The sequence below is a fragment of the Tangfeifania diversioriginum genome, assembly GCF_900141875.1.
In the GTDB taxonomy this organism is placed as follows: domain Bacteria; phylum Bacteroidota; class Bacteroidia; order Bacteroidales; family Prolixibacteraceae; genus Tangfeifania; species Tangfeifania diversioriginum.
In genome coordinates this window covers 57,672-115,342 of record NZ_FQZE01000003.1, presented here as the reverse complement: position 1 = coordinate 115,342, position 57,671 = coordinate 57,672, and the positions used below count along the sequence as shown (strand labels likewise).

The 57,671-nt window shown below is 42.3% G+C and carries 46 protein-coding genes (1 of these 46 only partly in view); 28 read left to right on the top strand and 18 right to left on the bottom strand.

Annotated features, from left to right (window positions below):
• From cysI to katG, 5 genes are all read left to right on the top strand, one after another.
• Positions 1-849, top strand: the end of a protein-coding gene (cysI, locus tag BUC07_RS02815; RefSeq protein ID WP_073165227.1) for an assimilatory sulfite reductase (NADPH) hemoprotein subunit. Its footprint begins 849 nt before the window's first position; the window shows 849 of its 1,698 coding nt (coding positions 850-1,698); its start codon lies off the left edge, out of view; the stop codon is at positions 847-849.
• Positions 850-885: 36 nt separating this feature from the next.
• Entirely contained in the window at positions 886-1,725 is an 840-nt protein-coding gene (locus BUC07_RS02810; protein ID WP_073165534.1) for a Rossmann-fold NAD(P)-binding domain-containing protein, read from the top strand.
• A complete protein-coding gene (gene cobA / locus BUC07_RS02805) occupies positions 1,707-2,444 on the top strand; it encodes a uroporphyrinogen-III C-methyltransferase (RefSeq protein ID WP_073165224.1) in 738 nt (245 codons plus the stop codon). The genes BUC07_RS02810 and cobA overlap by 19 nt, the downstream gene beginning before the upstream one ends.
• A gap of 259 nt (positions 2,445-2,703) precedes the next feature.
• The gene (locus BUC07_RS02800) at positions 2,704-4,854 is read left to right on the top strand and encodes a S46 family peptidase (protein ID WP_073165532.1); all 2,151 of its coding nucleotides are present in this window, start codon (positions 2,704-2,706) and stop codon (positions 4,852-4,854) included.
• A gap of 222 nt (positions 4,855-5,076) precedes the next feature.
• Positions 5,077-7,308, top strand: coding sequence for a catalase/peroxidase HPI (katG, locus tag BUC07_RS02795; protein WP_073165221.1), 2,232 nt, complete (start codon positions 5,077-5,079; stop codon positions 7,306-7,308).
• 170 nt (positions 7,309-7,478) lie between these two features.
• Here katG and BUC07_RS02790 read toward each other — a convergent pair whose 3' ends face one another.
• A complete protein-coding gene (locus BUC07_RS02790; RefSeq protein WP_073165218.1) occupies positions 7,479-7,970 on the bottom strand; it encodes a bacterioferritin in 492 nt (163 codons plus the stop codon).
• Between the two features lie 95 nt (positions 7,971-8,065).
• Positions 8,066-9,139: a transporter substrate-binding domain-containing protein gene (locus BUC07_RS02785; protein ID WP_073165215.1), complete on the bottom strand. Its 1,074-nt coding sequence runs from the start codon at positions 9,137-9,139 to the stop codon at positions 8,066-8,068.
• 231 nt (positions 9,140-9,370) lie between these two features.
• Here BUC07_RS02785 and BUC07_RS02780 point away from each other — a divergent pair, with 231 nt between their 5' ends.
• The 4 genes from BUC07_RS02780 (at position 9,371) to BUC07_RS02770 (ending at position 12,703) form a co-directional block, all read left to right on the top strand.
• Complete coding sequence (locus tag BUC07_RS02780) at positions 9,371-10,747, top strand: M23 family metallopeptidase (RefSeq protein ID WP_073165212.1); 1,377 nt, start codon at positions 9,371-9,373, stop codon at positions 10,745-10,747.
• 552 nt (positions 10,748-11,299) lie between these two features.
• Positions 11,300-11,521 (top strand): DUF559 domain-containing protein, encoded by a 222-nt coding sequence (locus BUC07_RS21570; RefSeq protein WP_217652631.1) that lies wholly within the window; start codon positions 11,300-11,302, stop codon positions 11,519-11,521.
• Positions 11,469-11,666, top strand: coding sequence for an endonuclease domain-containing protein (locus BUC07_RS21065; RefSeq protein WP_217652630.1), 198 nt, complete (start codon positions 11,469-11,471; stop codon positions 11,664-11,666). Before BUC07_RS21570 ends, BUC07_RS21065 begins: the two co-directional genes overlap by 53 nt.
• A gap of 449 nt (positions 11,667-12,115) precedes the next feature.
• Complete coding sequence (locus tag BUC07_RS02770; RefSeq protein ID WP_073165209.1) at positions 12,116-12,703, top strand: RNA polymerase sigma factor; 588 nt, start codon at positions 12,116-12,118, stop codon at positions 12,701-12,703.
• A 2-nt stretch (positions 12,704-12,705) separates the two neighbouring features.
• Here BUC07_RS02770 and BUC07_RS20840 read toward each other — a convergent pair whose 3' ends face one another.
• Positions 12,706-12,861, bottom strand: coding sequence for a hypothetical protein (locus BUC07_RS20840; protein ID WP_175552449.1), 156 nt, complete (start codon positions 12,859-12,861; stop codon positions 12,706-12,708).
• A gap of 97 nt (positions 12,862-12,958) precedes the next feature.
• On the opposite strand from BUC07_RS20840, the gene BUC07_RS02765 reads away from it, so the two are divergent.
• From BUC07_RS02765 to BUC07_RS02745, 5 genes are all read left to right on the top strand, one after another.
• Complete coding sequence (locus BUC07_RS02765) at positions 12,959-14,149, top strand: FecR family protein (RefSeq protein WP_073165206.1); 1,191 nt, start codon at positions 12,959-12,961, stop codon at positions 14,147-14,149.
• A gap of 120 nt (positions 14,150-14,269) precedes the next feature.
• Entirely contained in the window at positions 14,270-17,815 is a 3,546-nt protein-coding gene (locus BUC07_RS02760; RefSeq protein ID WP_217652629.1) for a TonB-dependent receptor, read from the top strand.
• A gap of 18 nt (positions 17,816-17,833) precedes the next feature.
• Positions 17,834-19,651 carry a RagB/SusD family nutrient uptake outer membrane protein gene (locus BUC07_RS02755; protein WP_073165204.1) on the top strand — a complete coding sequence of 606 codons (1,818 nt, stop codon included), beginning with the start codon at positions 17,834-17,836 and terminating at the stop codon, positions 19,649-19,651.
• Between the two features lie 97 nt (positions 19,652-19,748).
• A complete protein-coding gene (locus tag BUC07_RS02750; protein WP_073165201.1) occupies positions 19,749-20,603 on the top strand; it encodes a class II fructose-bisphosphate aldolase in 855 nt (284 codons plus the stop codon).
• 39 nt (positions 20,604-20,642) lie between these two features.
• Positions 20,643-21,770, top strand: a complete 1,128-nt coding sequence (locus BUC07_RS02745; protein ID WP_139279449.1) for an alkaline phosphatase — start codon at positions 20,643-20,645, stop codon at positions 21,768-21,770.
• Positions 21,771-22,211: 441 nt separating this feature from the next.
• Here BUC07_RS02745 and BUC07_RS02740 read toward each other — a convergent pair whose 3' ends face one another.
• A complete protein-coding gene (locus tag BUC07_RS02740) occupies positions 22,212-22,445 on the bottom strand; it encodes a tRNA pseudouridine synthase A (RefSeq protein WP_073165195.1) in 234 nt (77 codons plus the stop codon).
• A gap of 960 nt (positions 22,446-23,405) precedes the next feature.
• Between BUC07_RS02740 and BUC07_RS02730 the strand changes: the two genes are divergently transcribed.
• Positions 23,406-25,625 (top strand): alpha-L-fucosidase, encoded by a 2,220-nt coding sequence (locus tag BUC07_RS02730; RefSeq protein WP_073165188.1) that lies wholly within the window; start codon positions 23,406-23,408, stop codon positions 25,623-25,625.
• A gap of 144 nt (positions 25,626-25,769) precedes the next feature.
• Here the strand turns inward: BUC07_RS02730 and BUC07_RS02725 are convergent, their stop codons facing one another.
• On the bottom strand, positions 25,770-27,548 hold the full coding sequence (locus BUC07_RS02725; RefSeq protein ID WP_073165185.1) for a DUF4091 domain-containing protein: 1,779 nt from the start codon (positions 27,546-27,548) through the stop codon (positions 25,770-25,772).
• Between the two features lie 379 nt (positions 27,549-27,927).
• On the opposite strand from BUC07_RS02725, the gene BUC07_RS02720 reads away from it, so the two are divergent.
• The 3 genes from BUC07_RS02720 to BUC07_RS02710 are packed head-to-tail and all read left to right on the top strand — an operon-like array spanning position 27,928 to position 32,012.
• Positions 27,928-28,797 carry a DUF4861 family protein gene (locus BUC07_RS02720; protein WP_073165526.1) on the top strand — a complete coding sequence of 290 codons (870 nt, stop codon included), beginning with the start codon at positions 27,928-27,930 and terminating at the stop codon, positions 28,795-28,797.
• An 11-nt stretch (positions 28,798-28,808) separates the two neighbouring features.
• The gene (locus BUC07_RS02715; RefSeq protein ID WP_073165182.1) at positions 28,809-30,665 is read left to right on the top strand and encodes an alpha-L-rhamnosidase-related protein; all 1,857 of its coding nucleotides are present in this window, start codon (positions 28,809-28,811) and stop codon (positions 30,663-30,665) included.
• Positions 30,666-30,677: 12 nt separating this feature from the next.
• Positions 30,678-32,012 carry a rhamnogalacturonidase gene (locus tag BUC07_RS02710; RefSeq protein ID WP_073165179.1) on the top strand — a complete coding sequence of 445 codons (1,335 nt, stop codon included), beginning with the start codon at positions 30,678-30,680 and terminating at the stop codon, positions 32,010-32,012.
• A gap of 130 nt (positions 32,013-32,142) precedes the next feature.
• Here BUC07_RS02710 and BUC07_RS02705 read toward each other — a convergent pair whose 3' ends face one another.
• The 3 genes from BUC07_RS02705 to BUC07_RS02695 form a co-directional block, all read right to left on the bottom strand.
• Positions 32,143-33,447 carry a DUF3472 domain-containing protein gene (locus tag BUC07_RS02705; protein ID WP_073165523.1) on the bottom strand — a complete coding sequence of 435 codons (1,305 nt, stop codon included), beginning with the start codon at positions 33,445-33,447 and terminating at the stop codon, positions 32,143-32,145.
• Between the two features lies 1 nt (position 33,448).
• Positions 33,449-34,630 (bottom strand): glycosyltransferase family 2 protein, encoded by a 1,182-nt coding sequence (locus BUC07_RS02700; protein ID WP_073165177.1) that lies wholly within the window; start codon positions 34,628-34,630, stop codon positions 33,449-33,451.
• 89 nt (positions 34,631-34,719) lie between these two features.
• A complete protein-coding gene (locus BUC07_RS02695; RefSeq protein WP_073165174.1) occupies positions 34,720-35,325 on the bottom strand; it encodes an OmpH/Skp family outer membrane protein in 606 nt (201 codons plus the stop codon).
• A gap of 235 nt (positions 35,326-35,560) precedes the next feature.
• Between BUC07_RS02695 and BUC07_RS02690 the strand changes: the two genes are divergently transcribed.
• Positions 35,561-36,472 carry a proline dehydrogenase family protein gene (locus BUC07_RS02690; protein WP_073165171.1) on the top strand — a complete coding sequence of 304 codons (912 nt, stop codon included), beginning with the start codon at positions 35,561-35,563 and terminating at the stop codon, positions 36,470-36,472.
• 56 nt (positions 36,473-36,528) lie between these two features.
• On the opposite strand, the gene BUC07_RS02685 is transcribed toward BUC07_RS02690, so the two are convergent.
• On the bottom strand, positions 36,529-37,098 hold the full coding sequence (locus tag BUC07_RS02685; protein WP_073165168.1) for a nitroreductase family protein: 570 nt from the start codon (positions 37,096-37,098) through the stop codon (positions 36,529-36,531).
• A gap of 292 nt (positions 37,099-37,390) precedes the next feature.
• Here BUC07_RS02685 and BUC07_RS02680 point away from each other — a divergent pair, with 292 nt between their 5' ends.
• Positions 37,391-38,386 carry a GntR family transcriptional regulator gene (locus BUC07_RS02680; protein ID WP_073165165.1) on the top strand — a complete coding sequence of 332 codons (996 nt, stop codon included), beginning with the start codon at positions 37,391-37,393 and terminating at the stop codon, positions 38,384-38,386.
• An 11-nt stretch (positions 38,387-38,397) separates the two neighbouring features.
• Here the strand turns inward: BUC07_RS02680 and BUC07_RS02675 are convergent, their stop codons facing one another.
• Both BUC07_RS02675 and BUC07_RS02670 read right to left on the bottom strand, forming a co-directional pair.
• The gene (locus tag BUC07_RS02675) at positions 38,398-38,724 is read right to left on the bottom strand and encodes a type II toxin-antitoxin system PemK/MazF family toxin (RefSeq protein WP_073165162.1); all 327 of its coding nucleotides are present in this window, start codon (positions 38,722-38,724) and stop codon (positions 38,398-38,400) included.
• Positions 38,711-39,004, bottom strand: a complete 294-nt coding sequence (locus tag BUC07_RS02670) for a hypothetical protein (protein ID WP_073165159.1) — start codon at positions 39,002-39,004, stop codon at positions 38,711-38,713. Before BUC07_RS02670 ends, BUC07_RS02675 begins: the two co-directional genes overlap by 14 nt.
• A gap of 191 nt (positions 39,005-39,195) precedes the next feature.
• On the opposite strand from BUC07_RS02670, the gene BUC07_RS02665 reads away from it, so the two are divergent.
• From BUC07_RS02665 to xylE, 3 genes are all read left to right on the top strand, one after another.
• Entirely contained in the window at positions 39,196-40,680 is a 1,485-nt protein-coding gene (locus tag BUC07_RS02665; protein ID WP_073165156.1) for a xylulokinase, read from the top strand.
• 114 nt (positions 40,681-40,794) lie between these two features.
• Positions 40,795-42,123 (top strand): xylose isomerase, encoded by a 1,329-nt coding sequence (gene xylA / locus BUC07_RS02660; RefSeq protein WP_073165153.1) that lies wholly within the window; start codon positions 40,795-40,797, stop codon positions 42,121-42,123.
• 135 nt (positions 42,124-42,258) lie between these two features.
• Complete coding sequence (gene xylE / locus BUC07_RS02655; RefSeq protein ID WP_073165520.1) at positions 42,259-43,647, top strand: D-xylose transporter XylE; 1,389 nt, start codon at positions 42,259-42,261, stop codon at positions 43,645-43,647.
• Positions 43,648-43,698: 51 nt separating this feature from the next.
• Here the strand turns inward: xylE and BUC07_RS02650 are convergent, their stop codons facing one another.
• The gene (locus BUC07_RS02650) at positions 43,699-44,280 is read right to left on the bottom strand and encodes a superoxide dismutase (RefSeq protein ID WP_073165150.1); all 582 of its coding nucleotides are present in this window, start codon (positions 44,278-44,280) and stop codon (positions 43,699-43,701) included.
• Positions 44,281-44,841: 561 nt separating this feature from the next.
• Between BUC07_RS02650 and BUC07_RS02645 the strand changes: the two genes are divergently transcribed.
• The 4 genes from BUC07_RS02645 to BUC07_RS02630 all read left to right on the top strand — a co-directional run bounded on the left by BUC07_RS02645 (position 44,842) and on the right by BUC07_RS02630 (position 50,259).
• The gene (locus BUC07_RS02645) at positions 44,842-46,515 is read left to right on the top strand and encodes a substrate-binding domain-containing protein (RefSeq protein WP_139279448.1); all 1,674 of its coding nucleotides are present in this window, start codon (positions 44,842-44,844) and stop codon (positions 46,513-46,515) included.
• Between the two features lie 94 nt (positions 46,516-46,609).
• Positions 46,610-48,280, top strand: a complete 1,671-nt coding sequence (locus BUC07_RS02640) for a sensor histidine kinase (RefSeq protein WP_073165144.1) — start codon at positions 46,610-46,612, stop codon at positions 48,278-48,280.
• A 10-nt stretch (positions 48,281-48,290) separates the two neighbouring features.
• Positions 48,291-49,637, top strand: a complete 1,347-nt coding sequence (locus tag BUC07_RS02635; RefSeq protein WP_073165141.1) for a sigma-54-dependent transcriptional regulator — start codon at positions 48,291-48,293, stop codon at positions 49,635-49,637.
• 70 nt (positions 49,638-49,707) lie between these two features.
• Positions 49,708-50,259 (top strand): archaemetzincin family Zn-dependent metalloprotease, encoded by a 552-nt coding sequence (locus BUC07_RS02630; RefSeq protein WP_073165139.1) that lies wholly within the window; start codon positions 49,708-49,710, stop codon positions 50,257-50,259.
• Here BUC07_RS02630 and BUC07_RS02625 read toward each other — a convergent pair.
• The 6 genes from BUC07_RS02625 to BUC07_RS02600 all read right to left on the bottom strand — a co-directional run bounded on the left by BUC07_RS02625 (position 50,254) and on the right by BUC07_RS02600 (position 57,066).
• Complete coding sequence (locus BUC07_RS02625; RefSeq protein WP_073165136.1) at positions 50,254-51,042, bottom strand: LexA family transcriptional regulator; 789 nt, start codon at positions 51,040-51,042, stop codon at positions 50,254-50,256. The genes BUC07_RS02630 and BUC07_RS02625 overlap by 6 nt on opposite strands.
• A 164-nt stretch (positions 51,043-51,206) precedes the next feature.
• Positions 51,207-52,430: an ornithine--oxo-acid transaminase gene (gene rocD, locus BUC07_RS02620; protein WP_073165133.1), complete on the bottom strand. Its 1,224-nt coding sequence runs from the start codon at positions 52,428-52,430 to the stop codon at positions 51,207-51,209.
• 103 nt (positions 52,431-52,533) lie between these two features.
• Positions 52,534-54,597, bottom strand: a complete 2,064-nt coding sequence (locus BUC07_RS02615; RefSeq protein WP_073165130.1) for a BatA domain-containing protein — start codon at positions 54,595-54,597, stop codon at positions 52,534-52,536.
• Between the two features lie 18 nt (positions 54,598-54,615).
• Positions 54,616-55,596 (bottom strand): isoaspartyl peptidase/L-asparaginase family protein, encoded by a 981-nt coding sequence (locus tag BUC07_RS02610; RefSeq protein WP_073165128.1) that lies wholly within the window; start codon positions 55,594-55,596, stop codon positions 54,616-54,618.
• 131 nt (positions 55,597-55,727) lie between these two features.
• The gene (gene trhA / locus BUC07_RS02605) at positions 55,728-56,378 is read right to left on the bottom strand and encodes a PAQR family membrane homeostasis protein TrhA (protein WP_073165125.1); all 651 of its coding nucleotides are present in this window, start codon (positions 56,376-56,378) and stop codon (positions 55,728-55,730) included.
• A gap of 166 nt (positions 56,379-56,544) precedes the next feature.
• Positions 56,545-57,066, bottom strand: coding sequence for a VOC family protein (locus tag BUC07_RS02600; protein WP_073165122.1), 522 nt, complete (start codon positions 57,064-57,066; stop codon positions 56,545-56,547).
• Positions 57,067-57,226: 160 nt separating this feature from the next.
• Between BUC07_RS02600 and BUC07_RS02595 the strand changes: the two genes are divergently transcribed.
• Positions 57,227-57,601 (top strand): hypothetical protein, encoded by a 375-nt coding sequence (locus tag BUC07_RS02595; protein ID WP_139279447.1) that lies wholly within the window; start codon positions 57,227-57,229, stop codon positions 57,599-57,601.
• Positions 57,602-57,671: the final 70 nt, after the last annotated feature.

The window sequence follows — 57,671 nt, the reverse complement described above, 5'->3', positions numbered from 1 at the left end:
GTGGTGGCTGTTCAGCGCGACAATGGCAATCGAAAAGACCGCAAACAGGCCCGCCTCAAATATACCATCGATCACCGCGGGCTGGACTGGTTTCAAACTGAACTGGAAAAACACCTCGGTTTTTCGCTGGAAGAAGCCCGGCCGTTCAAAATTTCCCAAACCGGCGATAATTACGGCTGGAAAAAAGGAACCGATGGGAAATGGCACCTCACCTATTTTGTGGAAGGTGGCCGGGTGAAAAATTCAGGCGATAAAAAAATGAAAGATGCGTTCCGGGAAGTGGCAAAAATAACCGATGGCCATTTTATATTAACCGGAAACCAGAATGTTATTTTGGCCGGCGTTTCAGAAAAAGTGAAGCCGAAGATAAATGCGGTTTTAAAAAAGCACAACGTTTCACCTGAGAGCATTTCCGGGTTGCGGAAAAATTCCATCGCCTGCGTGGCCCTGCCAACGTGCCCGCTGGCCTTTGCCGAAGCTGAAAGGTATTTGCCAACACTGGTGACCAAAATCGAAGATATTCTTGAAAAATTCGGTCTTTTCAAAGAAGACATCGTTATTCGAATGACCGGCTGCCCCAACGGTTGCGGACGTCCTTACCTGTCCGAAATAGGCCTGATTGGCAAATCACCGGGATATTATAACCTCTATCTCGGCGGCAATTTTGAAGGCGATCGGTTAAATAATCTTTACCGTGAAAACATTCCGGAAACCCAAATTCTTAAAGAACTGGAATCCATAATCGCAGATTTTGCTGCAACCCGAACTAAAGACGAACGGTTTGGCGATTTTGTGATTCGGAAAAACTACGTGAAAGAAATTAAGGAAGGCAAAGAGTTTCGGCACTGATTTGTTTTGAAAAATTCATCATCAAAAAAAGAAAGTATGCGAACAACAATATCCATATTGGGCTGTGGCTGGCTGGGAACAGCACTCGGGAAAAACCTGCTGCAAAAAGGCTACATCGTAAAAGGTTCAACCGGCACAAATGACCGTCTCAACGAACTGGAATTTACGGGAATTCAGCCGTTTTATATACGGATTGAACCCGAATTAATAGATATCGACTATTTCAGTTTTTTTAATACCGATGTGCTGGTGATTGCCATTCCGCCCAAACGGGTGGAAAACATCACTGAAATTTTTCCGGGGCAGATTAAAAAAATCATTGAACTCATCCGGCAGATGAAAATTCCGAAAGTGCTTTTTGTTTCCTCTACTTCGGTTTACGAACCTGTTAATAAAGAAGTGCGCGAAGGCGATGAAGGAAATCCGGAAAAACCGAGCGGTAGGGCAATATTGAAAGCTGAAAAAATACTATTCGATGAAAGTGACTTTCAAACTACTGTTGTCAGGTTTGGCGGTTTAATTGGCGCCAACCGCAACCCGGGCCGTTTTCTGGCAGGAAAGAAAAATGTACCGGCCGGCACACCGGTAAATCTGATTCACCGCGACGATTGCGTGGCTATTCTTTCTCAAATCATTGAAAAAGATATTTGGGGCGAAGTTTTTAACGCCTGCAGTCCGGTGCATCCCAACAAAAAGGAGTTTTATACGAAAGCTTCAGAAGTAAGCGATTTGCCACCGCCGGAATTTTCAGATGTTCAGGAAAACTTTAAAATCATTAACAGCGATAAACTGGTTCAGCGACTGGGGTACACCTTTAAATACCCGAGTCCGATGGATTATTTAAAAGAGTTGCAGGAATGGGATTACCGCATTTGATATCTATTGTGGGCGCCGGCCCGGGCGACCCGGAACTGTTGACCGTAAAAGCGCTCAACCGCCTTCAGCATGCCGATGTGATTCTGTACGATGCCCTGATTGGTGACGAGATGCTGAAATTGGCTAAGCCCGAATCAGTTAAGGTGTATGTTGGAAAGCTGAACAACGACGGTCAAAACCAGGTGACGCGGCAGGATGGAATTCACCAGCTTTTTTTACATTGGGCTGCCAAAAACAAAAAAGTGGTGCGCCTGAAAACCGGCGACCCCATGATTTTTGGCCGCGGTGCTGAGGAAATCCGGTTTTGCAAAACAAACAACCTGAACTTTGAAGTGATTCCCGGTGTGACTGCCGCAGTTGCCGGTTCTTCGCTATTTTCAGTTCCACTTACCGAACGCGGTAAAAACAGCATGCTGCTGTTTTATACCTGCCGGAAAGAGAACGATTGCTTTCCGCAGTTGGAACCCCTGGTTTCTGTATTGCAAACCGGTTCGCCCGTGGTGTTGTACATGGGGCTGCACCATCTTTCCGAACTGGCAGGAAGACTATCAGAAGGCGGGATTTCCGAAAAAATGCCGGTTCAAATTCTTTGTAAAATTTCGCAACCCGGGCAAAGCAGTTTTTCAACTAATCTGGAAAACGTGGATAATTTTCTGGCAGAAAAAAGGCCGTGCACGCCTTCGCTGGTGATTGTGGGGGAGTATGCGGAGAGAATCTGATGTAGTTTGTACATTTTAAAAACCCTAAGGGTTGTGAAATTTCCTTAGGGTTTTTATTGAAAATTGAAACAAAGATTAAAAGAACAGGAATTTCGACAACTTTCAAAGATTTAAGATGAAGTTATTCTCCATGTACCCTAAGGGAACTGTGTAACCCTTAGGGATGCATGTGGTTCAGAATAAAATTCCGAATTATTATTTTCCTTTCCCTTCATCCGACTTTTGCTATTTTTGCATTTCATGTAAAAAAACTAAAAAAATGAGGAGACTGACATTTTCCATTCTGTTTATAACTTTTGTAATTACCTCTCTTTCTGCCAAAGAGGGCATGTGGATTCCGCTGCTGCTGGAAAAATACAATCTGGCCGAAATGCAGGAAATGGGTTTTAAACTTTCGGCACAGGATATTTACGATGTGAACAATGCCAGTATGAAAGATGCAGTAGCTGTTTTTGGCGGCGGTTGCACGTCGGAAATGATTTCACCCGAAGGATTGCTGATTACCAACCACCATTGTGGTTACCGCCAGATTCAGTCGCACAGCACGCTGGAAAACGATTACCTGACCAACGGGTTTTGGGCAATGAGCCGTGACGAGGAATTGCCCAACCCGGGACTGACTGTGCGGTTTCTCGAATACATGAAGGATGTTACCAAAGAGGTTCTGGCAGGAACAGAAGGGCTGTCGGCAAATGAAGCAGAAAAGAAAATTAAAACCAATTCTCAAAAAATAGAAAACGAAGCATCGGAAAACGGGAAATTGATGACACGGGTGAAACCATTGTTTTACGGCAACCAGTATTTCCTTTACGTGTATAAAGTTTTTAAAGATGTGCGACTGGTGGGGGCACCGCCATCGGCCATCGGGAAATTTGGCGGCGATACCGACAACTGGATGTGGCCGCGTCATACCGGCGATTTTTCGTTGTTCCGGATTTATGCCGACAAAAACAATGAACCGGCGGAATATTCGCCCGATAATGTTCCCTACCAGCCCCAAAAATATTTTCCCATTTCACTCGGAGGCGTTCAGCCCGAGGATTTTACCATGGTCTTTGGCAACCCCGGAAGCACCATGCAGTACATTCCCTCGCACGAAGTGGATATTATTATGAACCAGCGCGACCCCGACCGTATTGCCATTCGCGACAAAAAGCTCGAAGTGATTGGCGAAGCCATGGAAGCCGATCCGAAAACCCGGATTCAGTACGCCGCCAAATATGCTTCCATCAGTAATGCCTGGAAAAAATGGCAGGGCGAAATACTTGGCCTCGAGCGGCTTGATGCGGTTAATAAAAAGCTGGAGTTTGAAAATGAATTTGAAAGCTGGGCCCGGGCGAACAATACCTGGGAAAATGAATACAGGGAGGTTTTTGCCAATTTTGACCAGTTGTATGCCGTTTACAGTGAATTCATTCAGGCTTCCGATTATTATTCAGAGGTTGTTTTGCGTGGTGTCGAAATATTCAGGCTGGCCTCGCGTATAAACAATATCATCAACAACCTGGAAAATGAACAGCCGGAAAGGGCAGAAAAGCAACTGAAGGAAATGGATACATACTTACCGGGTTTCTTTAAAGATTTCAATCAAAATGTGGACGAACAGCTTTTTGACGTGTTGTTGCCTTTGCTGGCTGCTGACTTGAAGGACGAATTTCTGCCCGATTATTACAACGAACTGATGGATAAAAAATGGGAGAAGCTGGTGGCAAAAGTGTACCAGAAATCCATTCTTTTTGATGAAAATGAATTGAAAGAATTGCTTGAAGATGGCCATGAAAAGCAACTGCTGAAACTCAGGAAAGACCCGCTGGTTCAGCTGTATAACCGACTGAATTTTCATTACGAAACAGTTATTAAACCGGTGGTGGATTCATTAAACAACAGCATAAATCAAAACATGAAAACCTACATGGCGGGAATTATGCAGATGAAAGAAGGCGAGCCGCTTTATCCCGATGCGAACCTCACGTTGCGTGTGGCCTACGGAAAAGTGGAAGGTTACGAACCGCGCGATGGTATAAAATATAAACACTACACCACGCTGGAGGGAATCATGGAAAAAGACAATCCGGAAATTTACGACTATAACGTTCCGGATCGCCTGAAAGAGCTGTATGAAACCAAAGACTTTGGCCCTTATGCCGCCGACAAAGGTTATCTGCCGGTTTGTTTTACAGCGTCGAACCATACCACTGGCGGGAACTCCGGGAGCCCGATTGTAAATGCCGAAGGCCATCTTGTTGGCGTTAACTTCGACCGCTGCTGGGAAGGGACCATGAGCGATATTATGTACGATCCGGAACAGTCGCGCAATATTTCCATCGATATCCGCTACGCACTTTTTTTAATCGACAAGTTTGCCGGCGCCGGTTACTTGCTGGAGGAAATGGATATTGTGGAAAATTAAGGTAGGGTCTATTCTCCGTTGTTTTAATTTTTATTTGCTGGATTATTCAGGTAAATTGCGGAATAATCCACTTAGCAATAGTGTTTTTTGACTATTTCTTAGAGGGAATTATGGTAATAAGATTTGATTGATCTGTCAAACAATAAAATGTTTTTTTTGTTTGTAGAATTTATAGTAAGAATATTCAAAAATTAATAAGTAAACAATTATAAAAACAAAAAAATGGAAGAAAAAAATCCGCACAATTCAGCTTACAACGCGAATAATGAAAGTAAGTGCCCGGTAACCGGGCACGGCGGGGCACCAACTGCCGGTGAAGGCACTTCGAACCGCGACTGGTGGCCCAATAAGTTAAATCTGAACATCCTGCGACAGCACTCCTCAAAATCGAATCCGTTGGGAGAAAATTTCAACTACGCAGAGGAATTCAAAAATCTTGATTTGGCAGCTGTGAAGAAAGATCTTACTGATTTGATGACCGACTCGCAGGACTGGTGGCCGGCCGACTGGGGGCATTACGGACCGCTTTTTATCCGCATGGCCTGGCACAGTGCAGGCACGTATCGTGTTGCCGACGGACGTGGGGGCGGAAGTACCGGGAACCAGCGCTTTGCACCGCTTAACAGCTGGCCCGATAATATCAGTCTCGACAAAGCCCGCCGCTTATTGTGGCCCATCAAACAAAAATATGGCAGAAAACTTTCATGGGGCGACCTGATGATTCTGGCCGGTAATGTGGCCCTCGAATCGATGGGCTTCAAAACCTTCGGTTTTGCAGGTGGCCGTGTCGATATTTGGGAACCCGAAGAAGATATTTACTGGGGCTCGGAAGGAAAATGGCTGGACGACCAGCGCCACAATGAAAAAGATGAACTCGAAGGGCCACTCGCAGCCGACCACATGGGGTTGATTTACGTAAACCCGGAAGGCCCCAACGGAGAGCCGGACCCCAAAAAAGCTGCACATTTTATCCGCCAGTCGTTTGCCCGTATGGCAATGAACGATGAGGAAACTGTTGCGCTGATTGCCGGCGGCCACTCTTTCGGAAAAGTGCACGGTGCAGCACCTGATTCAAACCTGGGGCCCGATCCTGAATCAGCATCAATAGCAGACCAGGGACTGGGCTGGAAAAATAAGTTTGGAAAAGGAAATGCTGAAGACACTATTACCAGCGGCCTGGAAGGAACCTGGACAAAATCACCAACACAGTGGAGCAAAAACTTTTTGGAAAACCTGTTCGATTACGAATGGGAACTGACCAAAAGCCCCGGCGGAGCATGGCAGTGGAAACCCCGCGGGCAGGCAGGTGCAAACAGTGTTCCTGATGCACACATTCCCGGGAAAAAGAACCAGCCGTTTATGCTTACTACCGATCTGGCGTTGCGTGAAGATCCGGATTATGAAAAGATTGCCCGCCGGTTTTACGAAAATCCGGATGAATTTGCTGATGCATTTGCGCGTGCATGGTTTAAACTGACGCACCGCGACATGGGGCCAAAATCCCGCTACCTGGGGCCTGAGGTTCCTGAGGAAGACCTGTTGTGGCAAGACCCCATTCCTGAGGTTGACCATGAATTGATTAACGACAGCGATATCAGTGATCTTAAAGGCAAAATCCTCGGTTCAGGACCTTCTGTTTCTGAGCTGGTTTCCACAGCCTGGGCTTCTGCTTCCACATTCCGTGGATCGGATATGCGAGGCGGCGCAAACGGTGCACGTATTCGCCTCGAGCCGCAGAAAGACTGGGAAGTGAATAACCCGGAACAACTGAAAAAAGTACTGGATAATCTGGAAAAAATTCAAAGTGAGTTCAACAATGCTCAGTCGGGGAACAAAAAAGTTTCGCTGGCCGACCTGATTGTACTTGGCGGAGCTGCTGCCATTGAGAAGGCAGCCAAAGATGCCGGCTTTGATGTAGCAGTACCTTTTACGCCCGGCCGGGCCGACGCCTCGCAGGAGCAGACTGAAGTGGAATCATTTGAACCACTTGAGCCGTTTGCAGATGGCTTCCGTAACTATTTGAAAGCAAAATCGGCCACCTGCTCAGAGGAAATGCTGGTTGACCGTGCGCAGTTGCTTACACTCACTCCACCCGAAATGACTGTACTGGTGGGTGGTTTGCGTGTGCTGAACACTAATTTTGATAAATCGAAGCACGGCGTTTTCACCGACCGACCGGAACAGCTCACCAACGATTTCTTTATGAACCTGCTGGATATGGGGAACGAATGGAAAGCCACATCGGAAGATGAGGAAGAGTTTGAAATTCGCGATCGCAAAACAGGTGATGTGAAGTGGACCGGTACCCGTGTCGATCTTGTTTTTGGTTCGAATTCTGAACTTCGGGCCCTTGCTGAAGTTTATGGCTCAGCCGACGGACAGGAGAAATTTGTAAACGACTTTGTAGCTGCATGGAACAAGGTTATGAACCTCGACAGGTTCGATCTTAAATAATCTCTGCTGAAAAATAAATTTTAAAAGTTATTGATAAAAAGGCAGTCTGGAAACGGGCTGCTTTTTTTTGCAAAAAAATTGGCAACGCTCAACTTCTTTTGCTGAAGTTTTGTGTTGCCAATTTTCAGTTTTGAATAATCCTGTTGGATTTTCTTTCAATTCACAGTGTATTATTCGCCGCCGCTGCCGACATTTTTACTGCGTTCAATTGATTGCAGCGCCAGGTAGTTGTCGCCAAATTTTTTCAGGTTGGCAATTTCATCATCGTATTGGTCAAAATGGCGTTCTTCATCTTCCACCAGCCGCTCAAACAGTTTTTTGGTAACCGAGTCAGCATTTTGTGAGCTTTCGTTGGCCCATTTGTTATAATCATTTGCACTCGATTCTTCCATTTTTACCGCCAGGTCGAGCATTTCCCGCACATCGTGGATTTTTTTCACATCTTCCGAAACAACCATTTCCACATCTCCGCCGAGGAACAGGATACGTTCGGCCAAATCTTCAACATGTACCATCTCTTCAATGGCTGTTCTTTTGAAAAGGTTGGCCAGCAAATCGTAACCCTGGTCGTCGCAATGAAAATGGAAATACATGTATTGGTGAACTGCTGTGAGCTCATCGGCAACAGCTTTGTTCAATAAATTAATACTTTTTTCTTTCATTATTCTTAATTTTTGGTTTACCCGTGAAATTAGCAAAAAAACCTGCTCCGGTAAAATCCTGCAACATGATTTCAGGATAATTTAATTTTCAGGGGTCATTGCAAATCGTATTCAGAAAGAAGGACTTTCCAATCCATTCCTTCAGTATTTTCGAGGACCGATACTGAAATATTCTGTTTGAGTTCTCCGCTAAGGTCGCGATTTAGCCCGAACCCATAGAACTGCGGATTATACTTAATGTCCAGCAAACTAAATTGCGAAATCGTATCATTTCTTATGAGATCCTGAAGGATTGGGCGGTCGTAGGCAATGGCATCAATTTCGTTTTCCTGAAGGGCAACAATTAGTTCTCCCATGTTTGAATACCTTTTTACATTGGAGTAGAAGTTGTCTTTCAGCCACTTGTCGGTGCCCGATTTTTCAACCGTTCCCAATGTACGTTCTTTAAAATCCTGAATGTGGCTGCTGGATGAACCAATCTGGTTAACAGTTAGCGTGGAAGCGATACTCGCCGTAAAACCTGAAATAATAATAACCGCCGTAAACATCCAGACCATGGCCACAACTCGTCCGCCAATCGTGCGGGGCGATTTATCGCCGTAACCAACGGTGGTCATGGTAACCGCCGACCACCAGAATCCGTTCCACAGTCCTTTTAATCCATTCCCGAATTCTTCTTCGTTTTGGTGGCGTTCAAAATACCATTCCAGAAAACCAAAAACCAGGATGATAAATGCCAGGGCTCCCAACGCCCTGAAAAAATTCACTGAAAAGAAGGATTGAATAAAACTCAGGGCTTGTTCAGTAGCTGATATTTCGTGCACCAGAATGGAAGAGTGCGCAATGTAAAACGGGGTTGAGAAGTCGATTTTTTCGAACCTGTCGCTTGTAATAGTAAGGGGAGAGGCACCCACATCCACTTTTCCCGATGCAATGCCTTCGAGCAAACTGTCGAGTGGCATATTGACCAGCTTGTAAGGAATATTGAGTTCTCCGGCAACTTTTTCCCAAAGCCAAGACGACGGACCTTCCAGTTGACCATTTTTCTCCATTGTAAACGGAGGAGCAATGTTGTAACCCACCTGCAGGGTGTCATTGGTTTGGGGCAATCCTTTTACTGATGCAAATAAAAATATCAACAGAAAAAAGTTGAGTAATAATTTCTTCATCGTATTAAAATTTTGGTTTTTTTATAAGCACTATTTGCAACATGAAATTAATTGTGTGGTTCATTTTCGATCCAGAAAATTACGAATTATTTTTTGCATTGGTTCATTTTCGCATGGATTGATTAAGGACTTGGGAAAATCTTCGGTAATTTTAAAATGATTAAATTTATCTTGCACAACATTTTGTGATATTTTATTTGAATCACACCTTTTTTGTAGCATTGCAGCCAAATGAAGAAGATATTTTACATCCTATTATTTTTTGCAGGCGTGGTTTTTTCCCTCGGGGCACAAAACTCAATTCCCGATTTCAGGTGGGGTAACAGCTGGTATTTCAATCTTAATGAAGGAGAATCAGTTCATTTTAAAAACCAGGAAATAAAATTGCTGAACCTGCACAATCATTTTAACCGCTTAAAAATTGGGGATGACACACTATGGTTGAAAGTCAGCCGACGTGCATTACCCGAGATGATTGGGGGAATGAGAGTTTTTGTTGCCGACAATAAAAATGTGAAAGACCTGACAAGTGATTCACTCAGGCACGGATTGCTTAGCAAAGATGCCCTGATTTGCCTGTCCGATTTTCAGGAGCCGATGTTGGATTTCAACAAATATATTTTCCCGGTGAGTTTTAGCGATGGGTTTATTTGGGGCGTAGAGGAAGACAGCCACATGTTTTCTTTTGAAGCCGAAAAACAACGGCGCGAAACATTTGGCAATCTTTCGCATGGCGGCATCGATATGGATCTTCATGATGCACGCGGCAAAGAAATGCACTGGCTGGTGGCTTTGGAAAACAGCACTGTTCGTTGGGTGAATAGTGAGTTAAATGATGCCGGAAAAACCTCAACTGTTTTGCTGGAAAGTGGTTCACAACCCGGCATTTTTTACCTGTACGAATACCTCAACAGTGAGAATGTAATTGTAAAAGAGGGACAGCAACTGGTCAGGGGCGAGCCGCTGGGCACAATCTGGGGCGATGACACATGGGGACATTTGCATTTTACGGTTTTAAAAAACGATTCTGTGCCCGCGCACCCGAAGCGTTACAACAATTTAATTAATGGATTTCCGCAACTTTACGAGCTCTATTTTAAGCAGTCGTCAGGCTACTCCAAGCGATTTTCAAAAGGTCGGCTATATTTTGGCCGGCCGCGCCATGTTAACGGAAACCAAAAAAACCTGCTGGCTTTTGAACCCTATTCGGGAAAAGGCTGGCACCTGGAAAAATGGAACCCTGCCGATAAAGTGGAAGGAGTTGCCAACGAGACGGAAGGGAATGCCCGATTGAAAAAAGTGCTGTTTCAGGGAACACCTGCGGAGTGCCGGAATCCTGAAAATTATTACGAATACCATATAAATGTCCGTAACGGAACGTATCGTATCAGGGCAAAAGTGGGCGATTTGTTTTTACCCACGTGGCAAAAAATAGAGTTTGAAGGAGTGACTGCCGGAACCCTGAAACTAGACGCCGGAGAAACCGAATGGACCAGCGAACGCATTGTGCAGGTAAATGATGGTACACTGTCTGTTCATATTTACATCGATAAAGAAGACCGGCAAATCGCAGGACTTGGCGAAATTGTTTTTCAGCAGGCGTACTGATTAAATGAAAATGTTCCTGGTACTTTACCCTTTTGGCTTCGCCATTTTCCCTTAAAAGGGAAAACCGTTCTAATATTTTTTTGTGCTGAAATTTAAACTTTTGCAGATATTTACATCAGCGCAATCTCCCCTGCTCAGGGGAGAAACCGGCAGGAGAGGGGTATTAGAAATAATAATTGTGTGAGATAGGCTACCTTTTGGCTTCGCCATTTTCTGCCATAGGCATTCTCCGAAGGAGTCCTTCGGACCCTCTGAGCCTTATAAGGGAAAATCGTTCTAATAAACTTTTGTGTTGGAAATTTGAAGTTTTGCAGATTGTTCCATCATTGCGATCTCCCCGCTTGAGGGGAGAAACCGGCAGGAGAGGGGTATGAGAAATAATAATTGATTGAGATAGTTAACCCTTTTTGCTTCGCCATTTTCCCTCACGAGGGAAAAACGTTCTAATTAAATTTTTTACTGAAATTTAAACTTTTGCAGATTGTTACATCATTGCGATTTCCCCGCTTGAGGGGAGAAACCGGCAGGAGAGGGGTAAAAAAACTGACAACAATGAAATACGAACAAATAAAAGAAATAACGCGAGGGCTCAGAAAGAAAGCGACACCCGAAGAAAGAAGATTGTGGCGTTACATCAGAAAAAGACAATTGGCAGGGCGTAAGTTTTTGAGACAACATGCCATAATTTACGACTCAGTCGGCGATGAACATTTTTTTTTATGTGCCAGATTTTTTTTGTTACAAAGAAAATTTAGCAATAGAATTGGATGGTAAAATTCATTTATACAGAAAAGCCGAAGATAACCGGCGGGATGAAATATTAAAGGAATTGGGAATAAAAGTTTTGAGAATTAAAAACGAAGAATTGGAAAATATTGATAACGTGCTTTTAAAAATAAAAAATGAGTTCAGGGAATAAATGTGTTGCTTTACCATTTTGGCTTCGCCATTTTCTGCCATGGGCATTCTCCGAAGGAGTCCTTCGGACCCTCGGAGCCTCACAAGGGAAAAACGTTCTAATAAACTTTTGTGTTGGAAATTTGAAGTTTTGCAGATTGTTCCATCATTGCAATCTCCCCTGTTCAGGGGAGATACCGGCAGGAGAGGGGGGTGAGAAATAATTGTGTGAGACAATCTACCCTTATGGCTTCGCCCATTTCCCTTAAAAGGGAAAACAGTTCTAATAAACTTTCGATTTAAGATTTGAAATTTTGCAGAATGTTCATCATTGCGATCTCCCCGCTTGAGGGGAGAAACCGGCAGGAGAGGGGTAAAGTAACTGAACAGAAAACCATTTAATTTTTATCTAAGAATTATCTTTTTTCTATTTTAGCCTTCTGAATTGATTAATCTGATGAACCAATAAACGTGGATCCATTCGCAGACAGGGAATACTGGCAAATAATCTGGGACAAGTTCCGGGCAGGCGACCGATCTGCTTTTGAAACCATCTACAACGAATTTGTGGATGTGCTGTTTTCTTATGGTTCACGTATTACATCGGATCGGGCACTGCTCGAAGATGCCATTCAGGATGTTTTTATCGATATCTATTCCTATGGTTCAACTCTACGAAAACCGGAATCGCTGGAGTATTACCTGTTTAAAACCCTGAAACGCATCATTTACAAAAAGCTGAAGGAGAAATATCGGTTCACTCATCCCGAACAACTGGTGGAGCAATTCGATTTGAAATTTCCAATTGAGGAAGCAGAGCTGGAAGTTCAGGACGACCAATTGGTTAAGCTGAAAACAGAATTACAAAACCTCGATGTGAAAAAGCGGGAGTTGCTTTTCCTGAAATTCAACAGCGGACTAACTTATATAGAAATAGGCAAGCTGTTGGGGGTATCTCCCGGTGCTGTTAAAAAACAGGTTTACCGGTTACTGAAAAATTTGCGCAGTAAAATGGGGGGTGGAAATTTGAATTTGTTTCTCCTGCTTTCAAAACTTTGATTTTATCTTACCCATGCGCTAAGCGGATCCAAACCGCTAAGCGCGTACTGCTGATTATCTGTCATTTTCTGTTTCCTCTTTTCATCCAGTTTTGCACTTTCCGTTTTCGATTTTGTCCCAGCCACGCCAAACTCCTTGTCTTGTGTCTCATATCTCAAGGTCTTGTGTCTAATTAATATGTTCTACAACATAAAATAAAACCGTCCCTTTTTCCGTCCCCGCTGCTCTTATTTCCAAATTAATCAAATCTGTGGAATGAACTTTTACGAGCGACTCATAGAAAACCCACTGTTTTTTAAGTGGATATACCAACCCTCCGAAGAGATAAATGCCTATTGGGAACACTACCTGGAGGCCAATCCTGCACACGCACATCAAATAGAAGAAATCAAAAAACAGTTTGAAGAACACCTCAAATACCGGGAGAAAAAATTAACTGAAACAGAGAAAAGGGCACTGGCAAAACGCATTATTGTGCAACTGGAAAAAGCCGAAAAACAGAAAAGAAGGCGTCTGGTGGTACGAAATTTCATGCGTTATGCCGCGGTGGCATTTTTGTTTTTTTTCATAGGAAGTGGTTTAGTTTACCTGTACATGGAAAGCAGGCAGCCGCAACAATTTGTTGAAAATACCGGGCTGCCTGCCCAGGTACAGGAACCCATGCTCATTATTGGCGATGAGCAACAGATTCAACTCAACCAGGGGAAATCGGAACTGGACTATTCCGGCGACGGAGAAATTATTTTAAACCGGAATCAGTTGCTGAAAAAAGAGAACGAGGATGAACCTCCCAAAATGAATACGCTTGTCATGCCTTATGGAAATAGTTCAGACATTATACTTGCCGATGGCACACGTGTGTGGCTCAATGCCGGCAGCCGGCTCATTTATCCCTCCCGGTTTGTGGACAAAACACGCGAAGTATTTCTTTCGGGCGAAGCCTTTTTTGAGGTGACAAATAATAAAGAGCAGCCTTTTGTGGTAAAAACGGTAGATGTGAATATTGAAGTGCTGGGCACAAGTTTCAATGTATTGGCTTACCCCGAAGATTATTCCGTTCAAACGGTGCTGGCAGAGGGGAAAGTTGCGGTTAAAGGCTCGGGCGCTGGAATGTTTAAAAAACCAGTTCAGCTTGAGCCCGGGCAGATGGCCTATTTCAACAAAAAAAGCAAAGAAACAAGTGTGAGCAAAGTGGATGTGGAACCCTATATTTTATGGACACAGGGACTGTTCAGCTTTTCCAACACCGACTTTAACCGGATAACCAAAAAGCTGGAACGGTACTACGATATCAATTTTCAGTTTGACAATCCAATGAAGGGAACAATTCAAATTACAGGTAAACTGGATGTGACACAAGAACAGGAGGAAGTTTTTGGATACCTTGAAAAACTGACAGGACTTGATTTTATTAAAGTAACAGAGAAACAGTATGTAATAAAATAAAGGAAACCCGGAAGAAGTTTACCCTTTGAAATTAATTGGCGTTATTTCACAGGGAGGCCTCCCGGGTTGAATTAAATAATACCAGTTACTAATAGTATTAATTAAAAATCGTACAAATTTATGAAAAATGATTGTATTACCGGTTCTCCCTGTGGGGGAATCAAAAAAAAATGGGGGCGAATTATGCGTTTAACATTTTTGTTTATGGTTGGTTGCATGCTCACAGTTAGCGCCAACACCTATTCGCAAACAGCGCGTCTGGACATTAACCTGACGAACCGGACGATTACCGAGATTATGGAGTTTGTGGAGGACAACAGTGAATTTGTTTTCCTTTACAAAAACGAAGATCTGGACATGAACAAGAAAATGGATATTCAATTGCAAAATGCTTCCATTTTCGAAATTCTCGATGCGATTCTTAAAGAGCAACCTGTTGCTTATGATGTTTACGAACGACAAATCATTCTGCGGGAGAAGGACAAAACAGTCTCCGTGTCTCAATCCGTTCAGCAGCAAAGATCGGTTACCGGTGTGGTAACTGATGTTAGTGGGCAACCTTTACCGGGAGTTACAGTAGTGGTCGTTGGAACAACTACTGGCACGGTAACAAATAGTGATGGTGAGTTTTCATTAACACTACCCGAAGATGCTGAAACCCTGCAATTTTCTTTTGTGGGGATGCAGACCCAGGAAGTGCCAATAGGAAACAGAACAACCTTTACAGTTGTAATGGAGGAAGAGACAATTGGTATGGATGAGGTTATTGTTGTAGGTTACGGTACACAAAAGAAAGCGAATTTAACCGGAGCTGTTGATCAGGTAACTAGTGAGGTGTTTGAAAACCGCACTGTTACAAATTTAAATCAAGGTTTAAAAGGTGTGGTTCCCAATTTGAATATAACTCTAATGGATGGACGACCAAATCAGGCTCCTTCTTTTAATATTAGAGGAACTACCTCAATCGGTCAGGGAGGTAATGCTCTTGTATTAATAGATGGGGTTGAAGGAGATCCTAGTTTAGTAAATCCTAATGATATAGAAAGTATTTCTGTACTGAAAGATGCTGCTTCAGCCTCTATTTATGGCGCTCGTGGTGCTTTTGGTGTGGTTTTGATTACAACAAAAAATCCATCGGGGGAGAAAACAAATGTTACTTATTCAGCCAATTTTTCATTGAAAAATCCTGTAGTTTTACCTGATTATGTTTGGGATGGTTATACTTGGGCAAAAATGTTTAACGAAGCAACTTATAACTGGGAAGGATCATATCCTAGCAAGGCAAATAAAACAATCCGTTTTTCTCAAGAATATTTGGAAGAACTTAAATATCGTTCTGAAAATCCAAATGAATTTGATAAAAAATGGGAAATAAATCCGGCAAATGGTGAATATGTTTATTACTACAGCACCGACTGGTATGATGAGTTGTATAAGGACTTCACAACATCAAATGAGCATAATATTACTGTTTCGGGAAGTTCTGAAACCACAAGTTATATGGTTTCAGGCAGGTATCTTGGTCAAAAAGGACTTTTTACGTATAATACGGACGATTATTCAATGCTTAACTTCCGAGCAAAAGGATCTATCCAGATTTTTCCCTGGCTTAGAGCTGAGAATAATTCACAGTTTTCCGATATGAAATATCATATTCCACTTAATGTTGGTGAAGGAAGTGGTATATGGAGAAATATTGCTGATGAAGGAAATCCAATGTCCCCAATGTTTAATCCGGATGGAACATTAACACACACCTCTGTTTACCAGGTAGGTGATATGTGGTATGGGAAGAATGGTTATGATACCAACAAAAGAGTTTTTAAAAACACCTCTAACTTAACGGCATCATTTTTTGATGAGAAATTAAATATACATGGTGATTTTACCTTTAGAATAACCGATGACAATGAAAAAAGGAGAAGAGTCCCCGTGCCTTATTCTAAAAGTCCGGATGTAATTTCATACGTAGGTACTTCTACAAATGATTTAAGAGATATTTGGAGAGAAACAAAATATATGGCTTCAAACCTATATGGTGAATATGAAGATACTTATAATGAAATACATTATTTTAAAATCATGGCCGGATACAATTATGAAGAGTCATTGTATAAAAAATTAGAAGCGGAACGAAACGGGCTTATTTTTGAAGATGCAATTGATCTTAGTTTGGCATTGGGGGAAGATATTAATGTGGACGGCAGTTATGAAAAATGGAATATTCTAGGAGGATTTTCAAGAATTAATTATTCATATAAAGATAAATATTTATTTGAAGTGAACGGACGTTATGATGGCTCTTCAAAATTTCCATCTAATGAAAGGTATGCTTTTTTTCCCTCCTACTCTGCAGGGTGGAGAATTTCAAATGAGGCATTTTGGAACGTGCCGGAGGATCTTATATCAAACTTAAAATTCAGAATTTCATATGGTTCACTGGGGAATGGTAACATAGCTTCATATATATATCAGGAAATATTTAATATTAGCCAATCAGGAGATATCCTTGGAGGAACAAAACCACAACTAACAAGCCGACCAAGCGTATTGCCAGATGGATTAACTTGGGAAACATCTACGACTACGAATGTGGGAATTGATTTGGCGATGCTTTCCAGTCGGTTAATTTTTGTTGGAGACATGTACACAAGAAACACTACCGATATGTTTACAATTGGGAGGACATTGCCTGCTGTTTTTGGAGCAACTCCACCAAAAGGTAATTATGCTGATTTAAAAACAAATGGATGGGAAGTATCTTTAACATGGAGAGATAGATTTAATTTAGCTTCAAAACCACTTAGTTATAATGTTCGTGTGACTCTTGCCGATAATAATGCTGAAATTACCAGATACAATAATCCAGAAAAGAATCTCGACGATTATTATGAAGGTATGATAATCGGAGAAATTTGGGGGTATACCAATGATGGATTTTTTGTTGATCAGGCAGATATCGACAACCACGCTGATCAAAGCCGATTTAAAACAACTAATGCCAGAGTTATTCATCCGGGAGATATAAAATTAAAAGATATTAACGATGATGGCAAGATCGATCCTGGTACAAATCGTGTTGATAATCCTGGTGACAGAAAGATAATTGGCAACTCATCTCCTCGTTATACTTATAGTATAAACCTAGGGGCTGATTGGAATAGTTTCTTTTTCTCTGCATTTTTTCAGGGAGTAGGAAAACAAGATTGGTACCCAAGTAGAGAGGCAAGTGTGTTTTGGGGGCAATATAACAGACCTTATAACCCACTCCCCAGATGGCATCTCGATAATCATTGGACACCAGAAAATCCAGATGCATACCTGCCAAGATATGTTGGGCGTTTAGCGAATCGTTCGGATGCTATCCTTAGAGATAATCCACAGACTAAATACCTTCAAAATATTGCATACATTCGATTGAAAAATATTCAGTTAGGATATAACTTGCCATTAAACCTGATATCAAAGATTGGAGCTGAAAATGCAAAAATTTATATTTCTGGTGAGAATATTTGGACATGGTCACCTTTATACAAGAGAACGCGTGATATCGATGTTGAAAATACCGGTCCTTCTGATTTAAAATTATCTTCAGGAGGTTCTGGTGATGGATATAATTATCCAATGCTTAAAAGTTTGAGCTTTGGTTTATCAGTAACATTCTAATCAAAAAAACTTATAAAAATGAAACTACATAATATTGGATTTATAATTTTCACAATCCTTATTTTTGGTTGTGATTTAGAACAAATACCCCAAGACTCTGCATCAAAAGAATCTGTTTTCGGAAGTGAAAAGGGCCTTGAGCTATATTCTTATTCATTTTATGATTGGCTTCCTAGTGCAAATAATATACATACTGCTGATTGTATTTCAGATTATGCTGCACGAAGAGGTGCACCTGCATTACTTATGGAAGGAGCATATACTCCAACATCAGATGATGATGATAGTGCTTCTGGAAACGAGGTAGTTGCCTTAGGTGGAGATCGTGAATGGGGATGGGGACATTTACGAAATTTTAATTTTTTTATTGAAAATTGTACAACTAACGAGAATGTCTCTGAAGAGGTTAGAAATCATTATGTTGGTCTGGCAAGATTTTTTAGGGCTTTCTTTTATTTTGAAAAAGTAAAAAGGTATGGCGATGTGCCTTGGATAGATACACCACTTGATGTGGATGACGAAGCTCTTTATAAAGCGCGTGATTCAAGAGAATTAGTTATGGATAATGTTCTTGCTGATTTGAATTATGCTTGTGAAAATATAACCTTAACCTCCGATGAAACAAGAAGTTTGGTAACCAAATGGGTTGCCTATGCCTTGAAAGCTCGGGTTTGTTTGTTTGAAGGTACATTTCGCAAATATCATACAGAACTTGGTTTGCAAGGAACCTCGGGCCAATGGTTGAATGAAGCTGCAAATGCTGCTAAATTTATCATAGATGAGTCTGGATTTGAATTATATACAGGTTCTGGTACTGATAAATCTTACAGAGAATTGTTCACATCACAATCTCCTGTTGGTGATGAAATTATGATGGCAGTAATTATGGATGAAGCACTTGGTGAAACACATGCTGCAAATTGGTATTACACTAGTACAACAACCGGTGTGAGATATAATTTTATACGTACTTTTATCAATACATATTTAACCTTGGATGGAACACCTTTTACTGATGATCCGGATTATGAAACTATGCTTTTTCATGAAGAAATGGTAGATAGAGATAAAAGACTTAAGCAAACTATACGAGGAGTAGATTATCAAAGATTAAACAATGGTATCCCATTTGATGCACCACCAGATATGTTGTATTCTTATACAGGGTACCAACCTATTAAATGGAGTCTTGATGATATTAATGTTGATACACGAGATTTAAACGATAACTCAGTATCTATATTCCGATATGCCGAGGTTTTATTAAATTTTGCTGAAGCAAAAGCTGAACTTGGAACTTTAACCGATGATGATTGGTCAAAAACCATAGGTGCTTTAAGAGCAAGGGCTGGTATAACAGGTGGATTAAATATTAAACCAACAGAAATTGATCCATATTTGCAATCAAATTATTTTCCTAATATTTCTGATCCTGTAATACTTGAAATTAGAAGAGATCGTGGAATTGAATTGGCAATGGAAGGATTTCGTTTTTATGATATTGTAAGGTGGAAAAGGGGAGAATTATTTGAAATGGAATGGAATGGAATTTATATACCTGAATTGGATACACCAATGGATCTTAATCAAGATGGTGTAATGGATGTAATTTATTATAAAGAAGAACCTACAACATCCCCTTCTTATACAGCAATCCCTGTGAGTGATTTGTACGGAGGGCAAACAAATCCATATAGATTGTCAAATGAAACTTATGGGGAAATAACATGGTTAAATAATATTGAAAGAAAATGGGATGATAAGAAATATTATTATCCTATTCCTGAAACAGATAGATTAACTAATCCTAACCTTGAACAAAATCCTGGTTGGTAGATCTAAACCATTTATAATCTGATTTAAATTAAAGGCCGAATTTTTTCGACAAGATTCGGCCTTTTGAAAATAATTTGCAAACGATTAATATTTTATTATGTCATTGGTTACTTCAAAGCATTTGTTGTTAAATGCATTAAAAGGTAAATACGCAGTCGGTGCATTTAATGCTAATAATTTGGAGATGATCCAGGCAATTATTGAAGCAGCAACGATAGAAAAAGCTCCTGTTATTGTCCAATTTAGTCAAGGTGCTATAAATTATGCAGGAATATTTGCAATCAAATCAATGGTTGGTGCAATGGCAAAATATAATTCTATACCTATAGTGTTACATTTTGACCATGGCAGAACCGTTGAACAAAATATCAAATGCCTGAATAGTGGTTTTACATCGCTAATGTTTGATGGTTCAGATTTATCGTTTACTGAAAATATAAATCAAAGCAAAATTTTAACGCAAATAGCTCATTTTTACAAAATCCCGGTTGAATTAGAATTAGGGAAGGTTTTATACCAAGGAGTTGACAATAACGAAATAATAAATACACTGACCAATCCATATCAGGTTAAAGAGTTTATTTATAAAACAAAAGCTGATTCATTAGCTGTTGCAGTTGGTTCAGTTCATTCCCAATGTTCTTCAGAAACTCAACTTGATATTGATAGATTAAAAGAAATCAGTAAAGAAATACCGGAAGTTCCTCTTGTTTTGCACGGTTCATCAGGCGTAGATGAAAATAGTATTAGAGACGCAATTGCCAATGGTATATGTAAAGTTAATGTAGGGACCTGTTTAATAAAACGGTTCTCAGAGTCCGTAAAAAATTATATTCAACTAAATCCGGATGTAATTGATCCTCGTAAATATCTGAACGCTGGAAAAGAAGAAATGAAAGATGAAGTAAGAAAGAAAATAAGATTATTTGGTTCAAGTAAAATTATAAAATAATATATTAAAATTATGACGCAGAGAATAATAACTTTAATAATGTCGATTTTGATAGGATATTTTTCAATGGCACAAAATACTTATCTTAACGAAAGTGCCGATGAAAATGAAAAAATTTATCAGGGAGGTGAGACATACGATGTGAAAATTTACCCACAAAACTTCAAAAACAAAAAGCCTCAAAATATTATCTTGGTTATTGTGGATGGAATGAGTTTATCGCAACTTTATGCTGGCCTTACTGCCAATAGGGGTAAACTATTCCTGGAAAATTTCAAATATATGGGATTAGTAACAACCCATTCGGCTGACCGTTACATCACTGATTCTGCTGCCGGAGGAACTGCACTTTCAACTGGCCAAAAAACTTACAACGGAGCAGTTGGGGTTGACATTAACAAAAAACCAGTAGAGACTATTCTGGAATATGCCGATGAGAATGGGCTAGCTACCGGACTTGTATCCACATCAGCTATTACTCATGCCACACCGGCCTCATTTATTGCCCACCAGGAAAGCCGGAACATGTATGAAGAAATTGCTGCCGATTTTCTGAAGACGGACATTAATGTGTTTATTGGCGGTGGCTACAAGCATTTTACCGAACGTAAAGACGGTCGAAACCTGGTAGAAGAACTTAAAGAAAAAGGTTACCAGGTGGAAAAGAATATCAACACCATAAAAAGCATTAAAAAAGGCAAACTTGCCGGGCTTACAGCTGCCGAACACAACGGACGAATTGACGAACGTGGCGATATGCTGCCTGTTGCTACTAATACGGCAATCAATATTTTAAACAAAAACAAGAAAGGGTTTTTCTTGATGGTGGAAGGTTCTCAGGTTGATTGGGGCGGCCATGCCGGAAGCACCATTTACGTTGTGGAAGAAATGCTCGACACTGATCGCGCAATCGGAAAAGCGTTGGAATTTGCAGCTCGAGACAAAGAAACTCTTGTTGTTGTTACTGCAGACCATGAAACCGGTGGAATGACCATTCTGGATGGGAATTTAGAGACAGGCATGGTAAAAGGTGAATTTACAACCGGTGGACATACCGGTCTTATGGTCCCAGTGTTTGCTTTCGGACCCGGTGCCGAAGAGTTTATTGGGTTTATGGATAATACAGATATTCATGCAAAGATGAGAAAGTTATTTTTGATAAAATAGTTGATTTTTTAAACTTAAGAGAAAGGATAAGGGGGTACCCCAGAAATAAATTCTGTGTTACTCCCTTGTCCTTTCCTGTTGTTATCCTCTTTCGTACTGTTGGGATTTTTCTCGTTCTGTTACATTTTTCCGTAACGCGAGTTGGCATCTTGGGTTTCCTGTTAGTCAATTTGTTTTTCCGGCAGGTAAAATGCGGCTTCCAGTTGCACTGGAAAGGTGAACCCAGGAACTGGAAGCCGGTTTTTGTAACAGGATTTCCTTGCTGGTTAACAGGACGGACCAAAACGTAACAGGGTGCTGTTACATAGTCACTTCCGGCTCATCATCGCTTTTGCTGCGGTTGCGTTTGCGCCAGTATTCGCTGGTGTAGCCCCTGTAGCGGTTCCGGGATGGATTTTCCCAATTTGACTATTCAGTTTGTCATTGAAGGATTTGAGTACTCTAATCTTCATATTTCCTGATGGTCGATTCAAGTTCTTCGTCGAGTTGATTGAGGCTTATAAATTCTGCAGTTCCGTTTTCTATTTTTTCCAGTTCTTTTTTGAGGTATTCCTGAATTGAAAAATATTCATCGTTTTCACTGATTACTTCAATCTCATTCTTGCCGAAGCGTTTCAGAAACCACATTAGTTGTTGAAAAATACTATCATTTACCCGTAACCGAATTGTTTGCATGACAATTTTTTTTCAAATATAACGATAATTGCTTTTATTTTTGGATTTTATTAAGATTATCACCTGTCATCTGAAAAAGCTTCTTGTCGTTTATTTTCCGTCTTTTATCTTCGGTGGCACTCTGCTCTCTTTGACCCCCGACCTTATCAACCTTATTCATTTTAGAGGATTTAATAAGATGAATAAGGTTTGGGGGGAGGTGGGGCAGCGGAGTTTTACTAAGGTTTGGGAGTTGGGATAAGGTTTTCTGAATTTTATTTAACCGGTTTAACGCCGTGTTCAATCGCATACGCTTCAATTTTGTCCAGTTCGGAAAAATCGATAAATGTATTATAGTTTTCCACCCGAAACCGGATTGATGACTGCGGATAATATGCTGTAAAAAGTTTTCATTTTAGTTGATGTTTATCTTTTAAAATGGCTATGAAGGTATAAAAATGAGTGGATTCAATGGATTGACTTCATGGCTTTATACCTATTTAGATATTGGTCTTCGATGCCGGAGGTATCGAATGTTTATAGAAATTGACGGTCTTTTATTTTGTTCGACCCCGGCCGAATTATAATTCTCCCCAAATATCCATCTATAAACATGTGAACCCTCTGGGTTCTTGCTATTCAAAAACCTTATTCCCCGTTTTCAACCTCAGTAGAATGATGTCACCACCGAAAACCGACCTTATTAACCTTATTCTTTGAAGGGGATTGAATAAGGTAATAAGGTTTGGGGTGCATGGTAGCAGTTGGTTTTACTAAGGTTTGGAAGTTGGGATAAGGTTAACAATATATTCTGAGCGTTTTTTGATATTGGTTATCCAGTAGTCCTGAATTATATCATTAATGAAAAGCTGTTTCCTACTGATTAGTTAATGCCATTCAATATGATAATAAAATCCCTTAATATTTCCCCCAACTTTCTTATGTTTACCCCTGATTTACGGAAAATAAAGTAATAGGATCATGAAAAACTTATTCAATAAAATTACATTGATATTTTTTGTTGCAGCTATGGCAACGGCCTGCACTAACGAAAACAGTGAATACTATACACAAACTGTGGAAATTCCGGACGGATATACCGTGGAACAAAAGATTGAACTTTCCGGAAAAGTGCTGCCCCATCCGCGTCAGATGCTTTGGTGGGAAGATGAATTCAAGGGATTTATCCATTACGGACCAAATACCTACAGCGGCAGGGAATGGGGTACCGGATTTGAAGAATCCGACTTGTTTCATCCCACCGGATTGGATACCGACCAGTGGTGCGAAATGATGAGCGCCGCCGGTATTACCCGTGTGATCATGGTTGTGAAACACCATGATGGTTACTGCCTTTGGCAGACCAGATACACCGATCACTCGGTGGTTTCATCAGACTGGAAAAACGGCAAAGGGGATGTGTTGAAGGAACTGGCCAAATCGTGTGAAAAATACGGACTGCGGCTGGGGGTTTACCTCTCACCTGCCGACCTTTATCAGATTGAATCTGACGGCGGTTATTACGGCAATGACAGCGAATTTACCGAACGTACCATTCCAAGGAAAGTAGAAGGCCGCCCCTTCAGCGATACCAGAAGTTTCACCTACCTGGCCGATGATTACAACGAATATTTCCTGAACCAGCTCTTTGAACTTTTAACCGAATACGGCCCCATACACGAAGTCTGGTTCGATGGCGCCAATCCCAAGCCCGGCACAGGCCAAACCTATAATTATGAGGCCTGGTACGATTTAATCCGGCACCTGGCACCTGATGCCGTTATTTTCGGGAAAGGGCCCGATTCCCGCTGGTGCGGAAACGAGGGCGGAAGAACGCGAGAAGATGAGTACAACGTTATTCCGCTTGAAGTATCACCCGATAATTTTGACTGGCCGGATATGACCAATGAAAACATTGCCGGACGCGATAAAATTACGGAAGAAACAAAATTCTTCCACTACTACCCGGCCGAAACGAATACTTCCATCCGGCATGGCTGGTTTTGGCGGAACGACGAGGAACAGCAGGTAAGAAACGTTGATGATGTTTTCGATATTTATGAGCGGTCGGTTGGCGGCAACAGCCAGTTTCACCTGAATATCCCTCCCAATACCGAAGGGAAATTCTCGCCACGGGATGCTGAAGTGCTGAAAGCAGTGGGCAAGAAAATTCGCAATGTTTACGATTCTGATCTGCTTGCAGGGGCAAGCGCTTCCGAAAAAAACGTCCTCGATAACGATAACAGTACGTGGTGGCAGGCTGCCGGTAAGCAGGCATCCCTGGAGATTACGCTCCCGGAGCAAAGAAAAATCAACCGGTTTATGATTATGGAAGCCATTGCCAACCGGGGAGAGCGGGTGGAAGAGCATTTTCTGGAAGCCCGGATTGACGGCCAGTGGGTAAAAATTGCCGAAGGAAAAACCGTTGGGCACAAGCGTATTCTTCGGTTTCCGCCCGTTGAAACCGATGCGTTCCGGCTAACCATTGCCCAATCGAGGCTTGCTCCGGCCATTGCCCATGTTTCGGCGCACTATTACGACGAACCACCCAAACCTGTGGTTATGGATAGAAACAGCGAAGGGATGCTCAATATGGGGGTTGCCAGTAACTTTGTGTGGCGTTCGGAAAACACGGCGGATCAGTCACAGGATATTTATTATACTGTTGATGGCACGGAGCCTGATGAACAGTCGGTGAAATACACCGAACCCTTTTCTTTACCAATGGGAGGCCACGTTAAAGCCCGCTCGGTTGTTGAAAACAGGATGGGGCCGGTAACTGAAAACAGGTTGGGAATACTGCCTGAAGGATGGACTGCTGTCGATTCAGAGGGAAAGACCAGCGAGCCCGCAAGGGTTTTGGATGGCAACCCATATTCGGGGTGGACATTGGAGACAGGCGCCGGGGCACCATTTCTTTCGGTTGACATGCAACAGGAATATTTGGTTGCCGGTTTCACTTACCTGCCGGCAAGAGAAGGCTTTATTGAATCATTTAAAGTGGAAATCAGCAATGACGGACAAAACTGGACTACTGTTCAGTGGGGCACTTTCGGAAACATAATAAATGACCCGGGCCAGCGGGTGGTGCTTTTCGATAAGCCGGAAAACGCCAGGCACTTCCGGTTGTCGGAGTTGACAGCTCCCGGCAGTCATAACCGCGTGGGAGCAGGCGAATTGCAGATTCTGTCCGGGGATTAAACAAAATTTCGAAACGGTCCGGAAAGCTTAGCTAATGTTAAAACTATGAACCGTAATAGTAACTTATTGCGGTTCATAGTTTTTTTACGAAGTATTGGCTGGTAATACAGTTCAGCACATGATTTAGCTATTTGGTGACAAAGCTTAGTTCACTTCTGAAACCTGATTGATAACATCTTTAGCTTCCATAACCAAATCCAGGGCACCATCGGTTTCAAGCGAAGCAATTTGAAATTTATTCAATACATTATTTAATTGCTGCAGTCCCTTTTGAGCTTCTGCATTGTTCTCTTCCGTAAGCTTTTTACGCAAAATATGTATCTTTTCAAAATCCTGAATTCCTTCGCGTAGCTTTTCAAAACGAACCGACGATTTTGAATCGGGATAAACAAAAAAGGTGTCACCGGCAGGCCAGGTCCTGAAACGTGTGTCGTGCATCGGGTCTTCAACCCACGAGTTGTATGCCCAGCGTAAAAATCCATCCAGGTTTTGCGCAGCTGCATACCAACCTTGCCAAACTGCCTCCGATGGTGGCGAGTAGGTAAAATTGTTTGGCCACGGAACACTACAACACACGTAAAAAGTAGTTTTTTGTCCATTTGCACGGCGTTGTTCCAATACTTCATCAGGCAAAATATGGCGCGATTCAACACTTAAATCGTACACCTGTCCCGACATTCCCGGATTGTAATTGGCAGCCGATGTTACTTTCAATCCTGCATATTTGTCAATCAGTTCTAAGGCACTCATCATATCTTTCATTGGTCGCTCGTCCATTGCGATTGTTGTAATGTCATACAATCCTTTTTCCTGCAGATGCGCTTTAAAATCTTTTAGAAACGGAATCCAGTAATCGGCATATTCTTTCGATGTTGCCGTTGCAGTAATAAAAGTATTCGCTCCACTTTGTTCGTCGAAGTAGTGCAGCTGATTTCCCCAGGGAATTAAAGTATAGCAGTTAATTTGCTGGTTTATACCGAGGTCCATCATAAAAGCTACCCATTTATCGAATACAGTGTAGTCAAATTCCCAGCTTCCGTCCTTTTTAAGCGTCCGCTTTACCATCGACTCAAAATGATCGAAGGTTTGTCCTCCCCAGGGTTTATGCAAAATAGAAGCAGTTAAACACTTTTGTCCTGCATTTGCAAGCATGGTGTAAAGCGGTTTCATTTTTTCGAAATGGGCATCCGACCACAACTCCACATCATGAATACGTGCTACAGCAAACGGGTTTTGCCATAAATCGAGGTGAAATTTCCAGTCGGCCGGGTTGGGAAGTGTATGCTCCTGTACGTTAACCGTGAGCGAAAGTGTTTCTACTTTTTTTCCGGCTACCATTATGTTAACTTTGCCCGTGTAAGTGCCGGCTTTTGTTTTTTCCGGAATATCGATGTTTAACCAAATTCCACGGGCCGATTTTTCGCGCATGGTGTAAACCGGTGTTGGCTCCAAACAATCGGCTACTAAATGGGCAGTTTCGGGCGATTTTGTTTTGTGGCCGCAACCTCCTAAAAATTCATCAGAAATTACATTCCGAACAAAATAGTATTGAACTGCCGAAGCATTGATTTTATCATCCAAACTTTTTAAATCTGTTATTTCAAGCGATAAATCTTTTACTGAATCTTTGCTCCAGGCTATCAACTGGGCGTTTACCCTTTCGTTTTTCCAACCTGTACAGTTGAGATTTTTGTCAGCTTTTGTTTCAGGAATATATTCTTTATGATAGCGTGAATTGCTGCTTCCCCATGCAACCTGGACTCCCGGCTCAATGGATTGCCAATCTTGCAGGGGCTTAACATTTTGGGACGCTTCAGGCTCGTCAAAAGTTATGCCTGTGTACTGGTATTTTGCCGATTGTTGGCACGAAACAATGAAAACAGTGAGCAATGTGATTGAAATAAAATTTTGAAGAATTTTCATAGTTATTAATTATTTTAAGAAGTAACGAAAATAGTAAAGTTTATTGAAGTAGAATATGTAATTTTCGGCCGTTGTAATTTTTTTATCAACATAAGTGATAAATATTCTTCATGAATTGAACAGGCTAAAGCCTTTCCGGATATTCAACTGCATTCTGCAAGCGGAGCCTGAATCTGAATTTCACCTTGAGTCCTTCCTGAACCCATTTCCATTCTTCTTACTTTTTTTGTAAAATTGTAGCATATTCAGCTACTAAACCTTTTTTCTTGTAGATTATGACCAAGCAAATCAACAAACCAATTCCCTCCGCTTTGCCACATCCCATTTATCTTTTTTCGTTTCGACTACAATCCTGAATTAAAAACCTAAATGAATGATAATGAAAGCGACAATTTTAATAGTATGTATTTTCCTGGGGCAGATTTTAGCGGCTCAAAATAAAACAGATGTAAGTCTGTTTTTAAGAAATGACAGCGCCAACTATCTGAATGAAATCTCATCCGAATCGGGCGATTTGTTTAATGCATTAGGGCATCATGGTCCGGCTATCGAAAACGAATGGCTGGGGCTGCGGATATATTTCGACCGGAAGGCTGCCATCGATGTCTATTCTAAAACAAAGCCCGGGCTTGAATTGCAAAAAGCCAGGTGGTATCCCACACCCGAACAGCAAGCCAACGGCTGGGGAGCTGATTATTACAAGGCCGGTACCACTGTCGGGCTTGGCGGTATCCGGCTCTGGGACGGAGAAAATGTGGTTCCGCTTCATCCGGTTTCGAAGCGTTCTGTCAGGGTGGTAAAGGAAGGGACGGTTTCATTTATGGAGATGCTCTCCGAAGACGTTCCTTACAAAAATCAAGAGGTTGATATTCTTGTCAGGGTAATCGTTTATTCCGGTGTGAGAAAAGCAAAGGTGGAAGCATTTGCGTTATCGGATGATGACGTGCAGTTTGTTACCGGCATTAATTACCACGAAGGCCAACAGATTGTGGTTGAAGACAACCGCATCTTTACCTGGGGGCTGCACCCGGAAGATGTAGCGGCAGAATCGGTAGGATTAGGTGCAGCTATATTATTTAATCCTGATGATTTTGAAAAGAAAATGGATGACGGAAAAGCGCATTTGTTAATTGCCAACCCCGGGAAATATATCAGCTGCTGGATTTCGTCGGCCAATGCCAAAGAGCCGGAAATCAACACTCTGGAGAAATTTATGGATTTCCCGGAAAATGTACGTTCAGTTAGATAATTAATAAAGCAATGAAATTTAGCAATTTAACAATCAAAATCCTGGGCCTTCTTTTCGTTTTTGGAAGTTTTTCATTAAACGCACAAAACGACACCGTGGCAGGCATCCCATTTAATTATGACGAATCGAAAACCGGTCTCACTCAACTTCCACCCGTATTCGGACCGGAATACGATGAAATTACCCGGAAAGATGAGCTGACCCGTGTGTTTATTTCGCCGGTGAATGTGATGTGGACTTCCGACGATACGGGAGAACTTGTATCCAATACCGAAGTGCTGTTACAACCCGGAAACAGCCAGTCGGATATGAGCCCGATTACAGAATTTTGTTCCATGAAAACCACAGAATCGGATACCTCTTCAATCCTGCTGGATTACGGCAAAGAGTTGCACGGCGGCCTGCAATTGGTGATGGGCGGTTCGTCGCGGCGAGAGCCGTCGCTGGTGCGCATCCGGTTTGGCGAGTCGGTGGGGGAAGCCAACAGCGACACCTATAATTCCGACTGGCTCATGGGCTTTTCAACCGACGACCACGCCAAGCGCGATATCGTCATGGAGATTCCCCGTTCGGGGTTGATTGAAATCGGGAACACCGGCTTTCGTTTCGTGCGTATCGACTTGCTTCAGCCCAACACCACCATCAACTTGAAAGAGGCACGTGCCATCTTGCGGTACCGCGATATTCCTTATCTCGGCTCGTTCAAAAGCAGCAATCCACGACTGGATTCCATCTGGCTAACAGGCGCTTACACGACACATTTGAACATGCAGGAATTTTTGTGGGACGGCATCAAACGCGACCGGCTGGTGTGGCTGGGCGATTTTCATCCCGAGCTGAAAACCATCAACACCGTTTTTGGCTACAACGAGGTGGTTCCCAACAGCCTCGATTTGGCCTGCGAGCAGTATCCCCTTCCGCAATGGATGAACGGAATGAGTAGTTATTCCATGTGGTACCTGATTATTCATCATGACTGGTACATGCAGAATGGGGATATGGATTTTCTGAAAAAACACCGCAATTACATTGTGGGGTTAATCGATTTGATTGACTCCAAAATAGCAGACGACGGAACCGAAACACTCAGCCCGTTTCGGTTTCTCGACTGGCCTTCTACACCTAACACCGAAGGAGTTGAAGCTGGTTACCGGGCGCTGCTGGTTTGGGCACTGGACGATGCGCGGAAACTTTGCGAGATTCTTGAAGAGCCGGAGTCGGCCGCCACCTGCGTTTCGGCCATTGAAAAACTGAACCGGAAAATAAAAGGGCACAACGATCTGAAACAGGCTGCCGCACTCATGGCCAGGGCGGGAATTATGGATCCGGAAAAGGCCAGCAATGAAGTGGTTGCAGTTGACGGTGCCAAACGCTTTTCCACTTTTTATGGATTGTACATGCTCGATGCGCTTGCCATGGCCGGGATGCACAACCAGGCTTTGCAAATCATCAGCGACTACTGGGGAGGAATGCTCGACATGGGTGCTACCACGTTTTGGGAAGATTTCAACATCGAATGGATGGAAAACTCGGCAAGGCTGGATGAATTTACGCCCGAAGGCAAGAACGACATTCATGGTGATTTCGGAGATTACTGCTATCCCAGTTATCGCCACAGTTTGTGCCATGGCTGGGCTTCGGGGCCAACATCGTGGCTTACCGAAAATGTATTGGGAATTACTATTGCTGAACCGGGTTGCAAAACGCTGAAAATTGAGCCTCACCTGGGCAGCCTGCAATGGGCAGAGGGCACTTTCCCAACGCCTTACGGTGTGGTAAAAGTGAAACACACCAAACTGGAAAGCGGTGAGATTGAATCGGAAATCGAGGCGCCCGAAGAAATTAAAATTCTCAGAACAAACCTTTAAAATGAATCGATTATGAAACCTGAATTGAGAATAGCATTTTTGCTGATTTTTACAACACCCTTCCTGTTCTCCTGCAAACAGGAAATAAAAGAGACGTTCCCCGACGGAACAGAAATTCCCGAATGGTTTTTCGACTCCTCCAAAATTGATGTTTCAGAACTGGGGAAAATGTATTCTATTGCTGATTATGGTGCCGTTTCGGATGATTCCACCATGAATACACGGGCCATCCAGCAGCTTATTGACAACGTTTCTGCTGACGGCGGCGGTGTCATTGTGGTGCCCGAAGGAACCTTTAAAAGCGGGGCACTCTTTTTCAAACCGGGAACCCATTTGCATGTTCAGGAAGGCGGAATGTTGAAAGGTTCTGACGACATCTCGGATTATCCCATCATGGAGTCGCGGATGGAAGGACAAAACCTCGACTATTTCCCGGCATTGGTCAATGCATACAACGTTCCGGGCTTTACCATAACCGGCAAGGGAACCATTGACGGCAACGGCAAAAAGTTCTGGGAAGCATTCTGGCAGCGCCGGGAAGAAAATCCGCAGTGCACCAACCTGGAAGTTTCGCGTCCGCGACTTGTTTTTATATGGGGCTGCGACAATGTGCAGATTCAGGATGTCAGGCTGCACAACTCCGGGTTTTGGACCACTCATTTGTACCAGTGCAATTTCGCCAAAATTCTGGATGTGCATATTTTTGCGCCGCGCACACCCATTCTGGCTCCCAGCTCCGATGCCATCGACCTCGACGTGTGTTCCAATGTACTCATTAAAGGTTGCTACATGTCGGTCAACGACGATGCCATCGCACTTAAAGGCGGAAAAGGCCCCTGGGCCGACGAAGACCCCAGCAACGGGCCGAATTTCAACATTTTGATTGAAGACAATTCGTTTGGATTTTGCCACTCCGTGTTAACCTGTGGCAGCGAGTCGATCCACAACCGAAATGTTTTGTTGAGAAATTGCGAAGTGGAAGATGTGGCACGGTTGATTCACCTGAAAATGCGCCCGGACACCCCGCAGAAATACGAATACATTACCATGGAAAATATTGAGGGCAGCGGACGAAATTGCATCTACATAAATCCGTGGACACAATTTTTCGATTTGAAAGGACGTGAAACACCACCGGCTTCTGTGGCTGAAAATATCGTTTTCAGAAATATTACAATGGAAGTAAAAAGTTTCACGGATATCGGCATCACTGAAAATGACAAACTGAAGAATTTCACTTTTGAAAATTTGGACATTGAGGCAGAGGAAATAAAATTTGATCCCTCGCTTTTTGAAGGCCTTGTTTTAGAGAATGTTATTGTGAACGGAGAACCATTGGGAAATTAAAGAATTTGAAAAAAAACAGAGTCAATTTTATTTTCTGAAAAAGCGGTGATGAACATTTTTTCAGCTATTTAAACCTTGAAGGTTTCGAAACCTTCAAGGTCTAAATAAATGCAATTCGTAATCATTCAACTTATGGCAATATACTGAAATCGATGTCGGGTGCTTCATTACTTTTTTCCCGTTCAAAAAACGAATCGATGGTTGTGGTTTCGCTGAAGAAGCCGCAGTTTTTCAGGAAGAAAGCGCTGTTTTCGGCACCGCCGGCATAATCGAGCCGGTTCCCTTTTCGTGCCGTGTTATCGGCTGTAAATTTCATTTCAGTGATTTCTGTCCACTGGTTACTTTCATCGTAAAACCACTGATTGGAGTAGAAGCCTTTGCGTTCCAGGTTTCCGGTGGCAGGAATAAAATTTTCGAGAAAGGAGTGCAGGCGGGTTAAATGCGTATCGGTTTTGGGCCTTCTGAAGCTGGCAATCAGCCGCCATTCATTTTCCTCGGGGGCAAAAAACCAGGCGGTGAAATCGGTTTTCCCGTTTCCGGTTGGTACACCTTTCAGCAAAAACCGGTACGTGTTTCCGGCTTTCCAGTTGTAACGCAGAAAGCTTTGTCCGCCCGAACCTTCATTCCCGAACTCGCCGGTGTAAACGTCTTCTCCTTTTTTCAGCAATACGATCCTGTCTTCTTCGGGAATCTCTTCAGGGTTATCAGTTTGAAAAGGGCTCCAAACCGAAAACAGGATTCTTCGTTCGGTGGGCGAGTTTACCTGCATGCCAAAGTATCCCTGGCCAAATCCGCAGGCCATAAAATACGAACCCATCACATCGTTATTTTCAGGCACAGTCACTTCATTATAAAAATAGCGGATGTTGTCAGCATTTTCGGGTAACTGGTAGTTCAGGTGAACCGAGGGACCGCGGCGCCCCCAGTAAAATTCGTCTTTCACAAAATGAACCTCGCCCTGGGTGGCCTGGCCGCCAATTAAAAACGATTCAATTTCGGGGAAGTTTGCCGCTGTTTTTTCAACGCCTTCAATTTCAATAAAATGATAGCCGGACTCAGCTATTTCCACGGTGCCAATGGCAATGGTATCGGAATCCGTGTTATTGACTTCAATATTTTGAGAAAAATTACCGCACGAAACCTTTATGGTTGATGAACCTCCAGGGGAACTGGCAACCATCCCGAGGTGGAGTTTTCCGGTGTTTTCTACCCTGAAATAGGTGCGGATTTTTACATCCTCATCCGACCAGCTTTGAATGTCATTCGGCAGAATCACTTCCTGGTTTTTAGATGAACTGTGAATTACCCAGCTGTTTCCGGATGGGTGAATTGAATAGGAATAGCTGGTTTTTTCCGCTGTTTGCGATCCGGTTTCACAGTTGGCAAGCAGTGTGATAATTAAAAATAGTGTTGCAAGTAAATTCAGTGTTTTCATTTTATCGAGATTTTTTAAGTTTTTCAATTTGTACGTCGAGACTGGCTTTTGAATAGAAATGTTCGTGGCTGAAATTCAAAAATTTTAAAATTTTAAATGCATTGAATTTCTGAAAGAAACGGGTTTGAAATGATTGAAGCGAAGAGCAGTTTTGGTTTAGATCCCTGATTTCTTCCCAAAAATTATCCTCAACCAAAAAATTGCCCACCGGCAAGGGGAGTTTCATCAGGAAAAGTTTGTAATCTTGTTTTTCAATCAGGAAGAGTTGGTCCTTTACATCAAAAAAATCTTTCAAATCAGCGAAGGCTTCAAAGTTGTAGGTTTGCGTGAGATCTTCCTTCCCGTCCATCCATTTTCGAAGGATGGGGCCCGTGCCAAAGGGGACGCGGTCAGACAATCGTGCAGAAGGAAAAACTTTTGTTGTAGTGATTTCGCCAACCGGGCCTATTGGAGCCAGGTTTTGCAGGAAATAAAAGTCTTCGCCTGCCTGCCGGCGGTTCATTCCGCCCCGTTTTACATACGCCCCGGCAGTGACCGCAAATGCCGAACCCACAGTAAACATGGGGTAGGGGTAGCCGGTGTATTTCAGCGCTTTTTTATAGTACCCCATGTATTTTTCGTACAGCCTGATTCCTTCGAGGTGCTTGCCTTTCAATCCTTCAGTTTGATGGGTGAAAGCGATGGTTGCACCGGGTGTTTCAGGATGGCTGCTGAAATAATTTTCAATTTCAACCAAGTAGTTGTTTTGCACCAGGGTATCGGCATCGAGCGAAACGAGAATTCCATTCGGTTTGTTCACTTCGTTGAAACGTCTTACGGCTTCGTCCATGCCGCTTTTTCTTGCCAGTCCGGCGCCGGCCCACTTCTTTCTCAGTTCAACGGGGCCAACTGCAAAAAAGGTAATTTTTTCGGTATTGTTTTCAGGAATCCACTCCTCAATTTGTTGCTTTGTTTGCGCATTAAATTTCCGGATTTCTTCGGAAGCTGTTTCAGCATGATTGATGAGCACGATGACTTCAACATTTGATTTTGGTGGTTGACAATGTTTCAACGAATTGAGCGTATCCAGAATTTGAGGTTCGCGGAAACAGGGGATGACAATGATGATGCCGGTATTATTGGTGGGGGATTGCTGGATTAGAGCTTTGTTGTTATTTTTTTTCAGGTACCGGCTGGCAAACATACTTTTTAAATTTTTTTTGAAGCCTGCAATTTACACAAAAAAAATCCGGGAACTGATCCCGGATTATTAATGGTATTTTTCTTTAAAAATTAATCTTCCTGTTCGCCCGAGTAGCGTTCATTAAGTGCCTTCAGTACTTCGGCTGTAAGGTTGTTTGCTTCTTTTCCTATCAAAATTTCGGCACCGTTAAAAATGTAGTCGTATTTTTTATTTTGGTTGTACTCTTCGAGATAGCTCAGCAGGCTGTCTAAAATTTGCTCGTTGTTAGCAACCTGAATTTCATTGAGTTTTGTCGATAATTCCTGGTCGAGTTGCATAATTTCCTGTTCTTTGCCCACCAGGCGGTCGCGTTCCTGAATAGCCCTTTGTTCGGTCAGGAAACCTCCGCGTTGCAATTTCTCCTGAAAAGCAGCGGCCTCTCTTTCAAACGTCTCCCGTTTTGTGCCGTATTCCGAATTGTAAGCTTCCTGCTTTTTGGTGAATTCATCGTGCAGGTCCTGGGCAAGGTCGTAATTTAAAATTATTGAATCGGCTTTTACATAGCCAATTTTCAGTGATGCTCCGCTTTGTTCTGCAGCCAGTTCATCTTTTACAGCTTCTTTTACCGGCTCGTTTGTACCTGTAAAATGCAAAATGTACAAAACGGCCACTGCAACCAACGACACAATTCCAATTATTGAAGATGTTCCTTTCATTATCTGTTAGCTTTATTTGTTTTTAAAACGCAACAAAGATAATTTTTTCGGTTAAAAGCAACAGCGGTATCTGCTATTTTTTTCTTGACCTTAAAAGCAACTTACATTTAGTAAAATTTTTACTAAAACCTGTGTTAAATCATAACCTGGCACTGATAAACATCATTGAAATAGACAGATTACAAATTGTATTTTTACCATAATAAAACAATAATGTTGAACTTTAAAACTTAAAATGTTGAATAAACTAATTGCTAACGTTTTGCCCTACATGCCCGAAAAGCTGGTTTGGGTATTTTCGAAACGATATATTGCAGGTGAAACAATCGAGGAAGGTATCCTGGGGTCTAAGTTGCTCAACCAGCAAAGTATTGATGTAACAGTCGATTTGCTGGGCGAATTTATCCAAACAATGGATGAAGCCCTCGACAATAAAAACAAATACCTGGAGATAATTGAGCGCTTTACATCTGAAAAAATTACCGGCCATTTTTCGTTGAAACCAACCATGTTCGGGCTCTTAATCGATAAAGAGACCTGTTACAAACACATCCGCGAAATTGTTGAACTCGCCAGCAAAAAAGGAACATTTGTGCGTATTGATATGGAAAATTCGCAGTGTGTTGATCTGGAACTGGAGCTTTTTCGAAAACTATATCCTGAATTTCCTGCCCACGTGGGGTTGGTAGTGCAGGCCTATTTGCGCCGGACATTAAACGATTTAAAAGAACTGAATAAGTTGAATTCGGCTGAATATCCGATGAATTTCAGGCTGTGCAAGGGAATATATATTGAACCTGAAAAGATTGCCTACAAAAATTTCAGCGAAGTGCAGCAGCATTTTCTGGAAGACCTGGAATTCATGATTCAGAATAAAATGTACGCCGCAATAGCAACGCACGATAAATTTCTGGTTGATAAATCGCTTGAAATGATTGAGAAACACAATGTAGATAAGAGCATGTACGAATTTCAGATGCTTTACGGGGTAACACCCGATTTGCGGCAGTCAATTATCGATCAGGGGCACCGGATGCGTGTGTACGTTCCGTTCGGTAAACAATGGTTTAACTACTGCACACGCCGGCTGAAGGAGAATCCGAAAATTGCTCAGCATATAATAAAAGCTCTTTTTGTGAGAGGATGATTTTAAGGTTTAACAACTATGGAAAGGATGGTGCGGGCCATCCTTTTTTGTTGCAATTATTTTCTAATAATCAATTCATCCAGTGGTCGTTTGGGGACGTGGTGTACCTCATTCTTGTCGCGCCAGTACTTAATTTCGTTACCGGTTGCTGTTTCCAATTCAACCTTTTCAGCCGGCTTTCCGAGGGCAATCATCCACAAAATTTCAAGTGTATCGGGCAGTTTGAAGACTTTAGCCACTTTGCTCTTGTTTACCGTGCCAATAATACAGCCGCCAAAACCGTCTTCCACCGCACCGAGCAAGATGCTTTGAATAGCAATCCCGTCATCGCAGTGCACGCCATCTGCCAGCAATTTGTCTTTCAGAACGGCAATATAGGCCACCGGTTGTTCGCCTTCTGCCGGGCCGTTCCAATCTTTTAAATAACCGGCCCAGCCAAGGTGCGGAAATATGAGTTTATTCATTTCTTCGTCGGTGCTGATTGCAAATTTCAACGGCTGAAGGTTTCTTGCGCTTGGCGAAAAACGGGCCAGCTCTATCCATTTTTCAATATCATTGGGGCTTAATTTAACAGTGGAATCAAACCGCCGGTAGCTGCGGTTTTTCATTATCAGGTCGCGTATCATTTTTTATTGTTTATTTGTTTTGTGAGTTAAAGTTACAAATTGATTTTTGAAATCAGGAAATAACTATTATTTTTAAACTGAAAAAGGACAAGGGAAAGTTACCTGAATATAAGAAGTAATGCTGACCAAACTTAACCACTCAGAATGGGTAACTGCCCTTATCCTTTTTCTTTTAACGCCGCTTTCATTAATCTATTGTTTTGCCGGGTGCAAATGTCTGTTAATTCATATTAATTTTTAGATTTGTAGAACAGAACAGAACGGTTGCTGTTCTGGCATTTTAATTATTATTATGACAAATTTTAACTTCAAAATCGACGACAACTCCAATGTCCTGAAATTTCAGCAGCTGGTCGATACTATTGTGGATTCCATCAGCCGGAACCAGTTGAAAGAGGGCGACATGCTGCCATCGGTTAACCAGATAATGAAAGAGTGTCGGCTCTCGCGCGATACTGTTTTTAAAGCCTATGCCGAATTGAAAAGGCGGGGAGTGGTGGAATCGGTGCCTAACCGGGGGTACTTTGTTACTCAAAAAATTACAAAGGTTTTTTTGTTTCTCGACACGTTTAAGGCCTATAAAGAGGTTTTGTACGGTTCATTTCTGAAACACCTACCCAAAAATATCAGTGTCGATTTACATTTTCACCACTACAATATTGGTGTTTTCGAAAAAATTATTTTTGAAAGCCTGGGGAAATACAGCAAGTACATTATCATGAATTTCGATCATGAAAAAGTACCTGATATAATTCACAAAATTCCGGATGAACAGTTGCTTGTCATCGACTGGAAAGTACATGCAAAAAGTGAACAGTCGGCTGTATATCAAAATTTTGGCAAGCCTGTTTATTCCTGCTTTCAACAAAACCTGGAGCGCATAAAAAAATACATGCATTTTACCTTTTTTTATCCCCCCTTCACTTATCATCCAAAGGTGGCCATCGATTACTTCAAAAAATTCTGTACTGAGAATAAGATAGCACATTCCGTTGTTTTTGAACCGGAGAAGTTTGTGGTGAAAGAAGGTGGTCTGTATTTGCTGGTGAGCGACCGTACCCTGGCGTGGTTTCTCGATCAGTGTGCCGACAAAGGATTTGAGCCGGGGCGCGAAGCCGGGGTGATTTCCTACAACGAAACGCCCATGAAAAAGTATGTGAAAAACGGTATTTCAGTTATCTCAACCGATTTTGAACTAATGGGCCAGAAAGCGGCCGAATTTGTTACTTCGAATGAGCCGGTGCAGTTTGAGGTGCCCACAACGCTGAAATTGAGGTCGTCGCTGTAGTTTTTAGCATATTAACGGATCATTGCCACTAGTATCGATCTAAATTTATTCAATTCATTACCGGTTAATTTTCCCATAACGGTAATAACTTTTTCTCTTTTAACGGTAACAATCCGATCAGTTTTTACTACTGATTTAACGCGAAGGTTATTTTTCTCGCTTTTTGCTATAATGAATTCCCGGTCTGATATATTAGTAGGCACAACCGAACTGATTGCCGAAACAACGAGATCTTTATATTTATCTTTCGTTTCGGTAATTACAACAGCCGGTCTCACTTTTACCTGGGAAAGTTCGGAAAACGGAAAAGGAATGAGTACTATATCACCAATATTCATTATTTTTTTTCGAAGGTGTCAAATAATCCTGATAAATATCTTCTGCAGTATTTTCCCAGAAATCAAAACTATCCGTTTGAGCAGCAAATTCTCTGGAATCATTTTCTTCTTCCGGAATTTCTTCTATAAAAGTCACAACTACTTTGTAACTTTTTTTTTCTGAAACCGGGTCCGTAAGTTTAACCTCTTTCCCATTAAATATTCCACGTACTGCAAACATATTTATTCGTTTATGTTGTTGTGTAAAATTAAAACAAATTTTCATTTTTTTGAAATCCATACGCATTTAAATATTCCCTGAATTTGTAATTCATGCCAACGCATGAAAAAATTTGAATTGTTCAACTTTGTGGAAAACATGTTTTATAACATTTTTTTGTATTTTGATTCAACGTAATTTGCAGCTACTTTTGGTACCATACCAGAACAGAACAGTTCAACTTGAAATAGTAATCTAAATCATTATAAAACATGTACCTACTTGGATTTGATGTTGGAAGTTCTTCCGTAAAAGTGTCGCTTTTAAATGGTGAAACAGGAAAATGTGAAGCCACCTCTTTCCATCCGAAAGAGGAAATGAAAATTACCGCTGAACAACCCGACTGGGCCGAGCAAGATCCGGAATTGTGGTGGAAGAACCTGAAACTGGCCCTGGCCGATGTGTTGAGAGAGTCGCGTGTAAACCCTGACGACATTGAATCCATAGGGATTTCCTACCAGATGCATGGTTTGGTAATGGTGGACAAAAACCACGATGTAATTCGCCCGTCTATAATTTGGTGCGACAGCCGGGCGGCATCAATCGGCGATAAGGCTTTTGAAGAAATTGGCGGAGAACGCTGCTTGTCGAGCTTGCTGAATTCACCCGGTAATTTTACCGCATCGAAACTGAAATGGGTGAAAGATAACGAGCCGCAATTGTTTGAAAAAGTCTGGAAAATAATGCTCCCCGGCGATTATATTGCCATGAAGCTCACCGGCGAAGCTCAGACGACAATCGGTGGTTTGTCGGAAGGAATTATGTGGGATTTCAAAGAAAACAAACTAGCAAAGCTGCTTTTTGAAAATTACGGTTTCTCTGCCGATATCATTCCGGAAATTGTTCCCACATTTGCCAACCAGGGACAACTCACAAAAGAAGTCGCAGCAGAATTGGGCCTTTCCACAAAAACAAAAGTCAGCTACCGTGCCGGCGACCAGCCCAACAACGCACTTTCGCTGAACGTGCTGAATCCGGGAGAAATTGCGGCTACTGCCGGCACATCGGGTGTGGTGTACGGGGTGAGCGACGAAGTGAAGTATGATCCGCAATCGCGGGTAAATACATTTGCACATGTAAACTACAGCAAAGATGATCCGCGCCTCGGGGTGCTGCTTTGCATTAACGGCACTGGCATTCTGAATGCCTGGCTGAAGCGACAGGTTGGAGCAGATTTATCGTACGAAGCAATGAACGAACTGGCAGCAAAGGTTCCAATAGGTTCAAAGGGAGTAACAATTTTGCCATTTGGAAACGGAGCCGAGCGCGTGCTGAACAACAAAAATATCGGTTCGGTTTTCAGCGGAATCAATTTTAATATTCATGATAAAAGCCACCTGTTGCGCGCTGCACAGGAAGGCATTGTTTTCTCGTTTAAATACGGAATGGATACTATGCAGAATATCGGAATAAATGCCAAAGTAATCCGGGCCGGAAAAGCAAACATGTTTCTGAGCCCTGTTTTCAGAGATACGCTGGCTGGTGTTACCGGGGCAACCATCGAATTATACAATACTGATGGTTCGGTAGGAGCTGCCCGCGGTGCCGGAATCGGTTCGGGGTATTATGCGTCGCCGGCCGAAGCATTTTCAAACCTGAAAAAACTGGAAACTGTGGAACCCGATAGTTCGAAGAAAGCCGAATATGAAGCGGCTTATGAAAATTGGAAAGAAGTTTTGAAAAAATCAATTAAGTAAGATTTTGTTAGGGTTATCAGGTTTCGGTTAATAAACATTTATCAACCTGACAACCTCGACAACTTAGATAACAATGATAACAAAAGAATTATTCATTCATAAAAATTATACAAAATGGAAGTATTAAAAGGAAACAAAGAGTATTTTCCGGGCATTGGCCAGATTAAATATGAAGGTCCGGATTCAAGAAACCCGCTGGCTTTTAGGTGGTACGATGAAAACAGGGTAGTTGGCGGAAAAACACTGAAAGAACACCTGCGGTTTGCGGTTGCCTACTGGCATACCTTCTGCGGAACCGGCGAAGATCCATTTGGACCCGGTGCACAAGTATTTCCGTGGGACGGCGCTGCCGATCCGTTAGATGCAGCCAAAGAACGCATGGACGCTGCTTTTGAATTCATCACAAAAATAACTATTCCGCATTATTGTTTTCACGATGTGGACATGGCAGGTGGCGAAGGCTCGGTTTTCGATGTGGAGAAACGTCTCGGGAAAATGGTTGAAATTGCCAAACAAAAACAGGCTGCTTCGGGTGTGAAGCTGCTCTGGGGAACGGCCAACGTTTTTTCTGACCCACGCTACATGAACGGCGCAGCTACTAATCCCGATTTCAATGTGCTTACAAACGTGGCTGCACAAATAAAAAATGCCATTGACGCAACCATCGAGCTGGGCGGTACCAATTACGTATTTTGGGGCGGTCGCGAAGGTTACATGACTTTGCATAACACCGATACCAAACGCGAAATTGAACACCTGGCCAAAATGCTTTCGATGGCCCGCGATTATGGCCGGAAGCAAGGTTTTAAAGGTACATTTTTGGTTGAACCCAAACCCATGGAGCCAACAAAACATCAGTACGATTACGATGCGCAGACAGTTATTGGCTTTTTGCGTCACTATGGCCTCGATAAAGATTTTAAGCTGAACGTGGAAGTTAACCACGCCACCCTGGCCGGCCATACTTTTGCGCACGATCTGCGGATGGCTTCCGATGCCGGTTTGCTCGGTTCAATCGATGCCAACAAAGGAGATTACCAAAATGGATGGGATACCGATGAATTTCCAACTAATGTGTACGAAGTTACCGAAGCCATGATGGAAATCATACAGGCTGGTGGTTTCACCAACGGAGGTATTAACTTCGATGCAAAAACACGCCGGAATTCTACCGACATGGATGATATTTTTACAGCACATATCTCTGGAATGGACGTTTTTGCACGTGCCCTGATTATTGCTGATAAATTATTGAATGAATCGGACTATCTGGAAATGCGTAAAAAACGTTATGCTTCGTTTGACGGTGGCAGAGGCGCCGACTTTGAGGCCGGTAAACTTACACTGGAAGACCTCCATGAGATGGCAAAAGAAGTGGGTGAGCCCGAACGTATCAGTGGAAAACAGGAGCTGCTCGAGCAGATGATTAACTGGTATATTTAATTTTTAGTTTTAATTGGAGAGGAATACTTTATTTTCAGTATGTAGAAAATAAATTTGGTTAAACGAAGCCTGGTTTAATGTTTGGCCGGGCTTTCGTTTTTTATCAGTAAAACAGAGTTCAAAAAAATTATACTAATGAAGAATAACCGGTTATATATCATTGCAATAACTTTTGTTGCAACCCTGGGCGGGTTGCTTTTTGGGTACGATACGGCTGTAATATCCGGTGCTGAAAAATCAATCCAGGCCTATCTGGTCGAAAGCCAGGGGCTCAGTTCGCTGATACACGGCCTGACCACATCGAGCGCGCTCATTGGCTGTATTATCGGCGGTCTTTTGTCGGGCGTTCTGGCCTCTGCTGTTGGCCGGAAGAGAACACTTTTGATTGCAGCCTTTTTATTTTTTATTTCGGCAATGGGCTCCGGTTACCCGGAATTTCTCTTTTTTGAAAAGGGAGAACCTACAATCGGACTGTTGCTCATGTTTAATTTTTACCGGCTGATCGGAGGAGTCGGAGTCGGTCTGGCATCGGCAGTAAGTCCTATGTACATCGGCGAAATGGCTCCTGCTCATATTCGCGGACAATTGGTTTCACTCAACCAGTTTGCCATTATTTTTGGTATGCTGGTGGTTTATTTTGTGAACTGGGGAATTGCAAGCGGACAAACAATTGAATGGATAAACAGTATTGGCTGGAGGCGGATGTTTCTTTCGGAAACAATCCCTGCCGGCTTGTTCGGTATCCTGCTGTTTTTTGTGCCTGAAACGCCACGCTATTTGTCGCTTGCCAACCGCGACGACAAGGCACTGGAAATTCTGACACGTATCAACGGGGCAGAAAAGGCCAAACTGATTATGGCTGATATCAAAATTAGCCTGAGGCACCACTCATCACCAAAGCTGTTCTCTTTCGGAAAGAAAATAATTGTGATTGGGATTTTGCTTTCCGTTTTTCAGCAGTTTGTGGGCATTAATGTAGCGTTGTATTATGCCCCGCGTATTTTCGAAAGTATGGGGGCTGCAAAAGATGCATCATTGCTGCAAACTGTAATAATGGGGCTGGTGAATGTGATTTTCACGGTGGTCGCTATTTTTACGGTGGATAAATGGGGGCGTAAACCTTTGCTTATTGTGGGATCGGCTGGTATGGCAATAGGTATGTTTGCTATATCCGCACTGGCTTTCATGAAAATCATTGGAATTGGGACACTTGTGTTTATTATCATCTACACCGCTTCTTTTATGATGTCGTGGGGACCGATTACCTGGGTGTTGATATCTGAAATTTTCCCCAACAAAATCCGGGGGAAAGCAGTGGCTATTGCTGTTGCAGCGCAATGGGCAGCAAACTACTTTATCTCTTCCACTTATCCTGCAATGATGGAATTTAGCGGAGGTTTTACCTACGGATTTTACGGGCTGATGAGTATTATATCGCTCATCTTCGTTTGGAAAATGGTTCCCGAAACAAAAGGAAAAACGTTGGAAGAAATGGAAGATCTTTGGGAGAAGCCGAAAGATTAACGGCATAAAAAAACCGGAATTTCAATTTGAAACTCCGGTTTTTTTTCTGACTTATTTTGAATAGCGTTCTGAAATTACTTTCCAGTCAATAATTTTCCAGAAATCTTCGATGTATTTCGGACGCGCATTTTGTTTGTCGAGGTAATAGGCATGTTCCCACACGTCGCAGGTAAGCAGGGGCGTTTTGCTGTCACGCAGCGGATTGCCGGCATTGGCCGTTTGCACGATTTCGAGTTCACCTTTTTCGTTTTTTACCAACCATGCCCAGCCCGATCCAAACAACGTGGTTGCTGCATTCGAGAACTCTTCTTTAAATTTTTCAACGGAACCAAACTTTGCTTCAATTGCCTTTTTTAGTTCGTCTTTGGGCTCTTTGCAGCCGTCAGGATTAAACTGGAAGAAATAAAACGTGTGGTTCCACACCTGGGCTCCGTTGTTGAAAACCCCGCCGTCAGCTTTTTTGATGATTTCTTCAAGCGATGCATTTTCAAAGGGTGTTCCTTGTGAAAGATTATTTACTTTGGTAACATAAGCCTGGTGGTGCTTACCATAATGGAATTCTATGGTTTTTTCACTAATGTAAGGTTCCAGAGCATTTTTGCTGTAGGGTAATTTTGGTAATTCAAATGACATAATTTTTTAGTTTAAAAGTGAGTAATTGTTTTTTGTTTTTTCATAATGTTTAAACGTTTTGGTTGTTAAAAAGATTAGCTTTTCCGGTAATTTTAATTGAGTTTAAATAAACAGCTGCTCAATTGAAATTTCAATTATTTTATTTCAGCCACTAATCCATATTGCTTTGTTAATCAGTTTGATTGGTGGTGACAGGTTGGAAATGAATATTTTATTTCTGCTGTTCATCCTGAGTAATCTGACTGTTAGCTGTATTTTTATCATTTTGCCGAACCTCATAATTTGCTTAATTTTCCAAAATAGTGTTGAAATTTTATACAGCTGTATAAAAATTAAACAACAGGCTTAATTGCCTGCAGGTCAGTCTGAAAGTTTTAAAATGAAACTATGTGTAAATAATTTCAACAGTTTGTATTGATTAATTATTAAATTATTTTTAGTTAAATGTCTTATGGCTAGTGTTTTGTGTTGGTTTATCCCTTTGGTATTATAATTGGATTAGCGGTATTGAATAGTTTTTTTAAAACTAATTCATTTTTTGAAGAACTAAAAATTAGTGCCATGAAGAATAAAAATATTTTATACACCTGCCTGCTGATGATGCTTTTATTTGGGCCAACAGGCATAACAGCCCAAAATACCGCTGCTGATAAAATTTCAGTTCTGACAACACGCGATCTGGCAAATCTTACCGAAACGCTCACCAATGAATATTCCCGAACAAACCCGAGGATTACTTTTCAGTTTGAATCGGCTGAAGAATTTGATTTTAAAAAGTTAAAGAATAAAGAAATTGATTTGGCCTTTACTTCGGGTAAAGCGGACCTGGAAGTGGAGCAGTCCTTTTTAAAATTGTTAATTGGTCGCGAAATAGTTGTTCCAGTAATTAACGCTCAAAATCCATTTCTTGATGAAATTAAGGCGCAAGGTATTTCCGCTGCTCAATTAAGTGAAATTTTAACTGGTACCGAACCGGGCACCTGGGGCACTTTGCTGAGAAACAACGAAACTAATTCTGCTACGGTTTTTGTCGCTAATGAAGCTCCGGTATTTGATGCAATGGCTTCTTTTACCGACGTGATGCCTTCCGTTTTTCAGGAATTGACAGCACAACCAGCCAGTGAGCTGATTAAAATTATTCAGGAAGACAAATTTGCCATCGGTTTCTGCCGTTTGACTGATGTGCTGAATTCAGAAAAGGATGAACTAATTGCCGGCATCCGACTTTTGCCACTCGACCGAAACGGAAACAATGCGATTGATTTTACCGAGAAGATTTATGACAGCCTCAGCGATTTCAGGCGTGGAGTGTGGATTGGTAAACATCCGGGTGAACTTGTCAGGAATATCTATACCATCATGCCGGCTGTTCACCAAAACGAAAATTTAACCGATTTTGTGAGTTGGGTGTTAACCGACGGCCAGCAATTTATTGAAAATAACGGCTATAACGAGCTGGTCACTAATGAGAGACCTGCGAAACTTAATAAGCTTCATCCTCAACAACTTATTGTTGAGCCGGTTGGTGAACGCAAAGCAAATAACAGGGTAGCACTGTTCATTGTTGCTTTTTTTGCCGGAATCGGACTGCTCATATTTATTCCGCCCTTGTTGAGTTCTGGTGTGGAAGAAGGCATGAAAACTACCCCCGTGAAAATGCGTAAACCTCTTACCGAAAACTCGCTTCAGGTCCCGGAAGGGTTGTATTTTGACAAAACACACACCTGGGTATATATGGAAAGAGACGGAATCGTCAGATTGGGAATTGACGACTTTTTGCAACGTGTTACCGGAACTTTCACACGCATAAAAATGAAAAATCCGGGTGAGAAAATTAAAAAGAACGATCCGGTAATGACACTGATTCAAAATGGAAAACAGATTGTGCTTTATGCGCCTGTTTCGGGAACCATCCGGCAGATGAACGAATCGCTCATCGACAAACCATCGGTAATGAACAGTTCGCCGTTTAAAGAGGGCTGGGTTTATGCCATTGAACCTGCTAACTGGTTGCGCGAAATTAAGTTTTTAAAAATGGCACAGGATTACAGGGAGTGGATAAAAGGTGAGTTTGTCCGGCTGCGCGATTTTTTTGCCGAATCGGTGCCCTCATGTTTAACCGGCCATGTGATTTATCAGGATGGAGGTGAATTTTCTGATGCCGTTTTGCAGAACCTTTCTCCTGAAGTGTGGGAAGATTTTCAGAAGCATTTTATTGATGCTTCAAAACTATAAAGGAATTGAAAGACAGATGGTGATTTGTAGCAGAATTGCTGCTTTCGTAATATATAGCAAGTAGTTCTGCTGATGTGTTTATAAGAAAATCAAGATGACAAAATCGAAAAAGACGAACAAAAAACGAAATAAGTTAAAGTCATTTGCCTACAAATATTTGCGGTTTAAATCGTCGATATACGCGCGCGTGATTTACATAATCACCATTTTATCGTTTATCCTTTATTTTGCGTATGGTGCAATTTTTAATTCGGTTTACGGCGAATACCTCGACACAATAATCAGACAGCGTGGCAACGATATCGGTTCCATTATCGAAGGCTCGCTCTATTATTCCATGCTGAAAAACGATGACGATGCCCTTCAAAGCACCCTCGATATAATCAATAACATGTCGGGTGTTGATGAGGTAAATCTTTACGACCAGGATAACGATCTGGTTTATACTTCTGTGTATTCCGACACGCTTGTACACAGCGACCCGGATTGCAAGAGCTGTCACACTGATTTTAATGAAATGTTTCCGTACACCGAAAAAACGTACCGGATTATTGATTTCGAATCGGCCTGCAACATGAGTGTAACAAACCAGGGCCACCGGCAGTTGCTCATTCGTTCGCCCATTTTAAACGAACCCTCGTGTTACACCGCTGCCTGCCATGCCCACAGCCCCGATGAGGAAGTGCTTGGCTCGCTAATTATAAAAGTGCCGCTGAACTCCCTGGATTCGGCGGTTTCAAAATCGTCAACCGAATATTTTCTGCTGGCGGCATTGGCGACTTTTTTGCTGGTTGCTTTTTTAATTCTGTTTACCAACCGGAAAATTCGCAAACCCCTAAGCGCCATTTTAATAGCCAGTGAAGCAGTGGCCAGCGGCGACCGCAAACGTCGCCTGGAAATAAAACCCAACCTGCTCGACGATATGAAAATGGTTTCCCTGGCATTCAACAACATGCTCGATAATCTCGATTCCGCCAACAAAGAGCTCGAAAACTGGTCGCACCAGCTGGAATACAAAGTGCAAAAGAAATCGGAAGAACTTTCTGAAATTCAGAATGAATTAATTCATATTGAGCGAATTGCATCGTTGGGGAAACTTTCGTCGTCGGTGGCACACGAGTTGAATAACCCGCTTTCAAGTATATTAACTTACATTAAACTGATTTCGAAAAAAGTAAACCGGCTGGATTTGCATCCCGATAAATCAGAATCGTTGCTGAAACATTTGAGGGTGGTTGAATCAGAGACCAAAAGGTGTGGCGAAATTGTGAAAGGGTTGATGGATTTCTCGCGGAAAGACCAGGAAGATTTTTCAGATAACCACATGCACAATATTTTGAAAGAAACCTATGAGTTGATTGAACACCAGATGAAAATAAAAAATATCAACTTTTACACGGAACTGAATGCCGGTAACGATTTGGTTTACTGCAACGAAAACCAGATGAAGCAGATTTACCTGGCATTGCTCGTAAACGCATCGGAAGCTGTGGACGATAACGCTGAAATACTTATAAAAACGAGCAATCCTGACGACGAGCACCTGAAAGTTGATATAATTGATAATGGGGTGGGAATCTCACCCGAGGACATTTCACACATTTTCCAGCCATTTTTCTCGGCCAAAAGGCAATCGAGCGGAATTGGCCTTGGCCTGGCTATCGTTCACGGAATTGTGCAAAGCCACAAAGGGAAAGTGGATGTTGAATCGGAACAGGGAAAAGGAACAACGATGTCGGTAATTTTACCACTTGCAAAAAATTAAAAACTGAATAATGACAAACGCAATTTCACTTTTAATTGTTGATGACGAGGAATCGGTCAGAGATTCACTCTACAATTGGTTTATTGAAGATGGTTTTACGGTGAAGTGTGCCGAAAATGCAAAGGAAGCACTTACAATGCTCGAATCGGAAAACTTTGACATTATTTTGGCCGATATTAAAATGCCCGGCATGGACGGGCTGGAAATGCACCGGCGCATCAAAACACTGAGCCCCGAAGCCATTGTGATAATCATGACGGCTTTTGCATCGGTGGAAACAGCTGTTCAGGCACTTAAAGACGGAGCCTACGATTACATCACAAAACCATTCGACCCGGACGATCTGTCGCATTTAATCCGGAATGCCGCCACACAAATTGAGCAAAAGGCTGAGGCTGAAAATTTCAAGAATAAGGAAACGAACCTCGAAAACATCGAGGACATTGTAGGCAACAGCCAGTCAATGATGCAGGTACTCAAAGAAGTGGAGAATGTGTCGCAGTCCAACTCATCGGTGATTATTACCGGCGAAAGCGGGACCGGTAAAGAGTTGATTGCCAGGGCTATTCATTCCAATTCATCACGGAAATTTTTCCCGCTGGTCACGGTGCATTGCGGTGCTTTATCAGAAGATTTGCTCGAAAGCGAACTGTTTGGCCACGAAAAAGGTGCATTCACCGGTGCCATGTTCAACCGCAAAGGCCGCTTTGAAATTGCCGACGGCGGAACCATTTTCCTTGATGAAATAGCCACTATTTCAGGAAAAATGCAGATTGAACTGCTGCGGGTGCTCGAAACCAAAAAGTTTGTGCGCGTTGGCGGTAACAAGGAAATCAAGTCTGACTTCAGGGTAATTTGCGCCACCAACAGGGATTTGAAAAAGATGGTGGAACAGGGCACTTTCAGGGAAGACCTCTACTACCGACTGAATGTGGTCAATATTAATATTCCGCCACTGCGCGAACGGCCCGGGGATATTTCGCTGCTGGTAAACTATTTCATAAAAAAATACTGTACCAATATGAGCCGCGATCTCATTTCCATTGAACCTGCGGCCATGAAACGGCTGGAGCAGTACGATTTTCCGGGAAATGTGCGCGAGCTGGAAAATATGATTGAACGTGCCATTGTGGTAGGAAACGGGAAAGAAATCAGGCTGAAAGACCTGCCCATGAAAACGAATGCGCCGGTTGATTCTTCCGAAAGCCTTTCGGAACTGGAGAAGAAACACATTTTGCAAACACTCAATAAATTTGACTGGAACATCAGCCGGTCGGCTAAAGTGCTGAAAGTTGACCGCGTTACATTGTACAATAAAATTAAAAAATACGACCTTAAAAATCCGAACGGGAAATAATAAATTTTCTGCATAAAGTTACCGGAGGGGTTACAAGAATTGATTTTCATTATTTGTAAAGAATTATTTTTTGAGTAAACAGCGTATATTATTCATTTCATTCGGGCAGTTTGGGAGCGATTTTTTGGAGAAAGTTGCTGCCGCTGTTAAATCTGAATTTGGGGTACCTGTAGGTTTCGATATTAATTACGGTGTGCTTACCCACTTTTATGATCCCAGCCGCCGCCAGTACAATGCCAACGAGCTCATCAAATTTATTCATGAAAAATATGGTAACAACGGCGCGAAAACCATCGGGCTTTTCCAGGTCGATTTGTTTATTCCCATTCTTACGTTTGTTATAGGGCAGGCTGTTTACAAGGGAAACGCGGGAATTGTTTCGCTGTACCGTCTGAAGAATGAACTTTACGGAATGAAAAAGGATGAAAATCTGCTTTTTGAACGATTTTGTAAAGAAATTATCCATGAGCTGGGGCACACCTTTGGTTTAACACACTGCACCTCTCCGGTTTGTGTGATGCGGTCGAGCACCTACATTGAAGACGTGGATGAGAAAAATGCCCGGTTTTGTGCCTCATGCAAAAAACAGCTGGATCAGGCACTCCACGAAGAGCCGTCATAATTTCTCTTTTATGCTTTTTAGTTCCTGTTTTATCTGTTCAATCTGGCTGAACAGCTGGCTGGAATCGTTCGGTTCGGGAAACTCATCCGAAATGTAATGCACAAACTTCCACACTTCACGTATTTCGCTGGCGGGTAAATCGTAGGGAGTATATTCGGTGTTGGTTGAAATCATCCGGAACGTTCCTTTTTCTTTCAATTCATTCACCACTTTTTTAAAAACAATTCCCTCGTTCAGAGTGAGAATTATGTACAGGCCGTTGTTTTTTACAGCGCTGAAATCCTGAACAAATTCACCGGTTACCCAGCTTTTATCTTTTATGGGCAACATGGAATCTCCTGAAATCTGAAATGTTCTGTACTTTTTGTTTTTGGACAAAAACGGGAGTTGAAAAGCCGGAAGCCCGGCAATGAATTCCGGATCGAAATACCCGGTGGTGTAACCGGCTTTTGCTTTTATGGAAACCAGCTCCACGTTGTCTTCATTCTGCGGGTTTACTGTTGTGGCAAGCACTCTCAACTCGTTGCCCTTCACAAAAATATCACTTCCGTTTTCAATGGTTTGCAACTGGCTTTCCCTGAGCAAAGAAAGATCGATCCGTAGAAGCGTATCAATTGAAATATGAAAGAAATCGGAAATGGCAATCAGAATATTAACCGGAGGGGTAATTTTCCCGTTTTCGTAGTTATTTATATTTGAGCGCTTAATTTCAAGACACGTGGCCAAGTCATTCTGCGTTAGTCCTTTTCGCTTCCGTAAAACTTTGATATTTGATGATAGCATTATTTTTACTTTTAAAAAGATTATAATTCAATCTGATAAATTGATTTTATTGTAGTCAAATCTATAAAAGATTACTGATGAAAGCAATAAAAAATCGCCACACTTTTAAAAATGTGACGATTTTTTGAATGTCTTATCGGGACAGCAATCCGCTGACTTTGAAGTTAAATTCCCATCTCTTTAAATGTTGTTTTGATAATGCCGATGGCTTCCATCATTTGCTCTTCGGTAATAACCAGTGGTGGGGTGAAGCGAATAATATTCTCATGGGTAGGTTTGGCAATCAGGCCATTTTCTTTTAAGGCCAGGCAAACATCCCACGCCGATTTTCCCTGAGTTGGCTTAATGGCCACGGCATTCAGCAATCCTTTTCCTCTTACCGTTTCAATCATTTCTGATTTTATTGATTTCATTTCCTTCCGGAACAGCTCCCCAAGTCTGTCGGCATTTTCAGCCAGCTTTTCTTCCCGGATTATGTCGAGCGCCGTCATGGCAACTTTCCCGGCAATGGGATTTCCTCCGTAGGTGCTGCCATGTTCTCCTGGTTTTATGGTGAGCATCACTTCGTCGTCGGCAAGTACGCACGAAACCGGGTAAACACCACCCGAAAGTGCTTTTCCCAAAACGAGGATGTCGGGGCGCACATTTTCATGGTCGCAGGCCAGCATTTTGCCGGTGCGTGCCAGGCCGGTCTGGATTTCATCGGCCACAAACAACACATTGTATTTTTTACACAGTTCCGAGGCCTTTTTCAGGTAACCGTCTTCAGGCACATAAACGCCTGCTTCGGCCTGGATGGGCTCTACCAGAAAACCTGCCACATTCGGATCTTTTAATTCTTCCTCCAGCCGTTCCAAATCGTTGTAAGGAATATTTACAAAACCGGGCGTGTAGGGGCCATAATGATTTCGTGCATCCGGATCTGAAGACATGGAAACAATGGTGATGGTACGCCCGTGGAAATTGCCGTCGCACACCACAATTTTGGCTTCGTTTTTCGGAATTCCTTTTTCTTTGTATGCCCACTTGCGCACCAGTTTGAGCGCTGTTTCATCTGCTTCTGCACCTGAATTCATGGGCAACATGCGGTCGTAACCAAACAGTTTGGTCATGTATTCTTCCCAGTCGCCCAGCACATCGTTGTAAAAAGCGCGCGAGGTGAGCGCAAGTGTTGAAGCTTGTTGGGTAAGGGCTTCGATAATTTTTGGGTGGCTGTGTCCTTGGTTTACAGCAGAATAGGCCGCCAGAAAATCGTAATAGCGTTTCCCTTCCACATCCCACACAAAAATGCCTTCACCCCTCGATAACACCACAGGCAGGGGGTGGTAGTTGTGGGCGCCAAATTTTTCCTCTTTGGCTATGTAATCTTTTGATGATAATTTTGACATGATAGATTTTTTAAAATTTGGTTGCAGATTTACAACTTTCGGGGAGATTTTCAAAATTCCCGGCAGTGTTAAAAAGCACAGAAATTAATTTCGGTTTTCAAAATTAACTTTTCCAGAAACGGGCGATTAAAACTTCGCTTAAAATGAAAAACAAGGCAAGTAAAATGCACCATTTCCAAAGCTGTTTTCCTTTGCTGAGTTCATTGTAGGTTTCTGAGAAATTTTCCGTTACATTTTCAATTACTGATGCATTTTGAAGATTGACTGCTTCCAGCCTGTTTTTTAATTCTTCCGTACCGAAAAAACGAAAGTCGGATTCCTGGCGGTCGTAATTAAAAGACAGCGCCGCAATGGTTTTGTCGTTATTTTTTACCAGGTAATGGCCGGCAGTTTCAATTTGATTTCCCAGGTCGAGGCGGGTGCCTTGTTCGGTAATGTTAACGCCGGGAATAAACCGATCGCCGGTTTCCCGGTTTTCAATTTCGGGCGATTCTTCCAGGCTGACATTACTCCGTGCAGGCAGCAGATAAGTGTTGTCTGTACCCAGCGTTTGCGAAATTTGCTGATCGGGTAAACTGTTCAGCACAATATTGTAAAGCGATGGCACGAACAAAATATCGCGGGCAAACGCTTCATTTTCTTTATTCAGCGGAAAAGCAAAGGTCCACACTTTTCCTTTGCCGTATGGCATAACCGACAGGGCTTTGTCGCCATTTTGAAACCACAGCAAATTGGTTTCGGCAGTGCGCGTGTTTTCCTGAAATTTTAAATGCCCGTTAATTTCCGGCAACAGCGCGTTGTCTTCCCTTTCCCTGAAAACATCCCTGAAAAACCGGTTGTCGAAATCGATGCCCGAAATTTCCTGCCGGGTGGTATCAGTGCCGTTAACAGTGGCCGCCCCAAACCGTGATAAAAACGTATTGTTGAACGACGGATTTTCGCCTTTGTGCGGGAATAAAACCACAGACGAACCATTCTCGGTGGCAGCCGCGAGCTGGTTTAAAAAACCGGAAGAAAAACTTTCGGGATTTACCAGAAAAACGGTATTGTATTCTGCCAGCCGGCTGATTTGCAGGCTCTGTATGTTCATCTGATCAAGTTCAACATAGTCGTCGTTTTCAAAAAGTGCCGCGATGTAATCCAATCCTTCCTGCGACTCCTGGCTATTGTTGTAAACGGCCAGCGCTTTGAGTTTTGGCTCCACGTAATAGCTGAGGTACCAGGTGTTGTCGTGCGTAAACGGATAATCGGTTATTTCGACCCTGCCCATTTGAATTCCTCCTCTGGTGTTGGTGTATTTCAGGCTGGCTGTAATTTCATTTTGGGCATCAACCGAAAAATTGGTAATCGATTTTAACGAATCGTTGAGGTAGAGGTTTAACGGAAGATTTTGGTAATCTTCGTTCGAGTTGTTTTTTATTTTCACGAAAATATTCTCTTCCTGGTTTAATCCGTGGGCAGGCACTTCCACCCAGCATGAATCGATATAAAGGTTGTTCACCTGGTTGGGAGTCATTGGAAGAAAATAGCTGAAAGTGGATTCATCTTCAAAATTTTCCGGATCGGTTATGCTTCGCTGAAAATCGGAAATGAAATAGAGCGTATTTTGAGCGTCTTCCTCGTTATTCTGGGTTTCAATATTCAGCCTGTTATAAATTAATGAAAGCGGGATGACCCCGGGCGAGGAACTGATATCAGCCACCTGCCGGATGAACTGTTCCCTGTTTAACAGGTTTTGGTGGCGCGGTTCAAGGTCGTTGGTAAACAACCTGAATTTTGTGCCCGGAGGATAGGCCTGACCTATTTCGGCGGCCTTGTTGCGGGCGCGTTCCAGTAGCTGGCCTTGTTCCGACAGGGCATTCATACTAAAGGAGTTGTCAACATAAATTCCCACAATGTTGTTTGACGATTGCTGGGTTTCGTTTCCCGAAGGAATGTAAGGTTGTGCAAAAGCAAAAACCAGGAAAACAATGGTGAGAATGCGTGCAATTAGCATGAGAATTTGCTTGAGGCGCGATTCCCTTTTCGACTCTTTTTTTATGTTTTTCAGAAATCCAACATGGCTGAAATAAACTGTTTTATACCGCCTGAAACTGAACAGGTGAATGATAACAGGAATAATAACTGCAAATAGTGCAAAGAGAAATGTTGGAAAGAGAAATTTCATAGTTCTTGTCTGTTGTTCTTATTCATTTTTAAAGATGGCAATTTCTTTTTCACCGGTTGATTTTAAATAGCCGCGAAACATTCCGCTGGTGTTGAATTCCATGGCGATGTTTCCGTTGGCATCTAGCCCGATGACACCTCCCGTTCCGTTCATTTCGCTGAGCTTTCTGATTTCTTCGCGGCAAGCTTCTGCTACACTCATATTTTTGTACTCCATGAGTGCCGAAATGTCGCGGGCAAACCCCAGCCGGATATAATATTCGCCGTGTCCGGTGCACGAAACAGCGCACGTTTTATTGTTGGCATAAGTGCCGGCGCCGATAACGGGTGAATCGCCAATGCGGCCATATTTTTTGTTGGTCATTCCGCCGGTTGACGTGCCTGCACAAAGATTTCCGTAAGTGTCGAGCACCGCACAGCCCACTGTTCCGGTGTTGTCTTTTTCGGTACGTTCGCGTTCCCTTTTTTGCAGCTGTTTTAGCGACTGATAGCGCGATTCAGTAAAAAAATATTTGTTTTTTACCATTTCAAGTCCTCGGTCTCTGGCAAATTCCGAAGCTCCCCCGCCACTCAGAAAAACATGTGCAGAGTGTTCCATCACTTCGCGCGCCGCCTTTATCGGATTTTTAATATCACGCACTCCGGCCACGGCTCCTGCATTCAGTGTTTTGCCTTCCATAATGGAAGCGTCCAGTTCGTTTTTACCCTCGCTGGTAAATACAGCTCCTTTGCCAGCATTAAACAGCGGCGAATTTTCAAGCACCTGGATAACTTCTACAACTACATCGGGGGCTTCAGCTCCTTCTTTCAATAGTTTTTCGCCAAGCAGGAGTGCTTCGTTCAGTGTGGCTTTGTATTCCGTCTGTCGTTCCGGGCTCATGGCTGATTCTGACATTACTCCAGCGCCGCCATGAATAACAAGTGCATATTTTTGCTGCCCGCTGGTGCTGAATGCAAATGCCCAAATCAGGGCAGTTATCAATAAAAATTTAAACTTCATTTTTACTGTTTTTTGGAAACAATACAAAAATGAAATAATTAAATTAAATGACAGCAATTTGCAGGAATACTTTTTGCCGATTACTGCTTAACTTTTTTGAAAGGCGATTTTTTAAGGGGGGGAATGGTACTTTAATTTAGGCTGTAAAGCACTGAAAAGAAATGGGTAATACTGCCTCCTAGCACAAACAAGTGCCAGATTCCGTGTCCGTATTTCAGGTTGCGCCAGGCATAAAAAATTACCCCCAGTGAATAGCAGCCGGCTCCGATAAATAAAAAAGTAATGCTCTGAGCGGGCAGGTTATTTATCATGGGCACAATGGCCACCAGAAACATCCAGCCCATGGCAACATAAACGCCTACCATAAGTTTTCGGAAGCGCGTGAGATAAATGGAGCGAATGACAATTCCAATAACTGCCAATCCCCACACAATTCCAAAAAGTGTCCATCCGAGCGGACCGCGTATGGTGGTCAGCACAAATGGGGTATAGGTTCCGGCAATGAGCAGAAAGATAGCGGCATGGTCGAACCGGGCAAACAGGTTTTTAATTTTTGCTTTTGTAAAACTGTGGTACAGCGTGGAAGAGAGGTAGAGTAAAAACAGCGAAGCCCCAAAAATGGAGAAACTGACCACGTGCCAGGTGTTTCCTTTGTTAACAGCATAAACGGTTAAAACTACCAGGCCGGCTATGCTCAGCAAGGCTCCAATTCCGTGGGTGATACTGTTGAAGATTTCTTCTCCCAGGGTCAAACTGCGGTAATGTGATTTATTATTGCTCATGAATTTTTTCTGAAAAAAATGTTTCGAACAAATTTATGTTTTATTCGAAGCTAACAAAATTTATGCAATTAAATAATGAATTTTAACCACAATATTAACAAATAACAATGCATTGGGGGAGTTCTGATTTTACCAAACCGGGGTGTTCAATCAATTTATTAAAAGGCTAATTTGAACCGATAATTTCAATGAATGTACCATCCGGATCCTGAACGAGGATGAATTTCCGGCCATCATCGAGAGTGGATGGTTTTTTACTTAAAATCTCAACGTTGTGATTATTCATTCTTTCAAGAAACGGGGCAATATTCGTCACAAAAAGTGTAATGTACTGCATCCCGGTATCGTCGTGAATGTAGTTTTGTTTTGGGTGATTGGCTTTCTCTCCAAAGCTCATCAGTTTCCACTCGCTGGCCTGCGGGCTGTCTTTAAGTTTCAATATTTTAACATCGAGCGACCGTCCGTCAGATAAACCCAGTTCTTTTGCATTTTCGCCATTAACACCAAATGCCCCGGTTTGTGTCATTCCAATTACATTGGTATAAAAATCAAGCGATTTGTCGAGGTCAGAAACAACAACACCAATGCTAATTCCGGAATGGTTAAATTCCTCAGGCGCAGGTGCCATTTGGGCATTCATGTGGGTTGAAACAAAAAACAGGATGATGGCAGTAAATAAATTTTTCATTGTTATTGGTTTTTTTAAGTTTCTTTCAGCAGCTAAAATAAGTAATTTCTTTTGTAAACAGTGCCCGAATTTTTACTTGATGGCCGGGATTATTTTCATTCTTACTTCAGGTTTTGGATGTTTTATTGTACATTGAACCTCCAATTTTGAAATGTATTTTATGGAATTTCCTCAGGTAAGAAATGATAATGTCAGCCAATTTTTAGATCGAGCTGAAATAGTTAAGGAAACTGCCAGCCAGGTTATGAAAGATTTTGGAATGTTTGGCGTGGAAATTACTTTTTCGGGAGATGTGGAAAATGCCTACGAAGAACTGCACCGTCAGCTTTCAGACCAAATAACAGGTCTTATTCAGTATAACTACGATAAGTTGCTTTCAGTGCTTTACCAGGTGGACATTACCGACCGTGAAATTGCACGGGCCGAACAGGAACTACCTCATTATTCACACATCGAAATTATTGCTCATCAGGTTATTGTGCGCGATTTAAAAAAGGTTTTGCTGCGGCGGTATTTTAAGTCGAAAGAAAAATAACCACCACCTGTCCATATTTATTTTACAGATAATAATCCTGCATGCATCTATTAAAGAGGTGTTTGAAGTG

Excerpts from the sequence above, each read along its gene's own strand:
- BUC07_RS02740 (WP_073165195.1), bottom strand. The coding sequence starts at position 22,445 with ATGCAAACAATTCGGTTACGGGTAAATGATAGTATTTTTCAACAACTA.
- BUC07_RS02615 (WP_073165130.1), bottom strand. The coding sequence starts at position 54,597 with ATGAAATTTCTCTTTCCAACATTTCTCTTTGCACTATTTGCAGTTATT.
- BUC07_RS02610 (WP_073165128.1), bottom strand. The coding sequence starts at position 55,596 with ATGAAGTTTAAATTTTTATTGATAACTGCCCTGATTTGGGCATTTGCA.
- BUC07_RS02665 (WP_073165156.1), top strand. The coding sequence starts at position 39,196 with ATGTACCTACTTGGATTTGATGTTGGAAGTTCTTCCGTAAAAGTGTCG.
- katG (WP_073165221.1), top strand. The coding sequence starts at position 5,077 with ATGGAAGAAAAAAATCCGCACAATTCAGCTTACAACGCGAATAATGAA.
- BUC07_RS02715 (WP_073165182.1), top strand. The coding sequence starts at position 28,809 with ATGAAATTTAGCAATTTAACAATCAAAATCCTGGGCCTTCTTTTCGTT.
- BUC07_RS02785 (WP_073165215.1), bottom strand. The coding sequence starts at position 9,139 with ATGAAGAAATTATTACTCAACTTTTTTCTGTTGATATTTTTATTTGCA.
- BUC07_RS02625 (WP_073165136.1), bottom strand. The coding sequence starts at position 51,042 with ATGCTATCATCAAATATCAAAGTTTTACGGAAGCGAAAAGGACTAACG.
- BUC07_RS02700 (WP_073165177.1), bottom strand. The coding sequence starts at position 34,630 with ATGTTTGCCAGCCGGTACCTGAAAAAAAATAACAACAAAGCTCTAATC.
- BUC07_RS02790 (WP_073165218.1), bottom strand. The coding sequence starts at position 7,970 with ATGAAAGAAAAAAGTATTAATTTATTGAACAAAGCTGTTGCCGATGAG.
- BUC07_RS02670 (WP_073165159.1), bottom strand. The coding sequence starts at position 39,004 with ATGGATTTCAAAAAAATGAAAATTTGTTTTAATTTTACACAACAACAT.
- BUC07_RS02810 (WP_073165534.1), top strand. The coding sequence starts at position 886 with ATGCGAACAACAATATCCATATTGGGCTGTGGCTGGCTGGGAACAGCA.
- BUC07_RS02730 (WP_073165188.1), top strand. The coding sequence starts at position 23,406 with ATGAAAAACTTATTCAATAAAATTACATTGATATTTTTTGTTGCAGCT.
- BUC07_RS02745 (WP_139279449.1), top strand. The coding sequence starts at position 20,643 with ATGTCGATTTTGATAGGATATTTTTCAATGGCACAAAATACTTATCTT.
- BUC07_RS02645 (WP_139279448.1), top strand. The coding sequence starts at position 44,842 with ATGAAGAATAAAAATATTTTATACACCTGCCTGCTGATGATGCTTTTA.
- BUC07_RS02635 (WP_073165141.1), top strand. The coding sequence starts at position 48,291 with ATGACAAACGCAATTTCACTTTTAATTGTTGATGACGAGGAATCGGTC.
- BUC07_RS02680 (WP_073165165.1), top strand. The coding sequence starts at position 37,391 with ATGACAAATTTTAACTTCAAAATCGACGACAACTCCAATGTCCTGAAA.
- BUC07_RS02750 (WP_073165201.1), top strand. The coding sequence starts at position 19,749 with ATGTCATTGGTTACTTCAAAGCATTTGTTGTTAAATGCATTAAAAGGT.
- cobA (WP_073165224.1), top strand. The coding sequence starts at position 1,707 with ATGGGATTACCGCATTTGATATCTATTGTGGGCGCCGGCCCGGGCGAC.
- BUC07_RS02690 (WP_073165171.1), top strand. The coding sequence starts at position 35,561 with ATGTTGAATAAACTAATTGCTAACGTTTTGCCCTACATGCCCGAAAAG.
- BUC07_RS02755 (WP_073165204.1), top strand. The coding sequence starts at position 17,834 with ATGAAACTACATAATATTGGATTTATAATTTTCACAATCCTTATTTTT.
- BUC07_RS02780 (WP_073165212.1), top strand. The coding sequence starts at position 9,371 with ATGAAGAAGATATTTTACATCCTATTATTTTTTGCAGGCGTGGTTTTT.
- BUC07_RS21570 (WP_217652631.1), top strand. The coding sequence starts at position 11,300 with ATGAAATACGAACAAATAAAAGAAATAACGCGAGGGCTCAGAAAGAAA.
- BUC07_RS02640 (WP_073165144.1), top strand. The coding sequence starts at position 46,610 with ATGACAAAATCGAAAAAGACGAACAAAAAACGAAATAAGTTAAAGTCA.
- BUC07_RS02800 (WP_073165532.1), top strand. The coding sequence starts at position 2,704 with ATGAGGAGACTGACATTTTCCATTCTGTTTATAACTTTTGTAATTACC.
- BUC07_RS02685 (WP_073165168.1), bottom strand. The coding sequence starts at position 37,098 with ATGATACGCGACCTGATAATGAAAAACCGCAGCTACCGGCGGTTTGAT.
- BUC07_RS02765 (WP_073165206.1), top strand. The coding sequence starts at position 12,959 with ATGAACTTTTACGAGCGACTCATAGAAAACCCACTGTTTTTTAAGTGG.
- xylE (WP_073165520.1), top strand. The coding sequence starts at position 42,259 with ATGAAGAATAACCGGTTATATATCATTGCAATAACTTTTGTTGCAACC.
- BUC07_RS02710 (WP_073165179.1), top strand. The coding sequence starts at position 30,678 with ATGAAACCTGAATTGAGAATAGCATTTTTGCTGATTTTTACAACACCC.
- BUC07_RS02760 (WP_217652629.1), top strand. The coding sequence starts at position 14,270 with ATGAAAAATGATTGTATTACCGGTTCTCCCTGTGGGGGAATCAAAAAA.
- BUC07_RS02695 (WP_073165174.1), bottom strand. The coding sequence starts at position 35,325 with ATGAAAGGAACATCTTCAATAATTGGAATTGTGTCGTTGGTTGCAGTG.
- rocD (WP_073165133.1), bottom strand. The coding sequence starts at position 52,430 with ATGTCAAAATTATCATCAAAAGATTACATAGCCAAAGAGGAAAAATTT.
- BUC07_RS02595 (WP_139279447.1), top strand. The coding sequence starts at position 57,227 with ATGGAATTTCCTCAGGTAAGAAATGATAATGTCAGCCAATTTTTAGAT.
- BUC07_RS02675 (WP_073165162.1), bottom strand. The coding sequence starts at position 38,724 with ATGAATATTGGTGATATAGTACTCATTCCTTTTCCGTTTTCCGAACTT.
- BUC07_RS02705 (WP_073165523.1), bottom strand. The coding sequence starts at position 33,447 with ATGAAAACACTGAATTTACTTGCAACACTATTTTTAATTATCACACTG.
- trhA (WP_073165125.1), bottom strand. The coding sequence starts at position 56,378 with ATGAGCAATAATAAATCACATTACCGCAGTTTGACCCTGGGAGAAGAA.
- BUC07_RS02600 (WP_073165122.1), bottom strand. The coding sequence starts at position 57,066 with ATGAAAAATTTATTTACTGCCATCATCCTGTTTTTTGTTTCAACCCAC.
- BUC07_RS02650 (WP_073165150.1), bottom strand. The coding sequence starts at position 44,280 with ATGTCATTTGAATTACCAAAATTACCCTACAGCAAAAATGCTCTGGAA.
- BUC07_RS02725 (WP_073165185.1), bottom strand. The coding sequence starts at position 27,548 with ATGAAAATTCTTCAAAATTTTATTTCAATCACATTGCTCACTGTTTTC.
- BUC07_RS02720 (WP_073165526.1), top strand. The coding sequence starts at position 27,928 with ATGAAAGCGACAATTTTAATAGTATGTATTTTCCTGGGGCAGATTTTA.
- xylA (WP_073165153.1), top strand. The coding sequence starts at position 40,795 with ATGGAAGTATTAAAAGGAAACAAAGAGTATTTTCCGGGCATTGGCCAG.